This is a genomic window from Chamaesiphon sp. (assembly GCF_041738855.1).
In the GTDB taxonomy this organism is placed as follows: Bacteria; Cyanobacteriota; Cyanobacteriia; order Cyanobacteriales; family Chamaesiphonaceae; genus Chamaesiphon.
Map to the genome: position 1 here is coordinate 1 of NZ_JBGSPA010000012.1, position 57671 is coordinate 57671.

Consider the following 57671-nt stretch of genomic DNA (forward strand, 5'->3'; position numbering starts at 1 on the left):
ACCATGCGCGGCAATATCAACTGGATGACGGCGCGGCAGTCGCTGTTTGCGTCAGATTTATTCGGCGATGATATTAATAAGATTAAACCTGCGATTAATGTCGATGGTAGTGACTCGACGATCTTTGATAATGCTCTGGAACTATTGACCCTTTCCGGTCGCAGCTTGCCCCATGCGATGATGATGATGGTGCCCGAACCTTGGACGGCGCATGAGTCGATGAGCGAACAGAAGAAGGCGTTTTATGAGTACCATTCCTGCTTGATGGAACCGTGGGATGGCCCAGCTTCGATCGCGTTTACTGATGGTAGCTCGATCGGGGCAGTACTCGATCGGAATGGTTTGCGCCCTGGGCGGTACTATGTGACGACTGACGATCTGGTGATTATGGCATCGGAAGCGGGTGTGTTGACGATTCCGCCAGAAAAAGTAGTCACGAAGGGACGGTTGGAACCAGGCAAGATGTTCATGGTGGATACCGTCGCTGGGCGGATTGTGAGCGATGAGGAAATCAAGCAGGAGATTACTAGCGCACATCCTTATCAAGCGTGGTTGGATGAGCATTTAGTTAGGTTAGAGAGCCTTTCTAGTCCCTCGCTGCCCCTACCAAAAGAGGGTGATGAGTTGCTGAAACGTCAAATGGCGTTTGGCTATACCTTTGAAGAGTTGCGGATGCTGATTACGCCGATGGCGCGGGATGGTGTCGAAGCAACGGGTTCGATGGGAACTGATACACCGTTGGCGGTGTTGTCCGATCGACCCAAATTACTCTACGATTATTTCCAACAGTTATTCGCTCAAGTTACTAATCCGCCGATCGATTCAATTCGGGAAGAAATTATCACTTCAGCACAAACTACGATCGGATCTGAGCGGAATTTACTTCAGCCAGAACCCGAAAGTTGTCATTTAATTGCATTGAAATCGCCGATTTTAAGTGATGCTGAACTAGCGAAGTTAAAGCACCTGAATGAGGGTGGATTTAGCTCTGTAACCATCCCGATGCTGTTCAACCCTAAAGATGGAGTCAAAGGACTTGAAGCAGCGTTAGAGGCGATTTTTGCTGCCTCTGACAAAGCGATCGAATCCGGTATTAGCATCCTAATTTTGAGCGATCGAGGTGTTAATCCTGAAACTGCGGCGATTCCTGCGTTACTTGCTATTTCTGGCTTGCATCACCATCTAATTCGCACGGGTACTCGTACTCGCGTCGGATTGGTATTAGAATCCGGCGAACCCCGTGAAGTTCATCACTTTGCGACGTTGATTGGTTATGGTTGTGGGGCGATTAATCCTTACTTGGCATTCGAGACGATCGCGGATTTAATCGCTCAGAAAATGTTGTTGGATGTTGATTATCCTACTGCTGTTAAAAACTATATTAAAGCCGCAACTAAAGGCGTAACTAAAGTCGCCTCGAAGATTGGAATTTCGACGATTCAAAGTTATCGCGGTGCCCAGATTTTTGAAGCTGTCGGCTTGAATCAAGTGACGATCGATAAGTACTTTACCCGCACTGCATCGCGGATTGAAGGTGCTGATGTCGGCGTAATTACCCAAGAAACGATTACCCGCCACACTCACGCCTTCCCCGATCGACCTGCCAAAGGTCAAACCCTAGATGTCGGTGGTGATTATCAGTGGCGCAAAGATGGTGAAGAACACTTATTCAGCCCCGAAAGTATCCACGCTTTGCAACAGGCGGCGCGGACGGGTAAATACGATCTGTATCAGAAGTATGCCAAGCTGATTAACGAGCAGGATAAAAAACACTTCACCCTGCGCGGCTTGTTAGATTTTAAACCGCAAACAGCAATTCCCATTGAAGAAGTAGAACCGATCGAGAATATCCTCAAACGCTTTAAAACTGGGGCGATGAGCTATGGCTCCATCTCTAGTGAAGCACATGAAGGACTAGCGATCGCCATGAACCGGATCGGCGGTAAATCCAACACAGGCGAAGGCGGCGAAGATCCCGAACGCTATACCTGGACAAACGAGCAAGGCGATTCCAAAAATAGCGGCATCAAACAAGTAGCATCAGGACGATTTGGTGTCACCAGCCTCTACCTCTCCCAAGCCAAAGAAATCCAAATCAAAATGGCACAGGGAGCCAAACCAGGCGAAGGCGGACAACTCCCAGGTAAAAAAGTCTACCCCTGGATTGCTAAGGTGCGCCACTCTACCCCAGGTGTCGGGCTGATTTCACCCCCACCGCACCATGATATCTACTCGATCGAAGATCTCGCCGAACTGATCCACGATCTCAAAAATGCCAATCGGGATGCGCGGATCAACGTCAAACTAGTATCCGAAGTCGGAGTCGGCACGATCGCCGCAGGGGTTGCCAAAGCCCACGCCGATGTAGTACTCATCTCCGGCTTCGACGGTGGTACCGGAGCCTCCCCCCAAACCTCAATCAAACACGCCGGATTACCGTGGGAACTCGGACTCGCCGAAACCCACCAAACCCTCGTCCTCAATAACCTCCGCAGCCGCATCGTCGTCGAAACCGACGGACAGCTCAAAACCGGACGAGACATCGCCATAGCCGCCCTTCTCGGTGCCGAAGAATTCGGTTTCTCCACCGCCCCCCTCGTCACCCTCGGCTGTATCATGATGCGCGTCTGCCATCTGAATACCTGCCCTGCTGGCATCGCCACCCAAAACCCCGAACTCCGCGCCACCTACACCGGAGATCCCGCCCACACCGTCAATTTTATGCGGTTCATCGCCCAAGACTTACGGGAAATCATGGCATCCCTCGGCTTCCGCACCCTCAACGAAATGGTTGGGCGCACCGATATCCTAGAATCCAAACAAGCGATCGCCCATTGGAAAGCCAAAAACATCGACCTCTCCAACCTCCTCTACCAACCCGAAGCAGGCGCAGAAGTCGGACGCTATCAAAAAATCGCCCAAGATCACGGACTTGACAAATCCCTCGATATTACTACTTTATTGGATCTGTGCAAAGACTCGATTCTGGATGGCAAACCAACTAAAGCCACCCTCCCGATCTGCAACGTCAACCGCGCCGTCGGTACCATCCTTGGTAACGAAATTACCAAACAACACTGGCACGGACTCCCAGAAGACACCGTTCACCTCCACTTCCAAGGCAGTGCCGGACAAAGCTTCGGTGCCTTCATCCCCAAAGGCGTAACCCTCGAACTCGAAGGCGATGCCAACGACTACATCGGCAAAGGACTCAGCGGCGGTAAAATCATCCTCTACCCCTCGCCCAAATCCACCTTCATCGCTGCCGAAAATGTCATCGTCGGTAACGTCGCCCTCTACGGAGCCACCAGCGGCGAAATTTACATCAACGGAATGGCAGGCGAACGGTTCTGTGTCCGTAACTCTGGTGTCAGTGCGATTGTGGAATCGATCGGCGATCATGGTTGTGAATACATGACAGGCGGACAAGTCATCGTTCTGGGTAAAACCGGACGCAATTTCGCGGCGGGGATGAGTGGTGGTGTTGCCTATATCCTCGACGAGCAAGGTGATTTTGCGACGCGCTGCAATACCCAGATGGTGGGCTTGGAAACGCTTTCCGATGCTGAAGAGATTGCGAAGTTGAAGGATTCGATCGAGAAACATGCCCAATATACCAAGAGTCAGAAAGCGATCGCAGTTCTGGCACATTGGGATGAAATGGTGCCGAAGTTTGTGAAGGTGATGCCACGCGACTATAAACGGGTGTTGCAAGCGATTGGGAATGCCCTGGCTTCGGGGTTGAGTGGTGATGATGCGCTCGATGCTGCTTTTGAGGAGAATTCCCGCGATGTGGCTCGTATTGGGGGGAGTTAGAAATCGATACGTTTCAATTTGCTAGCGGTTGTGTCTTGTCGCGCTAAACCGTCGGGAAACCCGACGAGCACGCGCCGCAAACCGCTGCTGATGTTGCAAAGTCTGCCTACGCAGACTAGGAAATTAGTCTGCGTAGATCGATCGCGATCTAATGCAGTATTCTATAATCATAATTGTGAGGTATCCAAATTTTGCCAACCGCCGAACAAGGCATCAGGTGTGTAATTCTGTGCCAATCCTTAACCAATACCTTCACACCTATTTTCATTGTTCGTCTTGACGATCGAACGGAAAATCTATTTATTTTAGCTGGTGATAACATCCAGATCGAAATCTATCCTAATGGTCTTTGGAGATTCTTATAATGAACCCTGACTTTGATACCATGACTAAAGGTGAGTTAAGAGCTTATGTCATCGCTCACCCCGACGATCGATCTGCATTCCGTATGTTTGTCGATCGCTTTACTGCGGAAGCATCCCCAGAGACATTTAACATTCCCAACTCGAATACTGAGGTTAAGGAAGTAGAAATTTTAATTCAACAAAAGTTAGCGCAACTAAAAACAGGCTAGAAGACTCACTGTTTCTAAATCGCGGGGTTCGATCGAGAAACACGCTCAATATACTAAGAGTCAGAAAGCGATCGCCGTTCTAGCAAACTGGGAGGAGATGGTGCCGAAGTTTGTGAAGGTGATGCCGCGTGACTATAAACGGGTGTTGCAAGCGATTCAGAATGCCCTGGCTTCGGGGTTGAGTGGCGATGATGCACTCAATGCTGCTTTTGAGGAAAATGCCCGCGATGTAGCACGAATTGGGGGTAGTTAAAGCTAGCAGACCCCCGACTTCTCGAAGAAGTCGGGGGTCTGAAATCTAGGGGTATAATAAATAAAAGAGACGTTTAAGCAATAATTTTTATGTCTAACAATCCCACTGCCACTCAGCTAGAAACTGATGAAGAAAAGTTTCTCAAATCTTTAGGGCGCACTCCAGCAGATGAACAAGCTAGAAAAATTGCGGCAATGCAAACCCTAGAAAACTGGATGAATGAAGAAGTAACTCCCGAACAAAACGAACTAAATCGCGAGTTTTTTAACGATTTTAAGGAAATAATCGATCTCGAAAGAAAACCTGGTTGTAAATTATTTTCGGAAGAATGATAGTTTTTCTGGATAGTGGGATTATCGGTTTATTATCTTCGCCCAACGATCGCGAGTTAGCAGTTAACTGTCAGTCTTGGTTGTATAGATTATTAGCTAGGAGTGTCTATGTAGTCAGTTCGGATATCTGTGACTATGAGGTGAGACGGGGTTTAGAATTAGCACTGCATAAGAATCCTCATGTATCGGGTTTATCTAGATTAGATGGGCTTGCCCAAATCGTGGATTTTTTACCGACAGAACGTGTCGTTTTGCAGAGGGCAGCTAAAATCTGGGCACAAGCTAGAATCACAGGTCAAGGAACTGCTGGAGATCGAGAATTAGATGCAGATATAATTATTGCAGCTCATTGGCTAATTTTAACTGAAGAATATCCAGGGCAAGAGGTAACGATCGCTACGACCAATGTTAAACATTTGAGTAGATTCACGATCGCTCGATCGTGGGAGGAAATAGAATTTTAGTTTAGCACTCCACGATCGAATCACTACTCCACTAAGTAAAGAAAATCTCCGAACAAATGCAACTGAGCGTCCCAGCCTTTAGTCGCTCCCTTAGCGAAGCTGTGTGATTTAAGCTTCCCCAAACTAACAAAAGCAAAGCTGGGAGCAGGACAAGTAACCCAGCTTTGTGAGATCGGCGGTTTCACAAAAAGTCGAGCAAACTAAACCGAACGACGACGCTTGAGATAGGCAAGTCCACCACCCGCCAAAGCAATGCCTAGTATTGTAGAGGGTTCTGGTACCGCCGTAATGTCACCAACATCACCAGGAGTATCAGAAGCTGCAATACGTATGTTGTCTAATGCTGCATAACCACCACTTAGAAGATCGATTCGTAGCGTCACATTGCCGTTGGTATTGCCGCTTGTATTTAATGGTAGCAAAACCTCCGTCCAATCAAACACATTACGTGCCGATGCCGTACCTGATGCTCGCAACACAGACAAAATTTTTCCGCTGCCTAGTCCCGTAGTTCCACTAGGATTGTCATACAGTGTGAACTCAAAAGTCGGTATCGCTCCAGACGTAACAAATGGACCGCTAAACACACTAAGATCTATGCTTGAAATATCTAAACGAGCGTTTAAAAACTGGTTGCTCCCAACATTAAAAGACAAACCGAGCAAATCATTTTGAACGTTGGAAAGCATACCGAGTGCGTAGTTTCCCCCTTTACCTGAAGGATCGGAATAGCCAGTTCCAAACGCACTATTGCCAGTAATAAGTAGCGTTTCAACCGTGTTAGCCTGGGCAAAAGTGAATCCAGGCGGTTGATTTCCATAGAGAGTATTGACTGACCTGAAGATATTAACGTCACCGCCATCGTTGACAAACCCAGTAGGGTTTTCAAAATTTTGATCGTATAAAACCGCCCCCTGAGCAGACGGTGTAAGAAATACTGCCAGACTAACTGAAGTAGCAACAATCCCAAGCGATTGAATAAAGTTCATACAAATTTTATTGCATAATGTATTTGAAGATGCTAATCTTGCCAATCGGGGTATAATTATATAAAGTAGTGGATGTCTATTGACCGTAGCAATTGATGTTTAGCAGTGATTATGTTAGTATTTCATCAGTAGTTATCGAGCATTCCTAATGGATGAACACTTTTCAGCAGCAAACGATCCTTGTTGCCTAAATGTGGGAATGGTAAAATTGAATCATATTCAATCTGCCCCATTACAATCATGAGTACGACCCCGCATAGCGGACGTTCCACGATCGAATCGATAGTCCAGGAACTAGAGAAAACCCCCGAACCAATGCAACTGAGCGTCCTAGCCTTTATTCGCTCTCTTGACGTATCGGATATCCCAGAGAATCATCATCCTTCAGAACTACCTCCAAGAACTTTGGGGCTAAATCGCGGCGCAATGAAAATGAGCGATGATTTTGATGAACCACTACCAGATGAATTTTGGCTCGGCGAAGAATGAGGATTTTGCTAGATACTCATATCTTTATCTGGATGGCGACAGAACCAGAACGCTTATCACCAAGATTCACTGAATCGATAATCAACCGTCAGAATAGTTTATTTATTAGCTTGGCAAGTATTTGGGAAATCCAAATCAAAGTAGCTTTAGGAAAACTAGATTTGAAGGGCGATCTCGCAACAATCGTAGACATTCAGATCGAACAAAATTCTATTCAGTTACTGTCGATTGACTTAAAGCATATTTACGCACTCTCAAATCTACCCGCTCACCATCGAGATCCTTTCGATCGATTGCTCATTGCTCAATCTCAAGTCGAAAAAATGACTTTATCCACTGTAGATAGTGCTTTCGATCGAGATGAGATCGATCGGCTTTAGTCTCGATCTATGTTAATAATTTTAGTGCTTTTGATGGGAAATTTGAGGATTCGATGCTGTTGCTATGACTCAATCTCTAACGGTTCGATCGATTACCGTTTATCAATCATTGCTTGGTGAGGATTGAAGTTGCTGTAATTGCTCGATCGATCGAAACGCCCTCCTAGCCAATTCCCGCTTGTCCAACATTTATCGATCGAACAAACCCAAATCCTGCTCTTTCCATCCCTGTTTCCCTAAATCGCCGATAAACATCGGATCGATTTCTAGATCCTCATCGTTGTGGATTTGCATATTTTTGAGTGTGTTTGATTTCGATCGATATAACGATTGGATATAAAACTTAAAAAAGCGATCGTGATTCTTGATGACTAAATTCAATCTAACCTTTATTAGCATCAGCTAGCTTCTTTCTCATCCGCAAAGCGGCTGTACCACCAATCAAAGTACCAACGATCGTGAAGGGTTCGGGTACTGCGGTGCTTGCAGGTGCGACTGTACGAGTTGACGCAATAGTAAAACTCAGGTCATTGTAATCGAAGGGGCCGCCTGCTAAATCTTCAAAGCTGACTAAAGTAGTTGTGAGATCGCCGAAGCCTGACTGCGCTCTGGCATGAAACAGTCCGTCTGGATTGAGAGCCGCTGCCCCAGAGAAGAAATCTATCGTGGTATTGTCTGGATTGGTGACATTCAATCTAAAGCTTAATACAGTCCCATCGGCAAATGTACCTAAGTCTTTGCTGCTACCAACTGTTGAATCTTGATTGTTGAAGATGAAAAGATCGTTTCCGGTAATTCCGTCATTACCAGGGTTGCCAAGAGCATCGAGCATCAAATATAAGTCGTCACGGTAGCCTGCTGTGGTGCCATCATAGATAGCAGTAACATTGCCGCCGTTAGCAACAACATCGAAACCTTCAGTGCCTGGAGCGGCGATCGTAAAGGCTTGTACAGCGATCGGAGTCGCCAAGATTGTTACAGAAATTGCGCTTAATGATACATACCAAAATTTATTCATTTTAAATCTATTTTCAGAGCAGAACACCTCCAAGTTAACCGCTGTAATTTTGGTTGAGATCCATCGATTGGCTGAACCTACTCAGCTAAACTTCCGTGATGTATGACGGAAGACGATCGGCGATCGCTCTACATCTCGATTAGGCTGGATCGACGATCGTCGTGTAATAACTACCAAAATGCTTGACTGTTTCGGCATAAGCAGTTAGATCTGCCAGCGCAGATTTTAGGGCAGGGCAGTTGTCCACATCGGTTTCGATGTCGATAAAAAATAGATATTCTCCTAAAGAACGTTTGCTCGGACGGGATTCGATCCGACTCAAGTTCAAGCCGCGATTGGCAAAAAAACCTAGAGCTGTCATCAAGCCACCAGGAGTATTCGATCGCAACCCAAAGGCTACAGAGGTGCAATTTCCGGCTAGTGTCGGCTCCAAACCGATCGCCCAAAACTTCGTTTGATTATCGAGACGATCGTTGATGGGATGTGCAAGTATCGGCAAATTGTAGATACTTGCGGCGCGGACTGAAGAAATTGCCGCCGCCTGAGGCTGGCTAGAAAGCATCGTGAGGGCAGCAGTAGTCGAACTATCGGCAATCTGCGCCGCGTGAGGTAGAGAGCCTTGTAGCCACTGCTGGCACTGACTCAGAGCTTGGGGATGGGAGTACACTCTCTCGATCTGACTCATGTCGGTCGCGATCGAAATCAAGGCATGATGGATCGGCAAGACGATCGCTTGTTGAATTTGAAGGGTTGCTGCCAATTTCCAGATCGTATCGGCAGTCATCGTGACCCCACCCTCGATCGAGTTTTCGACTGGGACGATCGCCAGCATTACTTCCCTACTAGCGACCGCTTGCAGCGTTTGAGCGATACTGGGATAGGGCTGTAGGGAGACTGGAGTACCGATGAGTGCCGTGTCGGCATAAGCTATCGCCGCAGCTTCTGTATAAGTACCTTTCGGCCCTAGGTGAGCGATCTTCAAAGTCATAAATAATTTTCAACTCTTACCAGAGTTCTGATTTTACTCGATCGATTGCCGATGCTGTTGATTTTGGTTAGAAATCTTGGTGGTGAAGCCGCGATCCGAGTAAGTCATAAATGCGATAAAATTTTAAACAAGGAGATTCGATCGCCACTCTACAGCTCCAAATTAAAACTGATTCTTTGGCTAAGTTTCAGCTAGTTAATATTCAAACAATCTCATTAGTATTGACAATTGGCAGTCGATTATTTTGGCTGGTGTCCCTAGTCTCTAATTCTTAGTTATATATGCACGTCGTTAAATTTACAGCAGAGCGATCGGTTGATATTGCTGTCCCCCAGCAACCGATCCCGATCGGTCATTATCTGCGGCAGCCGCAGCGGCTGGTCGGCTCTTTGGTCGATCCCGATCGGATGAGACAGGTGAGTGAGGATGAGTTCTGTTTGACCATGCGGACGCTGAGTTTTTTTGGATTCGATCTTCAGCCGACGGTATTTTTACGAGTGTGGACGGAGGTAGACAGTACGGTCAGAGTGGTTGCAACTCGTTGTGAAATTCGGGGCATCGAATATATCGATCGCCGCTTTAGTCTGCAACTGAGCGGTAAATTATCACCTTATCAAAAACAGGGGCAAACTTATCTCGGCGGGAGTGCAGATTTGGCGGTGCAAGTCGATCTACCGCCACCATTAAATTTCATGCCGCTAGCAATGGTAGAATCGGCGGGAAATAGTTTACTCAAAAGTATTCTCAACTCTTTCAAGCAACGATTGATGAATCAATTGTTGGCTGACTATGCAGTCTGGGCAAATACAGGCACTGAAGGCAATTATATTGATGCGATCGCTAATCCTCATCCACACTTAGGCTAGAGAGGGACGATCGAGGTGATGTACAAGGGCTAAAAGACTGTCGATGTTCGGGTGTAATTCCATGTCGATCGATTGCGCTCAGATGTCGAGCGGTACCATAACCTTTATTCTGAGCCAGATCGTAGTGAGGATAAATTAACGCGCGATCGCTCATCAATCGATCGCGCCAGACTTTGGCTAAAATACTCGCAGCCGCGATTGCGACTGATTTATCTTCCCCTTTGACTAAAGTTTGCTGGGGAAGATCTAAGTTGGGAATCGATTTATTGCCATCTACCAAACATAATTCTGGTGTGACAACTAACCCCAAAATCGCTCGCCGCATGGCGAGTAGCGATGCTTGCAAAATATTTAACTCATCGATCTCAGCAATGGTGGCGATGCCGATTTGATAAGCGATCGCTGCTTGTTGGATTTGGGGTACCAATATTTCGCGACGATGCGCTGAGAGTTTTTTACTATCTTTGATACCCCACTGCTGACAGTCACCGATTAGCTCTTTAGGTAAGATGACAGCGGCTGCTACCACCACCCCAAATAACGCGCCTCTACCTACCTCATCGACACCAGCAATGAGCTGTTGAGCACAGGTAAATTCGTGACTAGTCATACTTTCTTACTAGTTTCAAATTGCGGAGTTCGTCCCGCCTCTGTTCCCACGGCTCGGGTGACCCGAGACGACGACCGTGGAACGAACCCAAGTTAGATATCTAGGGTAGTAAGTGGATGGTGAATGGTGGATTGCGTTGGTGCAGCCTCTCCCTGGTAGAATCGTTTATTTCTTGGGTGGGAAGGGAGTAGAAAAGTATCGATCGATTATTTATGCCCTCAAAATTAATGGTAGGGGTAATTCATGAATTATCCCCACCACTATTAAGCTATCTTGTCAACTATCAATCGACTACTGCCGAAGAACGACGTTTGCTGCGCCGATTTTTTGGGAGTTCTTCTGGTAGCTCGACATCCATGGTCAACAGCTCAACTGGAGCGGGATCGGCAACTACTTGAGCCGTTTCAATTGTGACTTCATCGACAGTTACTACTGGCAGAGATTCCACTATCTCATCGATCGCTTCAGGCTGAAAACCCACTGTCAGAGATGCCACAATTGGCTCGCTTGCCACATCATCAGCTCGCATCGTCTCTACTGAAAACTCAGTTGGTTCTGGCTCTGCGTCGCTGCTAGTATCAACTTGACCGATCGTCGGCACAGGCGCAGGGGGTAAACTACCCACTGGGACAATATTAATAATTGCCGTTTTGGGGTTGTTTAGCTCATGCCCCAACTTGACTAATGGCGAAATTCCCATCCAGGCATAGGTTTCTTTCTCCAGATCGGACATTTCCACGGCGACTACTTCTGGTGGTTCGATCGTCGGGCGCGTCGGCTTGACTCGCTGCGGTTTCTCAGGACGTTCGCGCTCTTCTGACATCGAGTCAGAGCTGATGCTCGGACTATCGTCAACCACTGCTACTGATGCTGGCAACGGCTCTGGCACGAATGCTTCGATCTCAGGCGGTGCAAAATTACGACTGACCAGAGTCGCCCGCGTATTGTCCTCTGGTGGGGGAGAGACAGCACGACTGGGTGTAGCGATATTCCGACTCGGAGTGCCATTGGGTAGCGGCGTCCGACTAGTCTCACCATTGGGAGTTGGACGGGGCACATTCCGCACCACTTCTTCGCGTTCGGTGCGACTGACGCGACGGCGACGTTTTTTGCCAGCTCCATTTTGCTGTTGATAGCTGGGGTGATTGACGAGGTTGAAATCATCTTCACCTTCGGTGCCTTCGGGATCGAAGGTATCCCAGACTTCCTCTGGTACTGGTGCTGTTTGACGCGGATCTGGTAAAGTGCGATCGTTGCGGCGGGGGCTTCTGGTCAATCCTCTCCCTGACAGCGATGTCTTGTCGGTACTGCTACTCCGATGGCGATGTTCGCGTTGAGGTACGGTAGAAACTAGTGAGATTGGTACTGCCTCACCATCTGCACCATAGACTGCTTCGCCAGGAACGTGTGCTAAGTGTCCTAAGCCGCCACAAGTGCTACAGGTTTCACCAAATAGCTCATAGATATTCTGACCTTGGCGTTTGCGGGTGAGTTCGACTAGTCCGAGTTCGGATAGTTGGGCGATTTGGGGGCGAGCTTTGTCAACGCGGAGTTGTTTATTGAAATGCTCTAGTACTTGCAGCTGATCTTTGCGGTAATCCATATCGATAAAGTCGATAATGATCACCCCAGCGATATTCCGCAGTCTCAACTGACGGGCAATTTCAGTTGCGGCTTCACAATTAGTCCATAGTACTGTTTCGCGAGAGGTGGTCGATCGCGTGAAGGAACCAGAGTTGACATCCACGACCGTCAATGCTTCGGTCGGTTCGATGATAATATAACCACCAGAAGGCAGATCTACTCTGGGTTTTAATGATTCCCTAATGGCGGCATTGACTCGAAAATATTCGAGGATCGGTTGGCGTTCGCGATGTCTATCGACCACAACTCCTTGCGGTAGTTGACCGTCATTCCAGCCCAAGAGTGTCTGTTTGACTCGCTTGAGTCCCTGTTCGGAGTCTACGACAATCCGGTTGACATCGGCGGCATACATATCGCGGAGCACTCTTTGGATGAAGTCATCATCGCGATTGAGTAAAGCTGGCGCGCGCGTGGAGTTGGCGTCTTGCTGCACCACTTCCCATTGCTTTTGGAGTTGTTCGAGATCTTCGAGGATCGCCTCCTCGGTGGTGTCTTCTGCTTCAGTGCGGACGAGTAAACCCATTCCGGCTGGTTTGGCAAGGACGGCGAGAGCGCGGAGTCGGTTGCGTTCGCCCTCAGAACGAATCCGGCGCGACAGATTGACACCTTTGCCAAAGGGAATCAACACGACATAACGACCGGGGAGGCTGACATTTCCAGTCAGTCTGGGGCCTTTATTGCCAGTTGGTTCCTTCATGATTTGCACCAACACTTTTTGCTGTGGTGCTAGCAACTCGACGATCGATCCAGCACTGCGTCTGAGTCGGAGTGGCCCCAAATCGGTAACGTGAATGAATCCATTTCGCGAAGGGTCGCCAATGTTGATAAATGCGGCGTCAATCCCTTGCAACACATTTTCGACGATGCCAAGATAGATATCGCTGACCTGATGTTGTCCGGTCGCTACTACCAACTCTTGAATTTGGTCTTCCCCAAATACTGCACCAATGCGGTGTTGCTCCGCAATAATTATTTGCTTTGGCATTCAATTTCCTCGAAAATTAGCAGCCCGCCCGATCGCCTCGAATCGACAGGTGCAGAGCGGTACTGGTATGATGTAACTTAATTTGTCGCAAGTAGCTAACTGGTTGGTACCGATCTAAGTTGGCGATCGAGTAGCAACTGCTGGTGTAAATCTAGTGAGACCATCGATCGGCACGTAAGATCGACTCGATAACTATCTGGTTGACATCTGTCTACAGCGATAAGTACTAAATTAAGACACTTACCCTACTAATTGAGATGTATAGCTGCCGATTGTCGATCGCGGGCAGACCCAGGGCGTAAATTGAGGGCTACAGCGGTAAAATCACACGTTAATGTAGTTCTACTGCTGCTGGGACGAGCAAAATAGATCGGTAAACGAGCTAGGTAGTTTTACCAACATGTGGACTGACTGTCTGAGCTGTGCGATTTACTTATTCTTCTGCTCATTCTCCAACCCAAATCAGGCGATACTTGCTTGCAGCGCGTCCGAGGAACAAAGACTTACCACTGGCTATGAGATCGCTAGCTGGGCTACACCAACGCATCGGATCGGTTGTGCCAACAACAGGTCTTGGTTAACATCAGACGCGGTACGCACGAGCGCGAGACCGTATTCCCACCCAACTGCTGCCAAAGATTTGGAGTAGTTGGACTTGACGATTGGGTCGATTGTCCTGGCAAGTGATATCAACCCTCAACAGAGTTGGATCTGGAGCTTTCTCAAATAGGGTGAACTGGAGTGATGTTCCAATCCTCACTAGATCTATTGCACTTAGTAGTTAGCTACCAGGATGGTGGTATATCCAAAAATCCACGAAAATTTTGTCAAGTAAGCGATCGCTTCTGGTTTGGATTACCAGAGGATGTTCGGAAAATTGGCTGAAGCTCATTCTTCCTTGGTGGCGATCGATCTTGGTTACTTTCGATTATACCTGCAAATTGTCACGATCTCAAAGCTAACTTGCGGAGACTTTGAATCGTCGCGATCGTGGTCGTGGCGACTCGATCGATTTGCTCTACTGTATTATTGTGCCCAATTCCGAACCTCAGTGCAGCATAAGCGAGAGATTCCGATCGTCCTAGTGCCCGTAAAACGTGAGAAGGTTCGATTTTGGCGGAACTACAAGCGGCTCCCGATGAGAGGGCGACAGTCGGGCGCAGACCCAGTAGGAGCGCATTACCATCCACTCCAGCGACACTAATATTTAGATTCCCTGCTAGTCGCTGCGTCGGATGACCATTGAGGTAGACACCATCGAGCTGACTCAGTTGCGACCATAACCGCGTTCGCAGTTCGGTCAATCTGACGGTTTCTGCATCCATCTCGCTGACAGCAATCTCTACAGCTTTAGCAAAACCAACGATCTGCGGTGTGTACAGCGTACCCGATCGCATCCCCCGTTCGTGTCCGCCGCCATGTAGTTGCGGCGACAACTTGACACGGGGATTGCGGCGACGGACGTAGAGTGCGCCGCTACCTTTGGGGCCATAGATTTTGTGGGCGGTCATCGACATCAGATCGATATTGCATGAATCCACATCTAAGGGGATTTGACCGATCGCTTGAGCAGCATCGGTATGAAACAAAACACCATTTTCTCGACAGATTTTACCGATTGCTGCTAGTGGTTGCAGTACGCCGATCTCGTTATTGGCAGCCATGATTGAGACTAAGATCGTGTCGGGACGGATCGCTTTTTCTAAAAGTTCGAGATCGACCAAACCATCGGGTGCGACAGGTAAATAAGTAACTGTAAATCCCAAGGATTCTAGATATTCGCAAGGATCTAAAACTGCATTGTGTTCGGTTTGCAGCGTAATCAGATGTTGTCCTTTAGCAAAATATGCTTCAGCAACACCCTTGAGCGCGAGATTGTTGGCTTCTGTCGCACCGCTAGTAAAGACAATCTCCTCTGGACTCGCGCCAATGGCAGTGGCGATGGTTTCTCTAGCACCAGTTACCGCCGCCTCTGCCGCCCAACCATATTGGTGCGTGGTACTAGTCGGATTGCCAAAATGTTCGGTAAAATATGGCAACATTGCCGCAAGGACGCGCGGATCGACTGGGGTGGTGGCATGTCGATCGAGATAGATGGGTTGGTGTCGATCGGTAGACATGTGATGGTGAGGTTGAGTGTGGATGCGATCGAGGTTTGGTGGGGTGGATGCGTGGATCTACCCACCCCGCCCTACGGGCACCCCTCCGAGGAGGGGACTTTGGATCCTAGTATTTCAAGTTACCGTGTATGTAAAGGGCTGCTAGACTACATTTCAGGTTGGTTTACCCCAAGTTATCCCCTCGTCAAAGGGTTTTGGGCTATGCCCAAAGGGCATGACCGAAGAAAATCCCCTCCTCGGAGGGGTGCCCGTAGGGTGGGGTGGGTCAGATCTCCGCATCCCATCTAGCACGAGCAAAGATCGATCAGTTCAAGCATCGGCATGGCAATACTCAGATCTTACTAGAATATCCAATACCCAACAACACCAAAAAGACACCGCAATTAATTACGGTGTCTTGGAAAAGATAACTTCTTCCAAACATCGGCAGTTTAAATCGGTATAAAATTAAACTTCACTATTAGCTTTGAGTTTTTTTCTCATCCGTAGTGCTGCGGTTCCACCTACGAGGGTGCCGATAATGCTAAAGGGTTCGGGAACTGCTGTCGGCGGAGCAACTTGTGAGAGAGTCCCAACTGTTAAGTTATCAAATCCGAAAAAATCAGTCCCTACATTAGTATTGCCAAAAGTAACCTGATTGAAAGTTTCATTAGCAGTTTGGGCGATCAGACCGTAATAAAGTGCCGAACCATTGGGACCACTAATTGTGTTGGGGACAGTTAAAACACTACTTACAACATCGTTGAGAGATAGGGTAATTTGTCCATTAAAATCTCCAATGTCGGTGCCATAAAAACCGAAAGCAGCAACAGGGTTAGCAAAATTGATGGTAAAAATACCATTACCGACTTCATAATATTTGTCACTACCTAAAACGGGAAAACGCCCTACTGTATTTGCGCCTGAGGCGACAGCACCTGTCGTCGAAGAAATAGTGGCTGTACCGACTCCTGGGAAATTGATGTTTGACGCTGTAGCACCGCTAGCAAAACCCTCAAAAGTCTCAGTTCCAGCACCACTGAGATTGGAGAGAAAACTAGCTTCTGCGGCGATCGAGTTTGGAATGGGGCTGGCTCCAGTATTCGCACCAGTGTCTTCACCAAAAAAGATCGTAAAAGCTTGTGCTGGAGCAAAAACTCCACTGACAACGATGCCACCAACTGCAATACTTGTAGTCAATAATAAAGATTTAATTTTCACGATCGGGGTGGTGTATTGTGGCTAGATGTCTTAACTGTGTTTAGCATCAGTCATTACACTTAGAGAAATCACATTTTTAGAGAATTATCTAAGCAAAATTACTTAATACCTGAAATAAGGGTACCTGTCAAATGAGCTATACACAAGATAGAGATCCGTACTTGTGCGCTCGAGTTTTTTATGGTATGATGCATAGTCTAAGTACTGGAAGGAACTATCGATCGACATAATAAAGTTGGCAGCAATCGATATATACAGATTGCCACCCTGATGACTAGCCATAAAATGCAGAGAATATAGTCGATCGAGCTAGATTAGAAAGTATCTAACTTGCTTGACTCGATCTACGCTAAAAAACTGAGTGTAGATCGATCGTGAACCCAGGCAAAACATCTTCGCCACTCAAGGCAGTAGGCGATTGCAAGATTTCTACCTCCTGTCCTAATCGATAGATTTCTACTTGCTGCTGTTGGGGATTAATTAGCCACCCCAGGCGGACACCATTCGATCGATACTCTTCCATCTTGTCGCGCAGAGTTGTGAGGCTGTCGCTCATCGATCTCAGTTCGATGACAAAATCCGGTACTACTTCAGGGAATGCGACACTGCGGGGGATATTCGCGAATTTAGATTTTTCGATCCAGGTGACATCGGGCGATTTGACTGCTCCATTGGGTAGGGTGAAGCCACCAGATGAATCAAACACTTTGCCTAGATCGGTTTGACGATTCCAAATATCGACATCAGTCGTTAGTTTTCCATTTCGCTCCGAACTTTCCCATCCCGCAGGTGCCATTGTAATTAATTCTCCATTAGCGGTTAGCTCTAGTCGCAGTTCTGGATTGTCTTGGCACAGTTGCTCGAACTCTGCGTGGGTAACCCGCAGGGTGATGCTGTGAATGTCTAGTAAGAATGGTTTGGTTGCGAATGACTGCATAAACTTATCCCGAACTAACGTTATGTAAATATTCTAAAACCTGGAGATCGCTTCATACAGATCGGGGAGGTCGTTTTCGATCAAAATCATGTCTTTGGCTTGACGGTGTTCGGGACTAGTCAGATAGGCAAGTGCGGCATCACGATTGGGAAATTCCATCAACTTATCGGGAGCTAAACCACCTTCAATCAGTCCGGCTTTGAGAGCTTCCTTATTGGTATCGCCAACGACGATCGCCAGATCGCAGATCGAGGCAGCTTTGAGAGCCACTTGGCGGTTCTCAGCGGCTTGAATCTCGCCGAGTTCTACCATTCCAGGTGTCATCAAGATTTTGCGTCCGCCTTCAAGAACTTCCAGCACTTCTAAAGCTGAGGCAAACCCGATCGGGTTAGAGTTGTAGGAGTCATCGAGGATGAAACCGTCGCCGTTTTTACGCAAGTTGAGGCGACTATTGGCAGGTTCGAGATTGTGGATGGCGGCGATGACATAATCAGGATCTTTGCCCAGCGCACAAGCCATCGTAAAGGAGCCGACGAGGTTGGAGAGCATCGGCGCACCCAGTAGTTTGGTGAAGCCTGGGTACGCTGTACCTTGCCAATGAATCATAAAAGTCGTGCCGTCCATGCTAGCTTTGATATCGGACATCCAGCAGTCGAGGTGTCCGAGTTCTGGCTCCAATCCGTACAGGAGAGTAGTAGCTTTGGGATGCTCGGTTGCCATTTTACGTGCGCCAGGATTGTCACCATTGCAGACGAGCAATCCATCAGGGGGGATGGCTTGAGCGAGTTCACATTTGGCTGTATAGATATTTTCTGCGCCGCCAAAACGTTCGAGGTGCATCACCCCGACGGCGGTTACCAATCCGGCATTAGGCGGCGTAAAACGGCACAATCTGGCGATCGATCCGATTTGATATGCGCCCATTTCGATGATGGCGATTTGCTGCTGGGGTTTAAAATTCTCGCGAATCTGGCGGGTGATACCCATCTCCGTATTGATGCTACCAGGGGTCCAAAATGTCGGCTCGATCGCTTCGAGGATACTCCCTAAAATGGCTTTGGTACTGGTTTTGCCATAACTGCCAGTAATCCCGATCGTGTAGGGCTGATAGTCAGCGAGGATATCTTTGGCTTCTTGCAAAAATGCCTGTTGTTTTTTGAGTTCTTGCGGCCATAAGATCGCATTGGCGATGACAATCCAGATCGGGGCAGACTGGATTAAGCCAACTGTGACGAGCCAATAGATGTAGATACTCTCGCCAGCTCCTAAGAAATATGTGCCAGCGATGATGAGGATAGTGGCGATCGCGTAAAGTCCTAAAGCAAGGTTATAGATCGCCGTTGCGCGATCGGTCATCTTCAGCTTAATCTTACCAACTTGGCGCGGATCTTCTTCCTGAAAACCGACGAAGACTAAAACTGCTGCGCCAACTAAGCAAATCGCCACACAAATCCCCATATCCCCCCCAGACCCAAATCTACTCAGTGCGGCGGCTGTGAGGGCGATCGCGGTGCCTTTGGTGTCAAAATTACGTTTTTCGAGCAACCAATCTTTAAAGCGGGTGCTGTTGTATTCTTCTTGCTGGAAATAACGCAGATATCTCAGCCCTCGGCGGGTGAAAAAGAGGATGGTGGCAGCGGAGATGATGGTGAGGCAGATGAGGGTAAGCATGGGGAACGTGATGGGAATTAACGAGCTGTAAGGGCGGGGTAAAGATCTCCGCCGATCTCCTAAGATTTAGAGTTAAGTAAGACCATTAATCCGATCGCAACTAGGGGAATTACTACGAGCAAAATCAGTAATATCATCTTTTTTTACTCTTTAGCTAGGTAATTGCGCGAGAAACTTCTCTACATAATAAGCGCAAAGGTGAGAGCCTTCGGCTTGAAACATGAAGTGATCGCGGTGGGGGATGGTAATCAGTTCGGAGTTGGCAAATAGGCTGTGATAACGGTGTCCCATCTCTACAGGGGTTTCGGTATCGGCTTCACCCCAGAGCAATAGCACTGGACGCGTAATTTTGCGGGCAATTTCGGTGAGATCTTCACTAACAGTCTTCACTAAAGTCCCCCGCATCGCCCCAGCATTGAGATAATCACGGGAACCATACTTCTGGCTGTGCCATGTCAGCAACTCGTCCCGATACAACGGCGACAGCTTGCAGGCATGCCGCAAATTTCGCACCCACTGACTGCGGAGTGATTGCTGGAACGTGCGCTGACGCTGCAATCCACCGGAATTGACGAGGGTTATCGATCGCACTATGTGAGGATATTTGTGAGCGAGTCGGAGCGAGACTCTCCCCCCAAATGAATGTCCTAAGAGATCTGCTGATTTGATGCCCTGTGCTTCCAAATACTGATAAATGCGATCGGCATATTGTGCCGTGTCCCAATCTTCTGGCGGTGATGGCGATTTACCAAAACCTGGGAGATCGATAAGATGCACCTGAGATCGAGTGGCGAGGAGTTCTCCCATCGGTTGCAAGGATTGGAGATTTTGCCCCCAACCGTGAAGCATGAGGAGGGGATGACCACTTTTACCAAGTTGGGTGGTATTTAGCTGGGTAGTGTTCGATCGGATGTCTTGAGCCATTACGCGCACTTTTAGCTGTTTATCAGCTTAAATTAGCATCGATCGGTACCGACATCCAGCGGAACTTTGCAGCAGATGACAGAATTTGTGACAAATATGGGTAGTCTAAGAGCGATCGATCTCACATCCACCAGCTCGATCGCTCGATATAATCAGGGGTAAGTTTATGCTCGATTCGCTCTTTACCCCGATCTAAATCCCATGCTCACGATCGTCATTCATCCTCTCCTAGCCAGAGTTTCGATCTTGATTTTGTAAAGCCAACCCGATCTTTGGCGCAGATTCAGAGATCTACTTACCGTAATTATTTACTAGCAGGATCTAAGGAGATTAAATATGTTTGCAATTGGCAAGAAGATTGGGAGTGGTGTCGAGCAAGTTGTCTACGAACACTTTCTATATGTCGTGAGAACTGAGTCACCAGTGAGGGTATTAGAAAGATTTCGCACCCTCTTTATCGAGGGAGTTACCTATAGTGACCATCGCATTTGGACGACGATCGAGGCACTGGCATTTGAAAAAACTGCCGAGCAAAATTTCCCATTAATTATCAACCGCTGTTGCTATATTTTGGTCAATCACTGGCAAATGCAGCTATCTGGACATATCCCCATTGCCAGTTTGGTAAGTATGTTGGCAAATCTCCATGATGTCCGCATGACTTATTCTAGAGTCGTCCGCCGGATGCGTCAACTGCTCCAATTGTATCTGCAAAGTGACGACTATCCCAAGCTCAAACGATTGAATGCTGTGCTCAATGGCAATACATCTGGTAAAGATGCGATCGGCGAACAACCCTTAGGAATGTTGATTAGTCGTTATCCCTATTTATACGAGCACTCACTGGTTTCTGAAGAACGTACTTTTGAAAATGTTGAGACGATCAAACGGGTACAACGCGGTTTACGCAAACAACAAGAAACCAACCTATCACACTATCTCACTTATCAAGTGAGACGATCGCGGATCAAAGCTCAATTCGGGCGAGAAGCGGCTGACAACTTACCATCGGTGCTCAATCCAACGTTATTATCTACTAAAGAATTGGGAATGGCATTCGGTCAATTTGCAGGTAAAGCGGAAGGTAATGCCACTTATCAGGATTTATCGCGCGGTTTTGTCTCGCATCTCCAGATGCAGCCGATTATCAAGACATTTAAGGGCGATCTGTACGACTATATCGTGTCTGGTGTCGATAGTAGTTATGGTAAGCGGAGTTTTAACGATCGCTTGTACAAAGCGATCGACAGCATCTTACCCGATCGAGACAATCAACGACTCGATGAACTAAGCTTGTTGAGAACTTGTACTCACGTTCTCAACCACTTAGTTGTGGAAAGTTCCAGCAATCCGCAACACTTTATTTTCATGGACATGATCAGTAATTTAGGTGCAGTTTTCACAACTGGCTTATTACTCAAAATAGTTTTGATCTGCCAAAAGGTGAAACCATTACTTGAAAGCAGATTATCGATCCTCTTCAATCATTATGAGTCCTCACAGTGCAAGGGTGTACCTTGGCTAGTAAGATCGCTCGAAAACTGGAATGTGGCTGGAGCAATTCATTTTGGTAAAATAGATGCGTCATCGCTCAACTTCTTACAGTCAATTGGGGAGTAATTGACAAGATTTCAACCATCAAAGCTTTGATGTAGCTCTTCGGCAACTATTTTGATCCGTCGTAACTGCGCTGCCATATCTGCTTTCGTCCATTTAGCTGCAAACAGATTGAAACCCCAGGCGATCTGTCGATTGGGAATCTGAAATTCAAACTGATTGAGTAATCTCGTTCCCCGCTGATTGGGCTGGCATTCCCAGCGATCGCTCCCCTTGAAAAATCCATCAAATCCCCAAATAATCAATCCAGGTTCGCGCACGATTACAACATTATTTAATGTGGGTTTGATAACAGGGATCTGAATGACAAATTTACTTTTACTCCCCACACTAGTCTGCCATACTCCCTTGGGTTCGCACTTGAGGATCGGGTTGAGCCATCGCTGCATCAATTCCAATTCAGTAATACATCGATCTACTGCTGTTGCGCTTGCTTTAATCTGAATTGATTGTTCAAAGACAGGCATTTTATTAGGCTTTAGGCTTTAGGCTTTAGGTGTTAGGCTTTAGGGATTAGGAATTAGGTGTTAGGGATTAGGCTCAACATCAAATAAAGATTAGTATCCGGTGTATTTAACAGGAGAACGCAAGCGTTCTCAAATAATTCAAACCTAAAGCCTGCTTGGTGCGCTGTCTTGACCCAAACACATGCGGAGGGAACCTCCGCGTGATTTGGGTCGCTAAACCCTCGGGGAACCCGTAGACGAGCGAAGCGAGGCGTGTCGTTGGCGTAAGCCTGCCGTAGGCAAAGACGGAGCGCGCATCCGCTAAAGCCTAATCCCTAACACCTAATTCCTGTTTGATGCGATCGACGATCGAGTGTTTATCAATGGTAACAAGAATTTGGGCAATGACTGATTTAGGGCTATCCTCACCCCATGAGGCACCATTTGCTAGGTAAGTTTTGGTAATCTGACCGATCGTATAGATCGAGACTCCAGCAATACTCGCCTGAGTCAGGGCGACAGCAGTATAGGGGGCGATACTAACTCCACCTGTCGCCGGAGCGAGGATGGCGAGTAAGCCCTTGATCCCACTCAATCCTAGATTTGCCACCAAACCGCTGACTGTCAACCCTCCCATGCCGATAGCAATGCTCTGGAGGATGCCCAGCGCACCCGATCGAGTCATCGGGATACGGTAAAATTGTGATAGGCGGATAATCATCGCCACATCGATCGCCGCACCACCAATCACATCCGCAGCAGTGATGGGATTAATCGCAATCGCGATCGCTTTTGCCATCACAAATTGCCAGATAATATCGTTGGCAGCCTCGTCGCGACTGTCCATTTTGCGATCGATCGTCTGTTTTTGAATGCGATCGGCTGCTAACATGGCGTTGAGGGCGGCTAGAGATTTACCTTCTCGCTGCAAAATTTCGACGATCCGCCACTTCAATGCGGCGACTTGGGGGGTGCCAGGATGATAACTAATCCCCATACTCCCATCTGCCCGCGCCGCCGCATGCATCGTCATCGGTGCCGCCGCTACCATGATAATTTCATCAGGGCTGAGAATCTCTTTGACGCGCTCATCTCGAATTTTGGCATAAATTGCCAGCCTGTCGGCGTCGGGATAGCGATCGACTTTATTAAATACCAATAGGATTGGTTTACCAGCTTTTCTAAGTTGCGAGAGTGTTTGGAGTTCGAGTTCACTGATATCGCCAGCAATAATAAACAAAATCAGATCGACTTGGCACGCAATTTCATAGGCGCGGATATGACGCTCTGCACCCTCAATTTCATCAATTCCTGGCGTATCGATAAATTCGATCGCTTCTTGCAATGCCACTGGTGTATCCTTGTCGAGATCGAATTCATCCTGCCAATTATCAACTTCCCAGACTACTTGCTGACGTTCTGTAGTGACGCCATGCAAAACACCCGCCTCAAATACTTCTTGCCCGATCAAAGCATTTAACAGCGAAGATTTACCTCTACCTACCAGCCCAAATACAGCAACTTGAAACACCGAGCGATCGAGTTTTGCCAACATGTCTCTCAGTTCGGTAATTTCGGCTTCCAATCCCGATCTCTCGCGTTGACTTAGATCCAGGTTGTCTAAAATTCGCCGCAAAGTAGCCTGAGCTTGCTGATAGTTTCGCTCTGACTGAATTGTGTTGAAATTGGCGATCGCGTCTGCTAGATTTTCTGGATCTTCAATCATTCTAGAGGGTAGGGGGTAGGGCAATACGGTTCGGTTAGCTAGTTAGGTAGCGGTTGAAACCGCCGCTAGTGATGCAAAGTCCGCCTTCGCGGACTGACAATATCGAAGAAAATGGACTTAACCGAACCGTATTGGGGGGTAGGGGGTAGAGGGTAGGGTGGGCACTGCCCACCAAATAGGTTTCCGGTATAGTTTAGACAAAGATCTGTAGGGTGGGCACTGCCCACCAACTAGTATCTGATACTGGTGCGTTACGGCTTGCGCCTAACACACCCTACATCTAACCACCATTCACCATTCACCAATCTAATATTCCGACTTACGATCGCGTGACATCAACGCTACGATCGCTTCTGGAGCCGTAATTGTACCTGCCAATAATCGATCGACTAGTCCGGTAATCGGTAGATAAATCTGATGGCGATCGGCAATTTTAATTAATACTTTAGTTGTATTTACGCCCTCAGCTGTGCCCTGGAGACGAGCCAAAACTTCACTCAAAGTTTTTCCTTGTGATAGACCATAACCAACCTGATAATTGCGGCTGAGTGGACTATTGCAGGTAGTCAACAGATCTCCTAGTCCAGACAATCCATAAAAAGTGGTAGTTTTACCGCCCCAATATTGACCGATTCGGACAATTTCTGCCAATCCTCGCGTTAACAAAGCTGATTTAGCATTATTGCCCAACTGCAAACCATCGCAGGTACCTGCCGCGATCGCGATGACATTTTTGACTGTCCCCGCAATTTCTACACCCACTGGGTCATCATTAGTATAAACCCGAAATTTTGACGAAGCAAAAATCTCTTGAATAGTATTAGCAGCGTCGGCATTCTCACTAGCAACTACTGTCGCCGCAGGCAATCCCTGCTGAATTTCTAGCGATAAATTCGGCCCCGATAGCACGACAATCGGATTGAGCGGAAATGCCTGATGCCAGAGCTGTGCGGGTGTCAAATTAGTCTGAGCATCCAATCCTTTCGTTGCCGTAACAATGATTTGGTGCGGAGCGATCGATCCCACCAATTGAGCGATAACTGCCCGAACTCCCGACATCGACACCGCTGAAACGATCGCCGTTTGTTGACTCACCATCTCAGCCAACTGGCGATCGCACTTGCGCGACCAAATCGACGGTTCACAACCATTAATCCGCGTCAAGTCGGCTAACGCCCCACCCCATGCCCCCGCACCTATGATTATAATTCGATCGGACATGGGAAGGCTTTAGGTATTAGGCTTTAGCGGATGCGCGATACGTAGGGTTCCCCGAGGGTTTAGCGACCCAAATCACGCGGAGGTTCCCTCCGCATGTGTTTGGGTCAAGACAGCGCACCAAGCAGGCTTTAGGGTTGGGCTTTTGTAGGGTGTGTTAGCGTAGCGTAACGCACCATTCATAGTATGGACATTAGGTGTCAGACACAATCTACCTGTTCTCGGAGCGTACAGTAGGTAATCGCTAATTGCAGCTACCTACTTATCTCGGATATTTCACCATTAACTTCTGCACCTCTTCCGCATGATAAGAACTGCGAGTCAGCGGTGTGGAAACCACTTGCAGGAATCCGATCTCCTCACCATACATCCGCCAAGCATCAAATTGCAGCGGCGTCACAAATTCTGCCACGGCTAGATGCTTCGCTGAGGGTTGGAGATATTGACCGATCGTGATGATATCGCAGTCTACCGATCGCAGATCGCGCATCGTCTGGCGCACTTCTTCATCAGTCTCGCCCAAACCGACCATGATGCCTGATTTAGTATAGACACTCGGCGTATAAGCCCGCGATCGCGCTAACACTTCCAAGGAACGCTGATAGTCGCCCTGGGGACGGACGCGGCGATATAGTCTGGGAATAGTTTCGGTATTGTGATTGAGGACTTCTGGAGCTACATCTAGAATCGCCTCCAATGCTTGCCAATTGGCACAGAGGTCTGGAATGAGTACTTCGATCGTGGTCTGAGGTGACAGGGCGCGTACAGCCTGGATGCAAGCTCCAAATTGACCCGCACCCCCATCGACTAGATCGTCGCGATTTACAGAAGTAATCACGACATGTTTGAGCTTGAGTCGGTTGACAGCTTCCGCCAGCCGGATTGGTTCGGTCGGATCGAGAGGTTGAGGTTTTTTCTCAAAATCAATATCGCAATAGGGGCAAGCACGAGTACAAGCAGGCCCCATGATCAGGAATGTCGCAGTACCCGCACTAAAGCATTCGCCAATATTGGGGCAAGAGGCTTCCTCACAGACCGTATTGAGCTGCAAATCGCGCAAGATCTCTTTGACATTGCCTACACGTTCCCACTGCGGTGCTTTTACCCGCAACCATTCTGGTTTGACTGTCATAACAATTGAGCGATATTCACAAGTCTACTAGTCTAACAAGTTCTGACCTGTAAGTATTTTATAGTCCTTGGGGGAGGTCTTTACGCGCAAATGGCATCGATCGGCGGAGGTTGTCCACGGCATACTGAATATCTTCGCTCGGATCGATCGCTACCCAGGTATTGCCATTGGGCATCCGCGTTTCAAAGTGCAAGTGTGGCCCAGTGGAGTTGCCTGTACTCCCGACTAGTCCGATGACAGTACCTTGCTCGATGACTTGACCTGGTTGCACGGAGATCTGGGAGAGATGACCGTAGAGAGTTTGCTGCACATCATTGTGCTGGATGATAATCGCTTTACCATAGCCACCATTCCAGCCTGCCGAAACCACAGTGCCGGAGCCAGTTGCCACTACGGGTGTGCCTGTCGGTGCGGCGATATCGATGCCAGAATGAAAGCGACGGGTACCTGTGAGCGGGTGTGTGCGCCAGCCAAAGCGGGAACTGATGCGTGCGGGAGTCATCAATGGATAGATGAGATCCGAGCTGGCGGCGGTGGTAGCATTGGTCGCAAAGGATTGCTGTTGAGCTAAAGGCACACTGCTAGTACCCGAGCGGACAGTTGGAAGCGCACTGACACTGGGAATGAGACTGGTTCTCGTCACGCGCGGTAATCGAGCTACTGGCTGCACCTTGATAAACTGAGTGCGCGGTAATGGTACCGGGATCGAGATCGAAGCTGTCGATTGCAGATAGCTAGGCACGGGAATTTCGATCGCCGTTTCCGATGGGTTGGGGGTCGGTACTCCACTAATCCTTCGATCGCGATCCAGCGTTGCCACATCACTCATGAACAGACTGGACTGGGTGGACTGTGGGCGATCGAATCCCAATTGCCGATGCTCCAAGGGAGCGGCTGCGCCAACGCGAGTTTCGGCACCAGTAGTTGAACTGGCTACTTCCAGATCGGCAGAGACTCGATCTGAACTCAACAATTGAGCTTTTAATGTGTTGCTTACTACTAAAACCTGCTCGGTTGAGAATGAATTTTGTGCTAAGCCTGCGCTTGCACTCAAAAATGCACCAGTGACAACTAAAAACCGCAGAGGTTTGTTTATACGCATAGATAGGGTCGGAATTACTACGGGGTAAAAGTTAAAATTAACAAATTCAGCCTGAAACCAGAATTTGTTCAGTATACAAGATATTGCCCTAATAGTATTCATTTTCTTAGCAGTAAATCAGCACTGGTCGATCGATATTGATGCGCTGGGAACGATCGATCGGTGCTGATTGGAGCTACTCAAAGCTAGTTAGGTCAAAACATGCAGGCGATTATAAACTAATTATTAAGCCCCGATCTCCGCCCGCAAATAATTATCGATCGATTGCCAGGAGCGAAATCTGGACTTCTGTATACACCGTCACAAAATATTGCGAACCGAACTCATCAACTAAATAATTCAAAGATTTGACGGCAAAATTGTTTTAACTTGTCCGCTATTTCTGGTTGAGGTTGGAGATCGCCCTCAAATTGCCAGTCACTAACAGTTGATAGCCGCCACTGTTTGCCGCGATGATCGAAGCCAGCGACTTCTAATCCGATCGCCTTGCGGGTAGGTTCGAGCGACTGACGATCCGCTCCGGTGGTCACTTTATCATGGAACCGAATCTGCACCAAAACGCTCCGACTTTGCCACCGCCGACTCCAGCCAGGAAAATGAAAGCTAAAATCGATCGAGTCAGGATCGACTAATTGCTGAGTATCGCGATCTTCCGCCCACGGCTGAAGATCCACTTTGGCATCGGGAAATTCACTCCGAAATAGACTGACGGCGGAGGCGATTTTGCTGGCGAGAGTGATATCAGTAGCCTGTTGAGCAGCGTTCACAATTGACGATCGATATGCAAGGTGGGGATGAGCAGCGCAAATACAGCCAAGAGACAGGTATCCCATCTCATCAGAATAACTTAGTTTGTCCTAGGCATGTGGCTGTAGCACTAGGTAAAACGCCTCGATGCCCCCACTTTATCAAAGTGATTAGACTGTAAATATACCAGTTTGTGATGAGGATTGACTGATGAGTACATACACCCAGGAATTAAGCACCACCGCTCGATCGATGGTCGCAGCAGGTAAAGGCATTTTAGCAATGGATGAGAGCAAAGGTACTTGCGATCGCCGATTTGAAAAACTCCATATTCCCACGACCGAGGAGCGTCGCCGCACTTATCGGGAGTTAATTCTCACTACACCAGATCTAGCCCAATTTATCAGTGGGGCGATTTTGTTTGATGAGACGATCCGTCAATCAACTCGGGCGGGTGTCCCCTTCGTGCGTGTGATGCAAGATGCAGGCATGATTCCAGGGATCAAACTCGATCTCGGTGCCCAGGATCTCGCTGGGTGTGCGGGTGAAAAGGTGACTGAAGGCTTGGATGGGTTACGCGATCGGATTGCCGAGTATTATCAAATGGGTGCGCGGTTTGCCAAATGGCGGGCAGTAATCGCGATCGACACGAGTATCCCTAGTGAAACTTGTCTAGCTGCCAATGCTCATGCCTTAGCACGATATGCCGCACTTTGTCAAGAGGGCGGACTCGTCCCGATGGTCGAACCCGAAGTCCTCATCGATGGGGCACACTCGATCGATCGTTGCTATGAAGTCACCGAGCGCACCTTACAAGTCGTCTTCGAGCAATTACGGCTCAATCGGGTAGCATTCGACAAGATGATCCTCAAACCGAGTATGGTCATTTCTGGTAAAAATTGCTCAGTCCAAGCATCAGTCACCCAAGTTGCCGAAATGACCGTCCGCTGTCTGCGAAACAACGTTCCCGCATCAGTTCCAGGTATCGCCTTCCTCTCCGGCGGACAAGCCAACGAACTCGCCACAGCACATCTCAATGCCATCCACGCTCAATTTGGCTCTCAATGCCCCTGGGCGGTGACCTTTTCCTACGCCCGTGCCATTCAGCAACCCGCGCTCGACTATTGGCATGGCGATGATACCAATATCCCCGTAGCCCAACAGCTCCTCTACCAGCGGGCGAAACTGAATGGAGCCGCCAGCAAAGGTCAGTATACCCCTGAGCTGGAAGCGGCTTAGGTTTTAGGTTTTAGGCTTTAGGTTTTAGGCGGATTGTGAAGAGGGCAGAGTTGACAGCTCCACCCTCTTCACTTCGCTAAACCGTCGGCAGAGCCACTGGGGCGCGAGCTTTGTGGGGGAAGCTTCCCCCACAAACGTCGCTTCGGGTCACCCGACCAAAGACGAGCGCGAATCGCTATCAACTCTCAACTGTCAACTGTCAACTCTCAACTCTCAACTGTCAACTGTTTATCTACATCTCGATCGAGTAACTGCTAAAATCTCGATCGACATGTTGTAAACCAGTCTGCACCCCACTGCGACGGATACCGCCAGTAATGATATCAAACCCCACAATTTCCCCATTTAATTCAGGAATAACTCGACAGGCATAAAGCTGCGAAGTTTCGGGCAAAAATACCTGTGGACTGGCAGCGGGGAAATCAAATAAAGAAGGTGAGAGCACACCTTGTAAACCACCACTTTGTGCGGTACTCGGGGCAAAATCATATTTTGCCCACGTACTGTATACCAGCGCATACTCATCATTATCCGCTCGATACAATTGCGGGACTTCCATCTCCGCATAGAATCCAGGCTGACAGATCGGCGGCAGATATTCCCAATCTTCAAAGCTATTATTTTTAGCTTTGAGTAGAGCCACAGCACCTTTTTTGCCGATGGGTTTAGTCGGGTCTTTTGCTGATAGCAACATATAAATTTGTTCCTCATGACGGAACAAAAATGGATCGCGCCAAGCATGAATTGTCAGATCTTCAGGGATATGCTGTAGCTCATACGGAGCATGTGGTTGAATCCGAATACTGGGAATCCGAAACCAGCGATCGAAGCTCTGAATATGGTGTGTAAATGCTACGCCAATATTTTGAATCATCCCGTCGTGAGTTGCTTGATTTCTCGATGTATAAAACATCAAAAAACCGCCTTGAATCTTGATGATATCCCCACTCCAAATTGAGGTATCGTCCCACCCATGCGGATCGGCACCCAGTACGCGGTCGCTAATCCAATCAATCGTCAAAAAATCTGTGGTAGTTGCATATCCCACCTGCGAACTCAAGTGATGCTTGTCTGTAGCAACCAATGCGCGATCGGCATTGAGATAAAACAAATGAAAAATTCCCGTATCTGGTTCAAAGTGGTACCAAAAATCCCAAACATGGCGGTGGGGATGCTGGAGCGTAGGATAGCTAGATTCTAAAGCGAGAGTGGGCATTTTCTACCAATTCAAAATTCAAGATTGAGTAATTAAGTCAACGTAAAATTTCCCCAGTCAAAACACTTGCGAATAGGACAAGAATTTTGGGCTGCGAGAAAGTGGTGTAGCAATCGGATTCGACGGGGTTGCTAGTTATTCACTTACGAGTAATGAATGATTTTGGCTAAATAAGTTTCAGCTATTGCTGAAGTTTAAGCTGGCGAATTCGACCGTAATTTAGTCGATCCGTCGTTTAGCCGACCGCGACGATTGAGTGAGTCTTTGTACCAATGAAGCTAGAAACTTGAAACTAGTTTTCCGGTGATTCTGTGCAAATTGCTGAGAATGCTGGGAATTGCCTACAGATATAGAGGTGAAGACCTGCGCGGACACCTAGCTTAGAGATCGGGTGTACCAGATAGATCGATGTTTCGGTAGGCAGTAAGTGATGGTTCTGATTTAGCATACCCAACTTATCATATAAGCGATCGAAATCAGCTCGAAAAATCGCCATAAATTAAGTTAGGGATGACTTTTTAGATAATTGGACGGATCGCGCAGTCCTCTGACTCAGGCTAGATTGCTACCAAATGGTGGCACCTAACGATCGATCGTGTCTTCAACTATAGACAAACCACCGCAACTTCATCTATAATTGAATGTTTGACACTCTTGTAACGCGCTTCCCAAGCGTTAGCGTCAGCGCAGCGTTTGACAGCGACCGCGTAGCCCGACAAGAGCCAATCGGGTTTTTTGTAAATAGAGATTTTTTGACACATGGCGAAGAAAAGCATGATCGAGCGGCAAAAAAACCGCGAGCTGACAGTAGCAAAATATGCAGACAAACGGCAAGCTTTGCTCGAAGAGTTTAGAAGTGCAGCTACACCCCAAGCCAGATTTGCGATTCATCGCAAAATTCAACAACTACCTCGCGATAGTGCGCCGACTCGGTTGCACAACCGTTGCTGGGTAACTGGACGCCCACGCGGCTACTATCGCGATTTTGGCTTGTCTCGGAACGTCCTCCGCGAGTGGGCGCACCAAGGTCTATTGCCAGGTGTCGTCAAATCTAGCTGGTAAGGATCGGATGCAGGGGAATCGGACTTTTACCTATTTCCCCTGCCGCTGGTTATCGCTCCCCACAGCAGCGATTATCGACCCCCAGACTATCTAAAATTAAATCGCTCACAGCATTGGCAACAGCAAACTCACCGAAAAAGCTCTCTTGAAAATTGAAAGCTTGCATTTCGGTGACTATTGCCATGACTAGGCAGCCCAGATCGTTTTCGCCCTCCATCCGTTGCCGAGTGTAGATTTGAGCGGCGCGCAGCGCGATGGTCGTGTTGATCGATTCGGGGATAAACTCACGATCGAGCCACATTTTGAGAGATGATTGGAGCCAGACACCTTCCTCGACGGCATCAGTTGCTGGTAATAAAGTAATCGATCCGATCGGTTCTGCCATTGGTAACCACCAACTTCGATCTATTCTAAAGTGAACAATTTGCTAAAGTTAATTGTCACACCCACTCTAGACCAATTACAAGTCCGAGTAATTAAATTTAATTATTTTCGCCGACCAAGCTGCTACTTAGCTCTAACGTCGTAACAGGATGAAATTGCAGGCTATGTAATACCTGTGGTAGTTCCGTAGGTCGATTGGCGGCTGATAATTCTTCCGCGTTTTCCCAAGTGTTGGCAAATGCGGGCAAACCCAACTGACATGATTTCCAATCGCTCTGGACTGATACCCCAAGTTGCTGACATGCACCGCCGTGTAATCCCTCTGGTCGGTAGAAACGACAGTAGCGACATGCAGAAGTTAGACAGTTTTGATTAGACATCAGCGTTACTTTGCAAAAGAGGATCAAATTCAATTCTCTTCTACTGATAATTATCACCGATCCCCATTTTGACAAAAGTGACAGCAATCGAATATCCCATCTCGCTTATAGCGATCCCCAAGCCAATTAAAACTTTATATTCTCTTTAGATTCAGTTTATGAATGGAAACATTTATTGAATCAATAGGCGGATCGGCGAACTGGATGCGATCGGAGTCAATAGTATTTGGAATACAGCTAAAATGGCTAGGGATCGCTAAAGAGGCTGAATTTTGCGATCGCAGTGATTCAAGATTTTGGCTCCTAAAACTAGCTAAATTCGATCGATAAAGTCATTAGATATACCAAAAGATAGATAAATAAAATCTAAAATTTAATTAACTCTTAATTCTCAACTTTCCGCCAATAATTCCAAGATCGATCGCACAAAACTTACAAACACGCCATCGTAGCAACTCGCCCTGACGAGCGCGACAATGGCAGTGGGAACAAATAACAATCTCACCTGAGTCAATAGGTATAGACTCGATCGCGATCGCTGTTTGTGTGCTACTTTGACTACTATTGTAGCCGACAGCGACGAACCGCAACTCATCAATGGGCGTGACTAAATGCGTGTTTAATTGTTGGCAGAGGGCTTGTCTCCCAAAAGTGAGTTGATGGGCGAGGCTAGAACTATTGGTGGCAATCTTCAGTATCCCTCTAGCGATCGATCGCGGCTGGCTGCGCTCGGCAATAGTTGGCGATACAGTCGCTTTCCACGCGGTGACAATCAGCCCCCAGTCTCGCACTCCTTCCCATCCTGGTTGGGTTTGAAGCTGGCAGGCGATCGCGGCAATCGATGTTAGTGACATAACCTGGTAATGTTGTAGTAAATAGCAGCGGAGATTTGAGTCAAATCGCTAACTTGTGATGAATTGGCTGAATTTTGGCATATATTAGTGACAAAGCAATAACTAGTTAAGTTGAGAATCTGGCTAATGCAGATTTTGGAGATCGATGTTCTCGATCCAGCGGCTGTGCCTACAATCGTGGGTAATCTAAAGGTAAGGTCACTGTTAGCTAGTTAACTGCGACTAAGATTTATCAGAAATATTTTTGTGTAGAGTGAGTTATGAACCACAATCCATCTGACGATAGCGCGAATGTGCCCCCATCCGGTCAAGCTGTAGTCGGTGGCACAGCCACTGTGACAGAGCATTCGGCATCCTACCAGCTCAATTCCTCTCTCCAGCAAGCTCTCAGTTGTCTAGATATCAAACTGGAAGACGAGCTGTTGAGATTTAGATCTCAGCAGGAACGGCAGTTAGGCAGTTTTGATAGTGAGGGGGAGATGCTTACAGCAGACACTGTAACACCAGCAATTTCCCACACTCTTGATGATATTGACGATCCGCGCGATCGCGATCGGGCGTCAGACGCAGTAGCAGGTATGTCAAGCAGTGGATTTATCATCATTGATGGACTGTCGATTCCGCCAACTAGTATTCACAATGCGCCAGCTCAACCGCTACTCGGGAGCAGCACCAGCTTTAATTATGCCCCGATCTCACTGTATCGGGAAAACGCGATCGAGCAGCCAGAGAATCTCAATTTGAATTTCTCACGCGGTGGCGAGATTGCTCCTTTCCATGATGAATATGGATCGTCATCTCAGGAACTACTGCGGCAGATCCAATCGGGCTATTCACATTCAGCCGCTCCCGCCTCTGACAATCGCTCTGAGTCAAAATCGCCGCCTCAATCGCCCAAAAACTATCACCCCCTCAAAATTGGCGCGGTGGCAGCAGCTTGTTTGCTTGCGGGTGGTGCAGTTTATGCCTATCTCAATCCCAGCCTCCTCGTGCCGTTGAGTGCGACGAAGGTGGTACCGAACGTCGCCACTACCAGTGCCCTCGGGCAATTGATTCAAAGCCCCAATCTAGCAGCAAATGAGTTTACCGAACTCAATTTGAGTATGCTCAATACAATTAAACTGCCGACGACAGCGACGACAAATGTTAATATGCCAACAACTGTGACGACTAGCCCAGCTCAGGCAGGCATTTCCACTGCACCAGTCGCAATTCCATTTAATCGGATCGGCGCGAAAGTTGTCGCTCCATCCGCGATTATTGCCTCGCAACCAAGGTTGGCAGATAGCTTGATCCAATCACTCCTTCCACCAACTTTTCAATCTTTTGCCCGACGTGGGCAAACTACTTTACCTGGAGTCAGACGTTAGCATGAGTAGATACATTCTAGGTACTCAATCTCGATCGCGATCCTAGCAGCTAATTTCTAGATTAGTACTGCCCGATCGCCAAGTCCAGAAGTTATCATAATCAATAGGTTAGATATTTAAATTATTCAAGTCAACATCGCACTGACAGTGAAATAAGTACTAAACTGCCAGCGCGGGCAAACTATAAAGAGGATAGTAATATGGGATTATTCGATCGGGTGAGCAGACTGCTGCGGGCAAACGTCAATGATATGGTTAGTAAAGCCGAAGATCCAGAAAAAATTCTGGAACAGGCGGTGATGGACATGCAGGAAGACTTGGTTCAACTCCGTCAAGCTGTCGCCAGTAGCATCGCCAATCAAAAACGCAGCGAACAGCAATACAACAAAGCCATGGCTGATGCCAATAGCTGGCAGAGCAAAGCACAACTAGCACTGCAAAAAGGAGACGAAGATCTCGCCCGTGAAGCCCTCGTGCGGAAGAAAAACTATAGTGAGACTGCTGCTAGCCTCAAAGCCCAGCTAGACGGGCAAGCAGGCATGGTAGACACGATGAAAAAGAGCCTGATCCAACTCGAAGGCAAGATTTCTGAGGCGAAAACCAAGAAAGACATGCTCAAGTCTCGCTCTCAAGCGGCGAAAGCTCAGGAACAACTCCAAGGCGCAGTCGGACGTATCGGCACCAATAGTGCGATGGCAGCCTTCGAGCGGATGGAAGAAAAAGTCTTGATTCAGGAAGCCAAGTCTCAAGCAGCAGCAGAATTGACAGGAACTGATTTGGAAAACAGATTTGCCGCGCTCTCCGCAGGTAGCGATGTCGATGACGAACTCGCCGCGATGAAACAACAAATGCTCGGTGGTAGTCAATCTACAGCAGCCTTGCCACAAGGAACTGTCTCGCCCACTGCGGCAGCCACGCCCAAAGACACTGTCAAAGCCCCGATGAGTCCTCAGGATGAGGAATTGGAAGCTTTACGCAAGCAGATCGATGGTTTGTAGACTAGAAATAATCCTTACTCTCAAGTAAAGATCTCGTATTAGTAAAATTCACCCGCAACTAAGTGATTGTGCGGGTGAATTTTGACGATCGATCGTTGTGCCAGCTTGAAGTCAGCCATAAATAAGTCTGAGTGAGTAGTGGTTTTGACGATCGCACCGACTCTTTTACCTGGCACGATTTGACGATCTACAATACCCAATATCGAATACCCAATATCGGCGGCGGGGATCTTACTGGTACTTTCACACCAGCAATCGTTGTTTGCGAATTTAAAACTGTGGTGGTCAGCAGCAGGGTAAAGCCGAGGGAAGGTAGTAGTTTCATCATTGGAACGATCGCCATGTAAGCTACTGGGCGTACATAAGTCGCTCGATGTTCCACGATTGCTATTACTCTAACTAGCTCAACACCAAATTATCCCGATGTACGACAGTTTCTTCGCCGAGATAGCCGAGTAAATCGATAATATCAGTCGATCGATGTCCCTGAATCCGATCGAGTTCACCACGACCATAATTAACAATTCCCCGCCCGATTTCTTTGCCCGCGCGATTGCATAGTTGCACCGCATCCGTCGCTTCAAACTCCCCTTCGATGTGAGTGATGCCCGCAGGCAATAGCGACTTACCACCACTGACGATCGCGATTACCGCACCGTCATCTAGGAACACTTTACCCACAGTAATTAAGCCGTGAGCGATCCAGCGTTTGCGGGCACTATCGGCGCGCAATTGCGGGGTAAATTGTGTCCCCAGAGGTTCACCCTGCAAGATCCGCTCGATCTGCTGTGGAAATTGCCCGTGCATAATTGCCGTTCTCACCCCAGCTCCAGTTGCAATCCCAGCGGCGGCAATTTTGGTCGCCATGCCACCCGTTCCCCATTCTGACCCCTTACCACCGATTTGGATTTGCAGAGCTGTCAAATCCTCTAATCGCTCGATCTGGACGATCGGTTGGGCGTCGGGAAATTTGCGGGGATCGGCAGAGTACAAGCGATCGACATCTGTCAGTAAAAATAACCAGTCGGCATCGATCGTGCTAGCTACTCGCGCCGAGAGAGTATCGTTATCGCCAAATTTTAGCTCATCGACAGCGACCGTATCATTTTCATTGACGATCGGCATGACGCCGAGTCGGAATAGCTCTTGGAATGTATTGTAAGCGTTGATATAACTACTCCGCCGATCGAGGTCGCCACGCGTGAGCAAGATCTGGGCGACTGGCTGCTGATGTTCGCGAAATAGATCGTCATACACCCGCATGATGATGCCTTGTCCGACAGCGGCAGCGGCTTGCTTGAGGGCGATCGTTTTCGGACGTTCGGTCAGCCCCAGTCGCGCTGCGCCAACTCCAACTGCACCAGAAGATACCAATACAATTTGATAACCTTGAGCGCGTAGATCGACAATTGTCTCAACTAAAGCGGCGATCGTTGCTAATGCCAATCTGCCATCACTGCGGGTCAGACTTGATGTACCAATTTTGATGACTAGGGTCTGAGACATGATGGGGATCGTGACATACTAACTAGGGATCGTGGCTTTCGATAGTGGCGGCAGCAGATCTAATATATGTAAAAAGACTATGTCCAAAACGTTTCAGAGCGTCAACTACCTATTTTTGGCAGCTAACGCTCTGAAAATTTATGTGTTTTATATTATGTTTAGAGTCTTTATCTGGGCTGACTCCATTTCCAATAATTTTATGATGCCAGATATTTTTGAGCATTGCCATTTTCTTAATAATTTATTTATATTTCTAATCGGCAAACATTAGTTAAGAAAAGTTAAGATTTATTTCTTGATGGCAAAAGAAACCCCTAATAACCGCGCGATCGCAAACTCGATCCGCCGGATGAGGCTAAAATTGAGGATCGACTCAGCCCCAACCATTGGCTCGATCAAGATCGTAAACATTCCCATCCGGTTTCCCGCGAGGACATCTGTAAATACGCGATCGCCAACCATCGCGACGCGGGCGGGTTCCATGCTCATTGCTGTCACTGCTTGGCGCAGTTTTTTGCGCGAGGGTTTGGCTGCACTCAAAAAATAAGGGAGCGATAAACTAGCGGCGATCGCCCCAATGCGGATCTGATTGGGGTTGTTTGTCACTAGCCAGACGGGGACATGTTGCCGAGTTTGCTCGATCCAGAGGATAACTTCTGGCTCGGCGAGACTACTACCGATCGGGACGATCGTATCATCAACATCCAAAACCAAGCCGTCAATCTGATATCGAGTCAGAATTTCTGGCGTCAAGTCCATAACCGAGCCACCTAATACTAAGTCTGGCTGTAATAACGGAAATAAGTTCATAAGTTGGTAGGGAAAGAGGGGGGTTTGAGGGTTGGCTGGGAAGTTGACTGTGAGGCTAGATCGCCGACTTCTCTAAGAAGTCGGCGATCCGATCGATCTGTCCTAGCAACTGAAAAAATCCATAGACGTAATTGCCCATGGAGTATTCTCCCATGATGTCGATCGGACTTAGTTATTTTTTTCCCGACTGACGCTGCCGACGGATCGCTTGAGTTGCGGCGACATGCTCCGATAGTGTTTTGCTAAATACATGCGTACCATCATATCTGGCAACAAAGAATAACAGATCGGTACTCTCAGGGTTGAGTAAGGCTTTGAGGCTGCCGATGCCAGGACTAGCGATCGGTCCGGGGGGGATGCCAGCATTTCTGTAGGTATTGTAGGGGTTTGGTTGTGCGACTTGCTTAAAAGTGAGGGGTTTATCGGCAGTTTGTTTGATACCCAAACCGTACTCTACCGTCGGATCGGATTCCAATCGCATATTTTTGGCAAGTCTCGTCGTAAATACACCTGCAATCTTCGGACGTTCGCTGGCGATGACTGCCTCTTTTTCCACGATACTGGCAAGACTCACCCATTCCAATAGACTCAATTTTTGGGTAGCGGCAACCTGTTGATATGCTGGTAGAGCTACCTGCTCGAATTGAGCGAGCATCTGCGTCACGACACCTGTGGGGGTAATAGTATCGCTGGGAACTTGATAGGTTTCGGGGAATAGAAATCCCTCTAGATGGGGAATGCCAGCGGGTAGCCAGGGAAACTTATCTCTGGGTATTTCCTTACTAGCGGCAATAAAATCAGCAGATTTGAATAAACCTTTTTGTTCAAAATACTCTCCCATCTGTTTGATATTCCAACCCTCGCGGATCGTAAATCCAGATTGGACTACTTTACCTTCCAAAATCTGAGCGGCAACTACAGCTAGCGGTTGGTTGGGAGCTATTTCGTAAGTACCCTTTTGGGGTGAGCCTTTACCTTGCCTTGCTTGCCAAGATGTCCATAGTTTCCAGGCTAGTTGCGACTTAATTACCCCTTTGGTTTCTAGTTCTTGCCCGATCGCTTGAGCCGAACTGCCTGACTTGATTTGAATCGAGATACTTTTGGCATTGGGATCGCTAGTCGGCGGTGCGGTGATGCCATTCCACCAAAATACCCCAATCGCAGCACCGATCGCTGTCAATAAGCCCAGCGGTGCGGAAATCAACAACCACTTGGGCGTAGTTTTTACTCTTTTCAAGTGTAATCCTCCAGATCTAGCCTTCATCTAGGAGCAGATCTTCAAGCATGGGTTGAAGTTGTTCGGCTTCCTGTTCGGACAGCAGGGCGATGGTGCCGCTAGCATCGGCTTTACCGAAGAATAGCAGTGGATCGACAGGAGTGCAGATTGCATACTCTTGCTCTTTATTATAAAATCTTGCCAGAATTTGAAATTCTTCTGGCTCTAAGCTCTCATCTTCTTCATCGATTTCGATCGTCACTACCTCTGTCGGATCTAGCGGTGGTAATTCACCCACGGCACTGAGCGTAAAAGCTGTCCGCTTGAGTGCCAGATTTTGCTCGGATAGTACCGCACTAGCATCGGCAAAGATCTCATCGATCTGTGCTTCTTCTTCGACGGATACTAGTTCGGTGATATCGTCATCTTCATCCCAAGCAAAAATTTCAATGGGCGCGTTTTCTGGTAAGAGCAGAAAATAAGTCTTGCCGTCGAGTTCGAGTTCCCGCTCGATGTAACAAGGGAGTTTGCGCCCTAGTTCATCAGTGAGTATGACCAACTCAGCATCATCGAAATCTTCAGACTGGGGTGATGAGGACATGTAAAATACGTTTAAATTATAACTTTAGCGATCGGTGTCTCGTGGAGATGTTCATGATTCAGTGCTCTTTTAGCAGAGATTGCACTGACAAAGACCACTAATAATCCACTCATCAGAATACCACGATCGGGGATCGGATCTGTCATCGCTAGCGTCACTGCTCCTCATTCCTCAGTCTAATCAATACTCGCGATCGCCAGCCGCAGCCAGTCTTCGATGTTGGGACTTTTTACCATCAAACTATCTTGACTAATGGCTTGTAAACCCTGATGAATTTCATCATTTGTATAGCCCAAAGCTAACAGTGTCATCTCAACTTCTGCCTGCATTGTTGCATTCAAACTAGTCAGTGGTAGAGCTGCACTCAAGCCGGATGCGATCCGCCATTGTCCTAGTTTACTGCGGAGTTCGAGGGCTAGCCGTTCCGCAGTTTTTTTGCCGACACCTGGTGCGGTAGATAGGCGTTGAATATTGCTAGTGACGATCGCCGAGACGGTATCTGCCAATCCGAGTTTGTCTAGTAAGGCGATCGCCAGACTTGCACCGACACCGCTGACGCTTATCAATTGCCGAAACAAATCTCGTTCGGCGAGTGTACTAAAGCCATACAGCGATATTTGATCTTCGCGCACCTGCTGATGAGTAAATACCTGAATTTCGGAATTTGGTACTACTTCCAGTACCATGCGCTGGGGTACTTGCAATTCATACCCCACTTGGTTTACCTCTAGGACTAAAATTGCCCGAGTACTAGTCGGAGTCTGGATTTGGATAGCGATGCCTTTGAGGTAGCCAATCATTTCGATCGCAGTGTTGATAGTTCCAAGACGTAACTCTGATTATCTAAATTTTAGCCCAGATCCGCGCTTCCCATCTGATCGGGTGATTAGCTCCTGAAGCAAGTCCCGCTGGGCGACATCTTGCAGCGAGTGGGAACTCTAGTTATTGGTACCTATTTTTTTGGGAGCGCATTGCGGTGGAATCGATCGATGCCACAATTATAAAGCAGAGAAAATAAATAGTAGCGATCGCCCCACCCCAGGTAGTTGCGGTACTATTACTACCGATTCCAAACATGCGATCGATTAGAGATACGCCCCCAATACTTGATATAGCAGTCAGCAGCAACACGCCGATCGTAATTAGATGAAAAAGCTGGCGAGACTGCTGTGTATCGATTTGTAGCCTTATCATCCACAAAGTAAGGAAGGATAGCGAAAACATAAATACATGGATGAGCGGAGTCAGATTGGTAAAATGTGGATTAAATTGAGAACCCAATAAAAATGGTTTGGTTTTTTGAATGTAGCAAGAATAAAATGCCAACCAACCTAAAATACCTGTTTCAGCAATTATTAAATAACTAATATATTTTTCTCGCTTGAATACTGCTGTAGGTGCGAGTACGGACTGAAAAATCAGTGTGAACATTTCTGCCGCACAAAAAAAGATTGAGAAGTAGCTAAAAGCGTAAAACCATCGGCTAATAGAAAAGCAATTTTTAGCACTGTTATTCCATACTTGATAGCTCAAAGCGATGTCGAGCAGATTACGATCTTCTCGATCCGAGCGACTTGAAGTAGATTTATTTTCATCCTGGATCGACTGTTTTATCAATGTTTCAATCTGTTGCTTATCAATTATTAGATCGTCTCGTTCATCGATTCTTAGTATGCTTGCAGGATTGTGATATAGAGCTTAACTTGAAATTTTGCGCTCTTGAATTACTGCTGATAGTTGACTAGCTCTGACGATCGTTACTGCTTGTGGCTTCAATTCAAACAACATTAGCGGATCGCTATTAAGATCCAAACTTATCGAGATACAGCTAAATATAAATACTGCTGCTGTAAAACTCCAAAAGATTTTGGCTTTTTGCCTAATCAGGCAGATAGCTCTGTACAGAGCGTATAGCGATATCCCCAACATCAGCGATGGATAAATTACAATTTGGGGATAGAGTCGAGCATATAAAATCAAAGTATCGAAGCTACCGAACTCAAGTAAAATACTTATCGGGAGTCCGAAAACGGCGACAAGGAAAATGGCAAAAATAACCAACTCCCATTTTCGATCTAATCTGCGCTCTGTAAATATTCCATCCCAGGTAAGCGAGCTAGCTTCTGGATTGGCAACGATTACTGGCAGCCAACTTTTCCCAGGATGTTTGCCTTTTTTATCAAACTCTTGGTGTAGATATTCTCGTGCCGATCGCATGGAAGCAAATAGCGATTTACCGCGCACGAATGCAATTAATAAATGTCTCAATAATTCTCGCGCAAATGCAGACTCAACTGGTTCGCGCATGACGATACAATATGGTAAAGACTGCGATATTAACTGATTTGCTAACCCCAAACCATCACAGGAATTAAAAATTGCCAGTTGTAATTTGTCGCTGATGAGTTTTTGGAGTAATTCACTCAGCTCGTCGATCGCAATTTTTTCGCCAGGTTTATTTTCAATCCACCCTAAATTACCACGACCGTCACTACCACTATGTCCGGCAAAGAATAAAATATGCCAACCTTTAGGATCGGCTAGTTCTCGTTTTAATGTTACTAGATCGGGTTGATTTAAAATATGGATGGCTCCACCATATTTCTCTAAGTTATTAATTAGATATTTTTCCTCTGATAAGTCTAGATTTTCATCTCCGAAAATTGCTAAAACTCTAATTCTGGCATCGGCTAATAAAGTTTATTTCCATTGTGGTCGTTTGAAGTTGGTAGAACTAATCGATAATTCTGTATCGGAGTGAATTACAAAAAATTCTTGCAATACTTGCCATTCTTGCCACGGAAGCCCTTTTAATTCTTTATTATCAGTTTGAATGAAAATTTGAACTTCTTCGCGTTCTAGATAATAACTCTCTAAGGTCTTTTCAACGATCGGATCTCGATCGCCATTTTCATCAAACCAGCCTGTTTCTAGCCAGCGATTGAGATTAGCTGTAAACTCATTGGCGATTCGATCGAAATTAATATTACTATAATTACTCTCTAGTTGATGTTCTTGCTGTTTGGGTTGAAATCAGCCGCGACTTGATAAAAAAGGCAAGTCGATTAAATACGAGCATCCAGCGAAAAAGCCTTGTAAGGCATTTCTGCCGATAATCGATCTGGAAACATGGCAAGCAATATCAGTGCGTATAGGAGTAGATTTACCGACAGATCTAGTTACTAGGCAATGGCAATTAGCAGATATCGGCTCGGATGAATGGCGAGATGAATGCCAAAAACTCAGCCTACAGTTTTTACAATGGATTCGGGACGATGCGAGTATCCCTATAACGATTACAGAGGGAGCAAAGAAGGCATTAAGTGGAATTAGCACTGGTGAGATTTGTATCTCATTAACTGGAGTTTGGGATGGTTGTCCCGAACTTAATAAAGGTGCAAAAGATTACATACTAATTAACGATTTAAAGTTAATTTCTACTCCCAACAGAAGGATAACTATTGCATTTGACAAGGACAGCAAACCTAAAACGATAAATATGGTTCGTGCTGCCATTAAAAGATTTGCTGGTTTATTAATAGCATCAGATTGTCAAGTTTATGTGGCCAATTGGAGTAGCAATCGCGGTAAAGGCATTGACGATTTAATCTTTAACGATGGAGTCGAGGCATTCCATCGCGTTATCGACAGTGCTAAACCGATCGCAAAATCGGCAATAGACAGCAATGAAGATGATGGAGCCTTTGATGGAAAAAAGCCACGCAAGTCAGTTGCAGAGAGGTTAATAGAGATCGGCAGAACGGCTACTTACTTCCAAACTCCCGATCGAGTAGCTTACGCCGATATCGCGATTTCAGGCAACCGACACACTTATGCAGTCCGCTCTAGAGCGTTTAGGATGTGGCTTGCTGGCGAGTATTTCAATATCGAGGGTAAGGGAATTGGTTCTCAGACGATGCAAGATACGCTCTCAACGCTTGAAGCAATCGCTTTGTATGGCAAAGATTCGGTAACTCGCGAAGTCCATCTCCGCATCGCCCAATATCAAGAGAAAATTTATCTCGACTTGGGGACGGTCGATTGGCAGGCGATCGAGATCGATCCGACTGGCTGGCGCACGATCGTAGATCCACCCGTGCGATTTTGGCGACCGGATTCACTGCGTCCGCTCCCTTATCCCATCGCTGGGGGAAATCTGGCAGAATTACGGGAATTGCTCAATGTAGATGGCTCGGCATGGACTTTAATTATTACCTTCCTACTATTCTGCTTCTGTCCGAATAAAACCTATCCGGTATTAGTGCTATCGGCACACAGAGGAAGCGGCAAGACCGTTGCCGCAGAAATGCTCAAAGGTTTAATCGATCCTGGCAAAGCCCCACTCATCAAGTTGCAAGGGGATACCCATAAGCTCGCAGTTTCGGCTTCCCGTCGGCTATTGATGGTCTACGATAATGTGGGACATATTAGTGCAGACCAATCGGACGATCTGTGTCGGATCGCGACTGGATTTGGCTACAGTACCCGCACTCTATTTAGCACCGAAGAAGAGACTACCTTTGAGTTTGCCCGTCCCCAAATTATCACGGCGATCGATTCTTTGGTGACTCGCGACGACTTAGCAGATCGAGTCCTGATGGTACAACTCGGTGAAATAACTGAAGAAAAACGACTACCCCAAGCTGAATTAACTGCCAAAGTTGAAGCGGCGCGTTCGCGTATCCTTGGGGCACTGTTGACGGCACTGAGCCAGACATTAGCAGCGTTGCCAGACATCAAGCCAGATAAACTACCTCGGATGGCTGACTATGCCAAGTTTGCGATCGCGTCTGAGAAGGCACTAGGATTGAAGCCAGGTGAGTTTATGTCGGTCTTCAATGACAGTCGCGAACTGTCTAGACAAGTAGTGATCGAGTCGTCGCCTGTTGGGGAGGCGGTTATTCGACTGATGGAACATCGTAAGGCATGGGAACCTTGGCAGGGGACGGCTTCAGAACTATTGAACGAATTGGAACACCACACGGATGAAGCTACTTATCGATCGAGATACTTCCCCAAAACTGCCAATGTCCTCAAGCGGCAACTCAATCGGTTGGCACCAGATCTGAAGGCTTTGGGCATCGATGTTCGAGAAGCTCGAATTGGCAAAGCGGGAACTCGGATTATAGTCTTAGAGAAATGCGTAATTTTATCGTCAGTATCGTCAGTCGAGTGTCAGCTTTCGGAAAAAACTAGTCAGGATAACGATCGTAGGGCTGACGATGAAGCTGACGATAAGGCTGACGATATTTTAATGGCTGACGATAAGACAGATAATATCGTCAGCAATCGAACAGCAGAACACGAGCGGGTTTCGGGTTGGGCTGACGATACTGACGATAAAAATCACCCATCGACTACTTCCGAGCGAACGATTCGATTTAAAATTGGGGATGTAGTCAGGTTTTGCGGCAAAAGTGCCAACCTCAAGCAGCAATACGCTGGAAACTTGACGATTCGTGAGTTTAGTAAGTCGGACTACTCGTGTACTTGCCTGAAGCCTAACGGGAATTTGACTAGTTGGATCGAGTTTGACGATCTTGAGTTTGTGGCGGTTTAAGACTGGCGATCGAGTCATATAAAATTTTGCTAATCATATAGCGCATGGCAGAGAGCACTTTCGATGCAAATTCATCATTCTCTCGCGAGCTAAATCGCGAATAGAGAGCCACACCGATCACGGGAATGGTCATCCGTAAGAGGAGAAACCGCTGGGGGAGCTGTACACCAACTGGCCGCATCGTTCTTAACCTAGCTTTGATTCAAGTTCCTATCCAGTGTATCGATTACATCATCATGCACGAACATTGTCCTTTGGCTGTCCTGAACCAGAGTAGGAAATTTTGGGGCTACTCTCGCAGTGTTTGCCAGACTGGTAAAAAAGATGACAAGCTCTATCTAGAATTGAGATTTAATTATTTCGGCCAAATTTTCAGGGCGTGAATAAACAAATCATCAGCGCGTTTTGCGATCGTGCCTTCATCCCATACCTTCACGCCCTGTAGCTGCTGATTAATTGGTAGCAATGAGTATTTCAGTAACTCAGGCTTTTTCACACTCCATTTGCTGTTTGACAATGATGAGTTGAGTTCTTGTGTGAGGATTGTCAAGTTACCGAGAGTTTGAAGCGTTGCATTTCTTTTGTCTATGGCTTCTGCTTTTTGATCTTCGTTTAATTCATCTAAAAGGAGCCAGTTCTCCTGCCACTGCTGAGGAAGAATATGTTCAACCGTCAATTTACCGTCCACTGAGACATTTTCCATCTTGGAATTTAAGTAAGAATTATTCAGCCTTTTAAGGATGTGTACAATTTTTGGGTTATTCAGTGTTTGATAAAGTTGCTCTGTACGCCATGCCTCTCCAAATTTATGATCGGATGGCCACTCTGAAGAATCACCAGTTTGCGGAGATAACTGCTTCACAAGATTTTCTGGTGTTACTCCATCACGGCACAGATTTTTGGTTAGGGACAAGAAAATACGATTATAGTTTTTAGTCGTCAAACCACAAACTGCGCGTCGTAAGAGGTAAGACTCGATCGTTGTTGAAACGGCTTCCCATTGTTCTTTGCTCAACCCCACATCGAGCATCATCAGTAGAAGTGGGTAACTGGTACGAACATCAAAGGCATCTAAGAATTTAGCCAAGCCAAAAAGTGCATCTCCTTTGGCAGGTTCAATGATGCGGCGAAAATCCTCCCTTTGTCGTGCTAGGCAAACCAGCTCATCCTTAACTGATGGAAAAGGCTGTTCCCGATCGATCCAGAATTTGTATTCTATAAAAAGATGCTTGATGGGAATATCAGTTTTTAAACGGCTGGCGAGAAAGTGTTGTAGGAATAGATCACTGCGCGGTCTGTTTAGACGGCCTTGTTTTACTTCATCACGCCAAAATTGATCGTCAAAACGTGCCCAGAATTCATCATACAAAGATTCTTGAAGTTCCCCTCGACGTGCAGCCCGTAATAAAATAAAATTTCGTAGCAGATCGGCGGGTAATAATGGTTCACCTCGGGCATTTAAGGTCTCAAAAATGACCTGAGCATCATCACCTTGCTCAAGGTCAATTTCTACTACCTGGAGTGAGTTTTTAAGTGCCTGAAAACACTCAACTATTCGCTCTGCAAGAGGAGTTTCGGCGGCCAATGGTTCCTCTGTTTTTGTGCCAAGTAAAAAATCATTCAACTGTTCGTAGAAGAATAAATATGCCTCGATGATTCGGGGTCGAGATTCTGGCTTGCGGGCGCGAGGTCGCCGCTCCTCTGGATATTTTTCTAAAACTTTCCTTTGTGAGCCTGAAATAATCACGTCAGAAAAATAAGTGCGATCGAGCTGCGTTGGCCGGACTTTAAATTTATCTATCTCAGGATGAGCCATCATCCCCTTATTCAAGGTAAAAGTCTCAAACTCTTCGGCCAACTCTTTGCACTCATGCTCATTGCAAAAATCTCTGAAGGCTGCGAGGAAGATTTGAAAAGTGGTAAGTCTTTGTTGCCCGTCAATTACCTGGCGTTTTCCAACGTGTGTCGCGGGAGTCTGCTTTTGATCGAGTACCATAGCACCCAGAAAGTGAACCGGAGTATCACTACGCCCATCTAGATATTCTGAAAATTTACGAGAGATGTCTTCCCACAGAGGTTCCCAGTGATTTTCACGTTGCCATACATACTGCCGCTGAAACAGTGGCACCTCTAGCTGTATTTTCGTGTCAAACAATGCTAGTAGTGAAACGGCTGTAGCTTTCATTCCTTGTCATCTCCCAGTTTGTTTGCTTAAATTTGCTATTTATCCTGGCAAATAAATCCTAATTTAGGATCGTTATAATGTTTATATGAGTTCCTTTTGATAGGATTTCCATTCGATCCATCGCTATCCTTAGAGTACCCTCGACATCATATTTTTTCTCACACGAACTATATTTGTGACATTTCCACAAGTGAGTTGAGTAGTATTAGGCCCAAAAACTTGGCTAAGGGACAACCTCTACGTAATTTAGTAATTTACGAGAAAATTTTATCGACCACAGAATGCTCTTCCCAGAGTTGGCAATTGTTTACTTCAGCTTATATCGATCGCAACCGAGTATCGATAGATTATCGCAACCATCCTTTAGGTATTAAAACTATTGCCTAGAGGAAGTTTTGTCATTTAGAGTGTGATAATCAATGTTCCTCACGAGCGATTAGCCCAGCAATTTACCTTCGATCGGGAATTGTATTCTGGATTCGACTGTTCAGCAAAGTTATAATCTGCCTTTACCACTGGTAACTCAGACCAACAGGTCGTAAACCGTGGCGACCGCCGATCGCACCGTAGCCTCCACCCCTGACTCTTACCCACCAGTCCAAACGTCACCGTCTCTGCCCCATACCGACTATTCAACCGATCGACGATCTCACACAATAGTCGCTCTCGCTCTAAATCTCTGGATTGAGATGTTTGGATCGTCTCCAGCAAGTCAAATAGATTCCCCTGGCGCATCTGTTCGGAGTGCAGCCCCGACATCACCACCCCGACTTTTTTATAAGGACAATTCGGCAGATAAATTTGACTTAGAGCCGCGATCGCATATCCCAACAGTTCTGGTGTAAAGTTCGTTCCTGAAGGTAATTTGACAGTTTTTGAGCTGGAATGGGGATGCTCGATAAACCGACTGGTATTTGCAAAGATCGTCATCTCTGTCGCTACTTGCTGTTGACGGCGGAGTTTTTCAGCCGCACGATTGACATAGAGGGCGAGTGCCTGTTTGAGTTCGGGTAACGAAGTCACAGGTTGCCCAAACGAGCGCGAGACGCAAGTTTCTTGTTTGGGTTTAGATTCTGTCTCGATCGGCAAACAGGAAAAACCATGCAGCTCCAGCAGCAATCTTCTACCCATCACCCCCATTTTCTTGACAATTAGTTTCGGTCGAGCCTGTTTGAACTCCAGTGCAGTGGAGATGCCTTGAGTTGCCGACCAATGACCCAACCGACTACCAAGCCCCCATATATCGCGCACGGGCATTTTTGCCAAATACTCATCTGCTTGCTCCGCCGATGCCAGCGCGAACACGCCCCTACTAGATTTCTTCGCTACTTCGATAGCCACCTTTGCCAACACCTTCGTTGGTGCGATGCCGATCGATACCGGAACCCCCGTCCACTGCTGCACGGTCGATCGGATCTGACTACCATACTCGATCGAGTCTCCAAAGTGGGGAGATAACCGCATAAATGCTTCGTCGATCGAATAAACTTCGATTTCCGAGCTAAAGTAGCCCAGCGTTAACATGACGCGGTTAGACAAATCCCCGTACAAGGCATAGTTGCTGGAGAAAACGTGGATCTGATGTTGCCTGACTAATTCTTGAATCTTGAAGTAGGGAACGCCCATGCTCACTCCCAAAGCTTTAACTTCCGGCGACCGCGCCACCACACACCCATCATTATTAGATAGGACGACTATGGGCTGTCCCCGCAGACGCAGTTGAAACACTCGCTCACACGAAACGTAGAAATTGTTGCAATCCACTAGAGCGATGCTCATAAGGCGTGAATTACATTTGTAACCACACCCCAAACCTGAAAATCCATTGCTTCGGTAATTAGCAAAGGAGGGTAGTCGGGATTATCAGCCACTAAGTAAACACATTCCCTAGATTGCCTCAATCGTTTGACCAGTAGCTCGCCATTAACTACAGCAATTATCACTCGTCCATCCCTAGCCTCCAGCGAACGATCGACGATTAATAAATCGCCTGAATGTATACCAGCTCTAATCATCGAATCTCCAGCTACGCGAACGAAGAAGGTCGCGACGGGATGCCTGATTAGATGTTCGTTGAGATCGAGTTGACCTTCAAGATAATCATCGGCTGGTGAGGGAAAACCCGCAGATACAGGGCAAGAATATAGTGAGAGTCGATTGACTCTCAGACAAAGAGAACTGTATATCTCAACGATCGCTTCGATTGAAGGCATAATTGTAAATTAGTAGTACTATTATACTCTACCCGAAAGCAGTCGCTAAGATCGAAATCTACCTGTAATAATTAGTACATTTCATCTGATTGGTATCGTCAAATCTCGGATCGTTACTTATCAGCAACAAACTTGGGACAATCCCCCATCTAAACAAACAAGTTTATTTGAACTATAATCAAACTTATTCGGCTCCGATAGTTTAGACCCATTTGGTTTAATATATCAGCCATTTGAGTTTTATCGGTTGCCTGAAGATGGTCAAGCAAAGTAATAATTCAACTTTAATATCGATATTTCTGACGATCTGACGATCGCTCCTCTACTCATGAATGAAGATCCATCGATTCAGGAAAATCTTTATCAACTTTCAATGCAGTTGGGCAATCCTCTAGATCGAGGAACGATCGAAGAAATCTACAAAAATGCTGAGAATTTACTCAGTCATATAGCTCCAGCCCCTGTGACACTTGCTCGTGTCGCTGGGGTATTGTTGGTCTATCGCATCCAAGATTCCGAAGCAGAGGAGTTGGTGTGGTTTAAAGACCAAATAGAGCAATGTACTGACGATGAAGAGGTGGAAGAGACGATTGAATCACTCCATCGCATTGATACCTTGTGAGTACTTGAATAACGATCGTGCAGAAAGTACCGTTGACATGAATTTATTCGATTACCACCGACAACAAAGGATCGCCGCCGAAGCACCCCTTGCAGATCGCTTGCGACCGCGCACCTTAGAGGAATTTGTCGGTCAGGAACATATTTTGGGTGCTGGAAGACTACTCCGTCGCGCCATTAGTGCCGATCGGCTGTCTTCGTTGATTTTCTATGGTCCACCAGGGACGGGCAAAACCACCTTAGCAAGGATTATCGCCAATACCACCAACGCCAATTTCATCGCGATTAATGCCGTCTTGTCTGGGGTCAAAGAGATTCGTGAAGCGATCGACTCAGCTCAAACCGAGCGCGGGATGCACGCTCGCCGCACGATCTTATTCGTGGATGAAGTACATCGCTTCAACAAGGCACAACAGGATGCACTGCTACCGTGGGTGGAAAATAGCACGATAATTCTCATTGGTGCGACCACCGAGAATCCATTTTTTGAAGTCAATAAAGCTTTGGTGAGCCGCTCGCGATTATTTCAATTGCAACCCTTGAGCGCGGCGGATTTACGGCAAGTGTTACAGCAAGCTTTGAGTGATGAAGAGCGCGGTTATGGCAAGTTGAAGGTAGAGATTGACCCAGTGGCGATCTCGCATTTAGCGAATGTTGCCAATGGCGATGCGCGATCGCTACTAAATGCTTTGGAATTGGCAGTGGAAACGACCCGTACCGCACCAGATGGCACGATTGCGATTACCTTGGCTGTCGCGGAAGAATCGATTCAGCAACGTGCGGTGCTCTACGATAAAGAAGGTGATGCCCATTTTGATACGATTAGTGCTTTCATCAAAAGCGTGCGCGGTTCCGACCCTGATGCTGCCCTCTATTGGTTGGCAAAAATGGTCTATGCGGGAGAGGAGCCGAGATTCATTTTGCGACGCTTGTTGATTTTGGCGAGTGAAGATATCGGACTAGCCGATCCGCAAGCGGTGGTAGTGGTCAATGCTTGTGCCCAAGCCTTCGATCGGGTGGGGTTGCCTGAAGGTCGCTATCCGTTAGCGCAAGCAACGCTTTATTTGGCAAATGCCCCTAAATCCAATAGCATCATGGGCTTTTTCGATGCGCTGGCGGCGGTGGAACGCGAACGCCAATCTGACGTACCCAACCCGCTCAAAGATAGCAGTCGCGACAAACAGGGATTCGGTCACGGTCAGGGCTATCTCTATCCTCATGCCTATCGAGACCATTGGATCGAACAACAATATTTGCCGACCAGCTTACAGGGACGAGTTTTTTATCAACCTTCGGAGCAAGGAGCTGAGGCATTAATTAAGTTGCAAGTCGAGCGCAATCGGGAAGCTCAGTTAGCGGCAATGGTGGGCGGAGATCAGATGGAACTACCGGAAATTCTCACTTTTAGCCCTGATGATGCTCAAAGCGATCGGTGGTTACAACGGACGGTCTCACAAGCTGGAGATCGGCTGGCAAAGATTCGCGATCGCTTGTTTGTTGGCTTGTCTCCCCACCGCCATCATGTAATTCTCGATCTCAACGCCGCCACTGGTTTGTTGACATGGGAAGCATTGCGAAAAGTACCTGAAGGTGGTGTGTATGCGCTGGTATCCGCACAGACGCAGGCGATCGCGCTCCAAGAGCAATCGGCAAGTTTGCCCGAACTGTCGCGTCCGCTGGTAATGGTTGGCTCTTTAACTGAGATCCCACCAGAAATCGCCCAGATGAGATTCGACCGGATTGTCGGCGATCGTGCTCTGATCCACGCCAGTGACAAGGGAGAACGGATTCAAGTAATAGCCGATCTCCTGCAACCAGATGGTAAAGTCGCGCTGTACGAATCGATTCCACGACATAGCCAACGCATCTATCGATTGCTCGATTTTTCAAAGTTAGGTATTTCAAAAGATCTGCGCGATCGCTGGATGCAAGCGGAAGAAGCTATTTATAGTAATCCTGACGATGCCATGATTAACTGGGATGCAGAGGATCTGCGAACGTTATTCGAGCGAGCTGGATTCACAGTCGAACTAGATGTTGAAAGTAAGGTTAATCAGATCTCAATTTCGAGCGCGATGTTAGATCGCTGGTTTAGTCAAAATAACTCCAAGCCTACCTACCTGAGTTATTTAAGCAAGTTTCTGTCTGATGCCGAGATTGAGATCGTCAGACAAGCGATCGTTGAAAAGCTGTTAAACAAAATTGTGGATTGGCAGGCTAAATCTGTAACTATTGTCGCTAGTTTAAGCATGTGATACTGACTAGCTATACATTTCATGTCTGTCTAGAAAGGACCGTTACTGCCCCCTTACGCAAATCAAATTGACATCAGGAATTCAACAGCAAAAAACTCAAAATCCTGTAATTTTGTGACAACTCGATCGCGGCACGCAAACAACATTTTGTTAAGCTCACGAATGTTGAATTGTCTCTAAGACGGTGGTGCCTGTTTATCGAGCGTGTCGATGCGCGAATCTCCACGATCCGTTTATCAAATATTCACTGGAGGACTTATGGAATCGTCTTACAAACCTGAAGGCTACAATTCTGTTTCACCATATCTAGTCGTCAATGATGCCCACGCCACGATCTCCTTCTTGATCGAGGTGTTTGGTGGTGTAAAATTACGCCACTTTCCTAACGATGATGGTAAGCTCATCCATGCCGAAGTTCGGATCGACGATACGGTTGTGATGATTGCTGATAGTGGAGATGGTTGGTCGCCGATGCCCGCTCACGTACATATCTACGTCAGCGATGTGGACGTTACTTATCAACGTGCGATCGCCGCAGGTGCCATATCTGTCCAAGCACCTATTCAAAAAGACGACGAAGACAAACGGGGTGGTGTGAAGGATGCCGGAGGCGCGACGTGGTGGATCGCCACCAAGGTCGAATAATCCAAAGTTTTTTCAGGAAAATGTGTCGTTCTTGTCGATCGATCGAACCCATATTCGACTATAAAGTAGAACATTCGTTCGCAGCTAAACGGACACTATTACTACAAAATCGAACAGGAGCTAGATTATGAAATCGAATGCCATTACTTGGTGCGAGATTTATGTCCAAGACATGGAGCGTGCCAAACGTTTTTACGAGACTGTGTTCCAGATGAAGCTGGAGCAGCTCGAAAGTCCAGGGATGGAAATGTGGGCGTTTCCGATGTCGATGGATGCTGTTGGTGGTTCGGGAGCATTGGTGCAGATGGATGGGGTGAAGTCGGGCGGAAGTGGCACGATACCTTACTTCAGTTGTGATGATGTTGCTGTACAAGAGGCTCGCGTTGTTCCCGCTGGCGGTCAAGTCTTCAAACCCAAAATGTCGATCGGTCAATACGGGTTTATGGCTTTGATTGTCGATACCGAAGGAAATACGATCGGTCTGCACATGCCCCTAACAGCGGCAGCGTAAAGGAAAACCGAAATAAACATCAACACAAAGGAGTCAATTATGAAATTACATCCATATCTTTCTTTCAACGGTGAATGTGAAGCGGCGTTTAAGTTTTACGAGCAGTGCCTTGGGGGCAAAATCGAATTGATGACGACCTACGGAGGTTCGCCAATGGCGGCGCAAACATCACCCGATCTGCTCGATAAAATCATGCATGTCACGCTAAATGTGGGTGATATGGTTCTGATGGGTGCAGATGTGCCCGATTCCTATGAAAAACCACAGGGGTTTTCCGTGTCGCTGGTATTCGACGATCCGGCAGAAGCAGAGCGGATTTTCAACACCTTGGCAGAAAATGGCACTGTACAGATGCCAATTCAAGAAACCTTCTGGTCGCCAAAATTTGGGATGTTAATAGATCGCTTTGGCACTCCCTGGATGATTAATTGCGATCTTCCTGCCTAACTCATTTCATCTTTCTCTATTACCATTTAATCGTTCTAACTCTTACTTTCGATCAAAGGAAAATACGGTCAATATTCACACTCAAGGAGATAATCGATGAGTTTAACTTTTTATTCTGCGCCCATGTCCACCGCCAGTATTACAGAAGCCGTTCTTGCCGAGCTTGGGATCGATTTCGATCGCATAGATCTCAACCTCAGTGCTGGTGACACCAAAAAGCCTGAATACCTCAAAATTAACCCGAATGGAAAAGTCCCAGCGATCGTGCATGATGGCACAGCGATCTGGGAGTCATCCGCAATCACCATGTATCTCGGAGAACTCTTTGGGGTAGAGACAAAGCTTTACCCCGCTCCTGGCCCACAGCGCGGCGAAGCAATAAAATGGATCGCTTGGAGCAATGTTACCCTTGCCGAAGCTGCTGGTCGATTGTTCGCATCGCTACCGCCTGAGCAACAAGGCGATCCCGCGACCAATGCGGACGAATAAGTTACTTCCGAACAGAAAAGTGCGATCGCTATGGCTAAAGCAAAGGCTGACCTCGCTGATTGTCTCAGAATCCTTGAGATTGGACTAGAGGGGCGATCGTTCTTGATTGGCGAATATAGTCTTGCGGATACTCACCTCCAAGGCATAGTCGGCTGGATTGGGTCGATGAATGTCGATCTAACTCCCTTCGCAAATGTTACGGGATGGTTGCAACGTTGTTATCAGCGTCCAGCGATCGCCAAACTGATGGCTGGTTGATAAACTAGCCGATTATATTTGGGCTGCTTGCTAGTCGGTCGCTTTGGCACTCCAAGGATGATCGACTACTTGAGTTTTGAAATACGAGATCGATACCTGAAATACATGTCATGAAACAACCTCGACATCTAGCAGCTTCGGCAACAATGTTAAAATCGTAAATATCTTCATCCGCAACATGCTATGACTCCCCAACAACTTGAAGATCGCCAACTCGAAACCCGTGTTACTGCACTGGAAGCAGAATTAAGTCAAGTGAAGAAATTGCTCTCTAGCTTTCCCCAAACTGAAACATTTAAACATAACTGGATGAAGTATGCTGGGGTATTCAAAGATGATGTAGATTTTCTAGAAATCATGCAGGAAATCCGCGCCGAGAGAGATTTAGATGATGAATCTGAAGTTGACCCATCTTACTATTCATAGGATCTGGATCCAGTGCCAAACTATATCATGGACACAGACCACACATCCTATATTTTGCGTGGAGAGACGAGAGTTATCGAAAATGCCCAACAATATGATGCTGCGATTACAATTATTACAGTTCAAGAGTTGTTCAATGGTTGGGTGAGTCGAGCCAATGACCCAAAGCAAGCTGATCGACTAGTTGAGATATATGCCAAACTTTCGACAACAGTGAGTTATTTGCAGACTGTGGAAATACTAGATTTCACACCAGATGCCGATCTCTGCTTGAAACAACTGCTCAAAAATCATGCCACTCTTCGCAAAAACCGTTTGCAAAAAGATCTCCGTATTGCCGCAATTGCTCTGTCGATGGGTGCAACGCTAGCAACTTGTAATCAAAGAGATTTTGGACAAGTACCAGGATTAATGACTATAGATTGGTTACAGAGATAGCTTGTTAGGAGTTATCAAAATTTCTAGAAGTCGGAACGCACACATCCCCTCCATGAGTAGGAACTTTTACACCGCCACCATAAGTGGGAACCTTGACACCTTCTTGCTTATCTAATTCAGCTTCGCTTTCATTTACATTATCTAGCAACGGCTCAACCTGTATCCGTTCGCGAAGCCTCGGCTCTGCTTGGTGGAACGCACGCTGAGGGAGCCTCAGCGCGATTCCATCCGCTGCCGAATCGCTAACTTCAGCTTGTATTTGTGCATTAATAGTGGTGTAGTTGCGATCGAGCTTAATTAAATCCGGTCGAGCATCGCACAGAGATTTAATGTCAGCAATATCGAGCGGCAATCGTTGGGCGATTACGAATTTCTCAATATCTTCAACACGAAAATCGACACTGCGCTCCGAGCAACGAGCGATCGCATCGTCGAGATACTTCTGCGCGATCGCTAGGGAAAGGGGCTGGGCAACTGTCGGCACTCCGGCTTTGACGATTTCAATGCCTAAATCGCTGGCTTCCTGCTGCCACCGAGCTTTTAACTCTGCTGGGGAAATATGCTCCTTATGCTTGCGAGTACGATCCCAACTATCTTCCCGCGTCTGCCAAGTACTATTGGCTGGACATTGGGCGAGAATCTGCATCCGGCGTTTGCTAAATTCGATTAAATTCTCCAGCTTGTAGCCCTTAATCTCAAACATCCCGTGAGGACGAGGTTCGATTCCATAGCCCAGTTGTTCGACTTCGGCTGCGAGGTAAGCCTGATAGATCGTGCCCAAGTGTTTCTTATTCTGAAAAATTAGATCGTTGTTGTTGGCATACCACTTGCCATTCTCTGCTTGGGTTAGGTTCATCACCAGGGCGTGAGTGTGTAGATGCGGATCGAGTTCGCGACTCTCAATATGGTCGAACTGAGCTACAACGAGGTTGCTAGTTTTGACATCTGCTACAAGCTTATTTTTAGTAATGCGGGTTTGCGCGTAGCGTTCTTCGATTAGTGCCAGAGTTTTCTCGACGGCCAGCCGATGGGCATTCTCTAATCGGGTATCCCCGCCGACTAATGTAGTTAGACTCACAGATTTCGGGGCGGAAAATGTAAAATCCGTTCCCGCACGGCGTTTGTCGGGGTTGCCTTTAGTACCCAGATATTTAGTCCCATCTGGCGATCGACCGTAGCAAATATGCTCGAATGATTCTGGATCGATTTCACCTTTTAAGCCGAGCGCAGAAGCACCTTTACCAAACCATCGAGTTTGCCCTCGCTCGTAATCGTCAGTGAAATACTGCACCGCCGTACTAGCTTGACAATTTTTTGCTGTCAGCATCTATCTCGCTGTAACATTATTAATTTTATTTTCACTACTCTCAACTCGATCTGGAAACTATTTTGAGCATAAATTTCCATCATTCCTGTTATTATCACACAATTTACAGCTATTATAGTAAATGCGTACTGTGCGTTGCTAGAACTTCATTAAGTTGAAATTAGTGTTGACAAAATATGTACATAAACATGACAAAGATGTCTTAAATATGGCTGTCACCCTAAATTGTCGATTGCCTAATCTTGGGTAAATTTGGCTAATTTATGTACGGTAACTATCCATAAACAAGCTAGAAATGTCGCAATTGCGTACAAAAATTCGACGTAAAACTGGGTACTATTTCTGTACTTAAAATACTTCCAACCAAAATATGTAAGTAGTATCTCGAATCGAAAGCAATCTTTATGAGTAA

58 protein-coding genes and 2 pseudogenes (1 of these 60 running past the window's edge) are annotated in these 57671 nt (G+C 47.1%); 27 read left to right on the forward strand and 33 right to left on the reverse strand.

The genetic code is table 11. The features are described from left to right. The 6 genes and pseudogenes from gltB to ACEW9I_RS01765 all read left to right on the forward strand — a co-directional run. Positions 1–3816 (forward strand): glutamate synthase large subunit (gene gltB, locus ACEW9I_RS01740; RefSeq protein ID WP_373538655.1); only part of this gene is annotated, 3816 nt, incomplete at its 5' end. Positions 3817–4007: 191 nt separating this feature from the next. Further along, the gene (locus tag ACEW9I_RS01745) at positions 4008–4181 is read left to right on the forward strand and encodes a hypothetical protein (RefSeq protein WP_373538656.1); all 174 of its coding nucleotides are present in this window, start codon (positions 4008–4010) and stop codon (positions 4179–4181) included. Beyond that, positions 4181–4390: a hypothetical protein gene (locus ACEW9I_RS01750; protein WP_373538657.1), complete on the forward strand. Its 210-nt coding sequence runs from the start codon at positions 4181–4183 to the stop codon at positions 4388–4390. The genes ACEW9I_RS01745 and ACEW9I_RS01750 overlap by 1 nt, the downstream gene beginning before the upstream one ends. A gap of 28 nt (positions 4391–4418) precedes the next feature. Further along, positions 4419–4643 (forward strand): annotated as a pseudogene (locus ACEW9I_RS01755) (hypothetical protein); the annotation flags it as partial. Between the two features lie 89 nt (positions 4644–4732). After that, the gene (locus ACEW9I_RS01760) at positions 4733–4975 is read left to right on the forward strand and encodes a hypothetical protein (protein ID WP_373538658.1); all 243 of its coding nucleotides are present in this window, start codon (positions 4733–4735) and stop codon (positions 4973–4975) included. Beyond that, on the forward strand, positions 4972–5439 hold the full coding sequence (locus ACEW9I_RS01765) for a type II toxin-antitoxin system VapC family toxin (RefSeq protein WP_373538659.1): 468 nt from the start codon (positions 4972–4974) through the stop codon (positions 5437–5439). The genes ACEW9I_RS01760 and ACEW9I_RS01765 overlap by 4 nt, the downstream gene beginning before the upstream one ends. Before the next feature lie 200 nt (positions 5440–5639). Here ACEW9I_RS01765 and ACEW9I_RS01770 read toward each other — a convergent pair whose 3' ends face one another. Further along, the gene (locus tag ACEW9I_RS01770) at positions 5640–6428 is read right to left on the reverse strand and encodes a PEP-CTERM sorting domain-containing protein (protein WP_373538660.1); all 789 of its coding nucleotides are present in this window, start codon (positions 6426–6428) and stop codon (positions 5640–5642) included. A 240-nt stretch (positions 6429–6668) separates the two neighbouring features. Between ACEW9I_RS01770 and ACEW9I_RS01775 the strand changes: the two genes are divergently transcribed. Together ACEW9I_RS01775 and ACEW9I_RS01780 are read left to right on the forward strand one after the other, a co-directional pair. Next, a complete protein-coding gene (locus tag ACEW9I_RS01775; protein WP_373538661.1) occupies positions 6669–6917 on the forward strand; it encodes a DUF2281 domain-containing protein in 249 nt (82 codons plus the stop codon). Then, a complete protein-coding gene (locus ACEW9I_RS01780; protein WP_373538662.1) occupies positions 6914–7297 on the forward strand; it encodes a type II toxin-antitoxin system VapC family toxin in 384 nt (127 codons plus the stop codon). The genes ACEW9I_RS01775 and ACEW9I_RS01780 overlap by 4 nt, the downstream gene beginning before the upstream one ends. A 189-nt stretch (positions 7298–7486) precedes the next feature. On the opposite strand, the gene ACEW9I_RS01785 is transcribed toward ACEW9I_RS01780, so the two are convergent. From ACEW9I_RS01785 to pheA, 3 genes are all read right to left on the reverse strand, one after another. After that, on the reverse strand, positions 7487–7696 hold the full coding sequence (locus tag ACEW9I_RS01785; RefSeq protein ID WP_373538663.1) for a hypothetical protein: 210 nt from the start codon (positions 7694–7696) through the stop codon (positions 7487–7489). Next, positions 7680–8315, reverse strand: a complete 636-nt coding sequence (locus ACEW9I_RS01790) for a PEP-CTERM sorting domain-containing protein (RefSeq protein ID WP_373538664.1) — start codon at positions 8313–8315, stop codon at positions 7680–7682. The genes ACEW9I_RS01785 and ACEW9I_RS01790 overlap by 17 nt, the downstream gene beginning before the upstream one ends. Before the next feature lie 139 nt (positions 8316–8454). Further along, on the reverse strand, positions 8455–9303 hold the full coding sequence (gene pheA / locus ACEW9I_RS01795) for a prephenate dehydratase (RefSeq protein ID WP_373538665.1): 849 nt from the start codon (positions 9301–9303) through the stop codon (positions 8455–8457). Between the two features lie 281 nt (positions 9304–9584). Between pheA and ACEW9I_RS01800 the strand changes: the two genes are divergently transcribed. Continuing rightward, entirely contained in the window at positions 9585–10169 is a 585-nt protein-coding gene (locus ACEW9I_RS01800) for a DUF1997 domain-containing protein (RefSeq protein ID WP_373538666.1), read from the forward strand. On the opposite strand, the gene ACEW9I_RS01805 is transcribed toward ACEW9I_RS01800, so the two are convergent. From ACEW9I_RS01805 to ACEW9I_RS01835, 7 genes are all read right to left on the reverse strand, one after another. Further along, on the reverse strand, positions 10144–10779 hold the full coding sequence (locus ACEW9I_RS01805) for a ribonuclease HII (RefSeq protein WP_373538667.1): 636 nt from the start codon (positions 10777–10779) through the stop codon (positions 10144–10146). The two genes, ACEW9I_RS01800 and ACEW9I_RS01805, sit on opposite strands and share 26 nt — an antisense overlap. A gap of 283 nt (positions 10780–11062) precedes the next feature. Next, a complete protein-coding gene (locus ACEW9I_RS01810) occupies positions 11063–13408 on the reverse strand; it encodes an Rne/Rng family ribonuclease (RefSeq protein WP_373538668.1) in 2346 nt (781 codons plus the stop codon). Between the two features lie 944 nt (positions 13409–14352). Beyond that, positions 14353–15528, reverse strand: coding sequence for a cysteine desulfurase family protein (locus ACEW9I_RS01815; protein ID WP_373538669.1), 1176 nt, complete (start codon positions 15526–15528; stop codon positions 14353–14355). A gap of 447 nt (positions 15529–15975) precedes the next feature. Beyond that, positions 15976–16728, reverse strand: coding sequence for a PEP-CTERM sorting domain-containing protein (locus ACEW9I_RS01820; protein ID WP_373538670.1), 753 nt, complete (start codon positions 16726–16728; stop codon positions 15976–15978). A gap of 349 nt (positions 16729–17077) precedes the next feature. Next, positions 17078–17665 carry a Uma2 family endonuclease gene (locus ACEW9I_RS01825; protein WP_373538671.1) on the reverse strand — a complete coding sequence of 196 codons (588 nt, stop codon included), beginning with the start codon at positions 17663–17665 and terminating at the stop codon, positions 17078–17080. A gap of 33 nt (positions 17666–17698) precedes the next feature. Then, positions 17699–19336: a Mur ligase family protein gene (locus ACEW9I_RS01830; protein WP_373538672.1), complete on the reverse strand. Its 1638-nt coding sequence runs from the start codon at positions 19334–19336 to the stop codon at positions 17699–17701. 150 nt (positions 19337–19486) lie between these two features. Further along, a complete protein-coding gene (locus tag ACEW9I_RS01835; protein WP_373538673.1) occupies positions 19487–20260 on the reverse strand; it encodes an alpha/beta fold hydrolase in 774 nt (257 codons plus the stop codon). Positions 20261–20596: 336 nt separating this feature from the next. Here ACEW9I_RS01835 and ACEW9I_RS01840 point away from each other — a divergent pair, with 336 nt between their 5' ends. After that, a complete protein-coding gene (locus tag ACEW9I_RS01840) occupies positions 20597–21880 on the forward strand; it encodes a hypothetical protein (protein ID WP_373538674.1) in 1284 nt (427 codons plus the stop codon). Between the two features lie 11 nt (positions 21881–21891). Here the strand turns inward: ACEW9I_RS01840 and ACEW9I_RS01845 are convergent, their stop codons facing one another. The 6 genes from ACEW9I_RS01845 to ACEW9I_RS01870 all read right to left on the reverse strand — a co-directional run bounded on the left by ACEW9I_RS01845 (position 21892) and on the right by ACEW9I_RS01870 (position 28268). Next, positions 21892–22344, reverse strand: a complete 453-nt coding sequence (locus tag ACEW9I_RS01845) for an SRPBCC family protein (protein WP_373538675.1) — start codon at positions 22342–22344, stop codon at positions 21892–21894. Positions 22345–22651: 307 nt separating this feature from the next. After that, the gene (locus ACEW9I_RS01850; RefSeq protein ID WP_373538676.1) at positions 22652–24049 is read right to left on the reverse strand and encodes a GTP-binding protein; all 1398 of its coding nucleotides are present in this window, start codon (positions 24047–24049) and stop codon (positions 22652–22654) included. Between the two features lie 306 nt (positions 24050–24355). Continuing rightward, positions 24356–25270, reverse strand: coding sequence for an NAD(P)H-dependent glycerol-3-phosphate dehydrogenase (locus tag ACEW9I_RS01855; RefSeq protein WP_373538677.1), 915 nt, complete (start codon positions 25268–25270; stop codon positions 24356–24358). Positions 25271–25529: 259 nt separating this feature from the next. Further along, entirely contained in the window at positions 25530–26399 is an 870-nt protein-coding gene (lipA, locus tag ACEW9I_RS01860) for a lipoyl synthase (protein WP_373538678.1), read from the reverse strand. A 58-nt stretch (positions 26400–26457) separates the two neighbouring features. Further along, positions 26458–27501, reverse strand: coding sequence for a M23 family metallopeptidase (locus tag ACEW9I_RS01865; RefSeq protein WP_373538679.1), 1044 nt, complete (start codon positions 27499–27501; stop codon positions 26458–26460). 326 nt (positions 27502–27827) lie between these two features. Beyond that, positions 27828–28268, reverse strand: coding sequence for a hypothetical protein (locus ACEW9I_RS01870; RefSeq protein WP_373538680.1), 441 nt, complete (start codon positions 28266–28268; stop codon positions 27828–27830). A gap of 190 nt (positions 28269–28458) precedes the next feature. On the opposite strand from ACEW9I_RS01870, the gene ACEW9I_RS01875 reads away from it, so the two are divergent. Continuing rightward, entirely contained in the window at positions 28459–29487 is a 1029-nt protein-coding gene (locus tag ACEW9I_RS01875; RefSeq protein ID WP_373538681.1) for a class I fructose-bisphosphate aldolase, read from the forward strand. 232 nt (positions 29488–29719) lie between these two features. Here ACEW9I_RS01875 and ACEW9I_RS01880 read toward each other — a convergent pair whose 3' ends face one another. Continuing rightward, positions 29720–30703, reverse strand: a complete 984-nt coding sequence (locus tag ACEW9I_RS01880; RefSeq protein WP_373538682.1) for a beta-fructosidase — start codon at positions 30701–30703, stop codon at positions 29720–29722. Positions 30704–31462: 759 nt separating this feature from the next. Here ACEW9I_RS01880 and rpsN point away from each other — a divergent pair. Continuing rightward, on the forward strand, positions 31463–31765 hold the full coding sequence (gene rpsN / locus ACEW9I_RS01885; RefSeq protein WP_373538683.1) for a 30S ribosomal protein S14: 303 nt from the start codon (positions 31463–31465) through the stop codon (positions 31763–31765). Positions 31766–31814: 49 nt separating this feature from the next. On the opposite strand, the gene ACEW9I_RS01890 is transcribed toward rpsN, so the two are convergent. From ACEW9I_RS01890 to ACEW9I_RS01900, 3 genes are all read right to left on the reverse strand, one after another. Beyond that, positions 31815–32150, reverse strand: a complete 336-nt coding sequence (locus tag ACEW9I_RS01890) for a hypothetical protein (RefSeq protein WP_373538684.1) — start codon at positions 32148–32150, stop codon at positions 31815–31817. Positions 32151–32247: 97 nt separating this feature from the next. Continuing rightward, positions 32248–32529 (reverse strand): hypothetical protein, encoded by a 282-nt coding sequence (locus ACEW9I_RS01895; protein WP_373538685.1) that lies wholly within the window; start codon positions 32527–32529, stop codon positions 32248–32250. A 377-nt stretch (positions 32530–32906) separates the two neighbouring features. Then, positions 32907–33383, reverse strand: a complete 477-nt coding sequence (locus tag ACEW9I_RS01900) for a DciA family protein (RefSeq protein WP_373538686.1) — start codon at positions 33381–33383, stop codon at positions 32907–32909. Positions 33384–33643: 260 nt separating this feature from the next. Between ACEW9I_RS01900 and ACEW9I_RS01905 the strand changes: the two genes are divergently transcribed. Next, a complete protein-coding gene (locus ACEW9I_RS01905; RefSeq protein WP_373538687.1) occupies positions 33644–34753 on the forward strand; it encodes a hypothetical protein in 1110 nt (369 codons plus the stop codon). A 200-nt stretch (positions 34754–34953) separates the two neighbouring features. Continuing rightward, positions 34954–35751: a PspA/IM30 family protein gene (locus ACEW9I_RS01910; RefSeq protein ID WP_373538688.1), complete on the forward strand. Its 798-nt coding sequence runs from the start codon at positions 34954–34956 to the stop codon at positions 35749–35751. 38 nt (positions 35752–35789) lie between these two features. Here the strand turns inward: ACEW9I_RS01910 and ACEW9I_RS01915 are convergent, their stop codons facing one another. The 8 genes from ACEW9I_RS01915 to ACEW9I_RS01950 form a co-directional block, all read right to left on the reverse strand. Then, positions 35790–35927 (reverse strand): hypothetical protein, encoded by a 138-nt coding sequence (locus tag ACEW9I_RS01915; RefSeq protein ID WP_373538689.1) that lies wholly within the window; start codon positions 35925–35927, stop codon positions 35790–35792. A 223-nt stretch (positions 35928–36150) separates the two neighbouring features. Continuing rightward, positions 36151–37257, reverse strand: coding sequence for a glutamate 5-kinase (gene proB, locus ACEW9I_RS01920; protein ID WP_373538690.1), 1107 nt, complete (start codon positions 37255–37257; stop codon positions 36151–36153). Between the two features lie 288 nt (positions 37258–37545). Further along, the gene (locus ACEW9I_RS01925) at positions 37546–38067 is read right to left on the reverse strand and encodes a YqeG family HAD IIIA-type phosphatase (RefSeq protein WP_373538691.1); all 522 of its coding nucleotides are present in this window, start codon (positions 38065–38067) and stop codon (positions 37546–37548) included. A 172-nt stretch (positions 38068–38239) separates the two neighbouring features. Then, on the reverse strand, positions 38240–39304 hold the full coding sequence (gene mltG, locus ACEW9I_RS01930; protein ID WP_373538692.1) for an endolytic transglycosylase MltG: 1065 nt from the start codon (positions 39302–39304) through the stop codon (positions 38240–38242). A 16-nt stretch (positions 39305–39320) separates the two neighbouring features. Continuing rightward, a complete protein-coding gene (locus ACEW9I_RS01935; RefSeq protein ID WP_373538693.1) occupies positions 39321–39884 on the reverse strand; it encodes a DUF3727 domain-containing protein in 564 nt (187 codons plus the stop codon). A gap of 176 nt (positions 39885–40060) precedes the next feature. After that, complete coding sequence (ruvA, locus tag ACEW9I_RS01940; protein ID WP_373538694.1) at positions 40061–40684, reverse strand: Holliday junction branch migration protein RuvA; 624 nt, start codon at positions 40682–40684, stop codon at positions 40061–40063. Positions 40685–40826: 142 nt separating this feature from the next. After that, the gene (locus ACEW9I_RS01945) at positions 40827–41315 is read right to left on the reverse strand and encodes a hypothetical protein (RefSeq protein WP_373538695.1); all 489 of its coding nucleotides are present in this window, start codon (positions 41313–41315) and stop codon (positions 40827–40829) included. A gap of 267 nt (positions 41316–41582) precedes the next feature. Beyond that, positions 41583–42563 carry a CHAT domain-containing protein gene (locus ACEW9I_RS01950; RefSeq protein WP_373538711.1) on the reverse strand — a complete coding sequence of 327 codons (981 nt, stop codon included), beginning with the start codon at positions 42561–42563 and terminating at the stop codon, positions 41583–41585. 82 nt (positions 42564–42645) lie between these two features. On the opposite strand from ACEW9I_RS01950, the gene ACEW9I_RS01955 reads away from it, so the two are divergent. From ACEW9I_RS01955 to ACEW9I_RS01965, 3 genes are all read left to right on the forward strand, one after another. Then, positions 42646–42717, forward strand: coding sequence for a cytochrome c3 family protein (locus tag ACEW9I_RS01955; protein WP_373538712.1), 72 nt, complete (start codon positions 42646–42648; stop codon positions 42715–42717). Between the two features lie 312 nt (positions 42718–43029). After that, complete coding sequence (locus ACEW9I_RS01960; RefSeq protein WP_373538696.1) at positions 43030–45444, forward strand: DUF3854 domain-containing protein; 2415 nt, start codon at positions 43030–43032, stop codon at positions 45442–45444. Between the two features lie 125 nt (positions 45445–45569). Then, the gene (locus ACEW9I_RS01965) at positions 45570–45827 is read left to right on the forward strand and encodes a M48 family metallopeptidase (protein WP_373538697.1); all 258 of its coding nucleotides are present in this window, start codon (positions 45570–45572) and stop codon (positions 45825–45827) included. Here the strand turns inward: ACEW9I_RS01965 and ACEW9I_RS01970 are convergent. The 3 genes from ACEW9I_RS01970 to ACEW9I_RS01980 form a co-directional block, all read right to left on the reverse strand. Next, the gene (locus ACEW9I_RS01970; protein ID WP_373538698.1) at positions 45800–47629 is read right to left on the reverse strand and encodes a DUF262 domain-containing protein; all 1830 of its coding nucleotides are present in this window, start codon (positions 47627–47629) and stop codon (positions 45800–45802) included. The two genes, ACEW9I_RS01965 and ACEW9I_RS01970, sit on opposite strands and share 28 nt — an antisense overlap. Positions 47630–48055: 426 nt before the next feature. Continuing rightward, positions 48056–49408: a Y-family DNA polymerase gene (locus ACEW9I_RS01975; protein WP_373538699.1), complete on the reverse strand. Its 1353-nt coding sequence runs from the start codon at positions 49406–49408 to the stop codon at positions 48056–48058. Then, positions 49405–49842: a LexA family protein gene (locus ACEW9I_RS01980; protein WP_373538700.1), complete on the reverse strand. Its 438-nt coding sequence runs from the start codon at positions 49840–49842 to the stop codon at positions 49405–49407. Before ACEW9I_RS01980 ends, ACEW9I_RS01975 begins: the two co-directional genes overlap by 4 nt. Before the next feature lie 328 nt (positions 49843–50170). On the opposite strand from ACEW9I_RS01980, the gene ACEW9I_RS01985 reads away from it, so the two are divergent. The 9 genes and pseudogenes from ACEW9I_RS01985 to ACEW9I_RS02025 all read left to right on the forward strand — a co-directional run bounded on the left by ACEW9I_RS01985 (position 50171) and on the right by ACEW9I_RS02025 (position 55932). After that, a complete protein-coding gene (locus ACEW9I_RS01985; RefSeq protein ID WP_373538701.1) occupies positions 50171–50464 on the forward strand; it encodes a hypothetical protein in 294 nt (97 codons plus the stop codon). A 37-nt stretch (positions 50465–50501) separates the two neighbouring features. Next, a complete protein-coding gene (locus ACEW9I_RS01990) occupies positions 50502–52718 on the forward strand; it encodes an AAA family ATPase (RefSeq protein WP_373538702.1) in 2217 nt (738 codons plus the stop codon). Positions 52719–52976: 258 nt separating this feature from the next. Then, the gene (locus tag ACEW9I_RS01995; protein ID WP_373538703.1) at positions 52977–53363 is read left to right on the forward strand and encodes a VOC family protein; all 387 of its coding nucleotides are present in this window, start codon (positions 52977–52979) and stop codon (positions 53361–53363) included. A gap of 127 nt (positions 53364–53490) precedes the next feature. Then, positions 53491–53874 carry a VOC family protein gene (locus ACEW9I_RS02000; protein WP_373538704.1) on the forward strand — a complete coding sequence of 128 codons (384 nt, stop codon included), beginning with the start codon at positions 53491–53493 and terminating at the stop codon, positions 53872–53874. 39 nt (positions 53875–53913) lie between these two features. Continuing rightward, positions 53914–54321 (forward strand): VOC family protein, encoded by a 408-nt coding sequence (locus ACEW9I_RS02005; RefSeq protein ID WP_373538705.1) that lies wholly within the window; start codon positions 53914–53916, stop codon positions 54319–54321. A gap of 96 nt (positions 54322–54417) precedes the next feature. After that, positions 54418–54810 carry a glutathione S-transferase family protein gene (locus tag ACEW9I_RS02010; protein WP_373538706.1) on the forward strand — a complete coding sequence of 131 codons (393 nt, stop codon included), beginning with the start codon at positions 54418–54420 and terminating at the stop codon, positions 54808–54810. A gap of 18 nt (positions 54811–54828) precedes the next feature. Further along, a pseudogene (locus ACEW9I_RS02015) lies at positions 54829–55068 on the forward strand (glutathione S-transferase family protein); the annotation flags it as partial. 183 nt (positions 55069–55251) lie between these two features. Further along, on the forward strand, positions 55252–55494 hold the full coding sequence (locus tag ACEW9I_RS02020) for a hypothetical protein (RefSeq protein ID WP_373538707.1): 243 nt from the start codon (positions 55252–55254) through the stop codon (positions 55492–55494). A 27-nt stretch (positions 55495–55521) separates the two neighbouring features. Then, complete coding sequence (locus ACEW9I_RS02025; protein ID WP_373538708.1) at positions 55522–55932, forward strand: type II toxin-antitoxin system VapC family toxin; 411 nt, start codon at positions 55522–55524, stop codon at positions 55930–55932. A 4-nt stretch (positions 55933–55936) separates the two neighbouring features. Here ACEW9I_RS02025 and mobF read toward each other — a convergent pair whose 3' ends face one another. Further along, positions 55937–57259: a MobF family relaxase gene (gene mobF, locus ACEW9I_RS02030; RefSeq protein ID WP_373538709.1), complete on the reverse strand. Its 1323-nt coding sequence runs from the start codon at positions 57257–57259 to the stop codon at positions 55937–55939. 404 nt (positions 57260–57663) lie between these two features. Here mobF and ACEW9I_RS02035 point away from each other — a divergent pair. Beyond that, positions 57664–57671, forward strand: part of the annotated coding region (locus ACEW9I_RS02035) for a hypothetical protein (protein WP_373538710.1) (this coding region is incomplete at its 3' end). The annotated region continues 410 nt past the right edge of the window; 8 of its 418 annotated nt are in view.

Bases quoted from the DNA above. Each gene is read 5' to 3' on its own strand.
- ACEW9I_RS01750 (WP_373538657.1), top strand. From the start codon at position 4,181: ATGAACCCTGACTTTGATACCATGACTAAAGGTGAGTTAAGAGCTTAT.
- ACEW9I_RS01760 (WP_373538658.1), top strand. From the start codon at position 4,733: ATGTCTAACAATCCCACTGCCACTCAGCTAGAAACTGATGAAGAAAAG.
- ACEW9I_RS01765 (WP_373538659.1), top strand. From the start codon at position 4,972: ATGATAGTTTTTCTGGATAGTGGGATTATCGGTTTATTATCTTCGCCC.
- ACEW9I_RS01770 (WP_373538660.1), bottom strand. From the start codon at position 6,428: ATGAACTTTATTCAATCGCTTGGGATTGTTGCTACTTCAGTTAGTCTG.
- ACEW9I_RS01775 (WP_373538661.1), top strand. From the start codon at position 6,669: ATGAGTACGACCCCGCATAGCGGACGTTCCACGATCGAATCGATAGTC.
- ACEW9I_RS01780 (WP_373538662.1), top strand. From the start codon at position 6,914: ATGAGGATTTTGCTAGATACTCATATCTTTATCTGGATGGCGACAGAA.
- ACEW9I_RS01785 (WP_373538663.1), bottom strand. From the start codon at position 7,696: ATGCTAATAAAGGTTAGATTGAATTTAGTCATCAAGAATCACGATCGC.
- ACEW9I_RS01790 (WP_373538664.1), bottom strand. From the start codon at position 8,315: ATGAATAAATTTTGGTATGTATCATTAAGCGCAATTTCTGTAACAATC.
- pheA (WP_373538665.1), bottom strand. From the start codon at position 9,303: ATGACTTTGAAGATCGCTCACCTAGGGCCGAAAGGTACTTATACAGAA.
- ACEW9I_RS01800 (WP_373538666.1), top strand. From the start codon at position 9,585: ATGCACGTCGTTAAATTTACAGCAGAGCGATCGGTTGATATTGCTGTC.
- ACEW9I_RS01805 (WP_373538667.1), bottom strand. From the start codon at position 10,779: ATGACTAGTCACGAATTTACCTGTGCTCAACAGCTCATTGCTGGTGTC.
- ACEW9I_RS01810 (WP_373538668.1), bottom strand. From the start codon at position 13,408: ATGCCAAAGCAAATAATTATTGCGGAGCAACACCGCATTGGTGCAGTA.
- ACEW9I_RS01815 (WP_373538669.1), bottom strand. From the start codon at position 15,528: ATGTCTACCGATCGACACCAACCCATCTATCTCGATCGACATGCCACC.
- ACEW9I_RS01825 (WP_373538671.1), bottom strand. From the start codon at position 17,665: ATGCAGTCATTCGCAACCAAACCATTCTTACTAGACATTCACAGCATC.
- ACEW9I_RS01830 (WP_373538672.1), bottom strand. From the start codon at position 19,336: ATGCTTACCCTCATCTGCCTCACCATCATCTCCGCTGCCACCATCCTC.
- ACEW9I_RS01835 (WP_373538673.1), bottom strand. From the start codon at position 20,260: ATGGCTCAAGACATCCGATCGAACACTACCCAGCTAAATACCACCCAA.
- ACEW9I_RS01840 (WP_373538674.1), top strand. From the start codon at position 20,597: ATGTTTGCAATTGGCAAGAAGATTGGGAGTGGTGTCGAGCAAGTTGTC.
- ACEW9I_RS01845 (WP_373538675.1), bottom strand. From the start codon at position 22,344: ATGCCTGTCTTTGAACAATCAATTCAGATTAAAGCAAGCGCAACAGCA.
- ACEW9I_RS01850 (WP_373538676.1), bottom strand. From the start codon at position 24,049: ATGATTGAAGATCCAGAAAATCTAGCAGACGCGATCGCCAATTTCAAC.
- ACEW9I_RS01855 (WP_373538677.1), bottom strand. From the start codon at position 25,270: ATGTCCGATCGAATTATAATCATAGGTGCGGGGGCATGGGGTGGGGCG.
- lipA (WP_373538678.1), bottom strand. From the start codon at position 26,399: ATGACAGTCAAACCAGAATGGTTGCGGGTAAAAGCACCGCAGTGGGAA.
- ACEW9I_RS01865 (WP_373538679.1), bottom strand. From the start codon at position 27,501: ATGCGTATAAACAAACCTCTGCGGTTTTTAGTTGTCACTGGTGCATTT.
- ACEW9I_RS01875 (WP_373538681.1), top strand. From the start codon at position 28,459: ATGAGTACATACACCCAGGAATTAAGCACCACCGCTCGATCGATGGTC.
- ACEW9I_RS01880 (WP_373538682.1), bottom strand. From the start codon at position 30,703: ATGCCCACTCTCGCTTTAGAATCTAGCTATCCTACGCTCCAGCATCCC.
- rpsN (WP_373538683.1), top strand. From the start codon at position 31,463: ATGGCGAAGAAAAGCATGATCGAGCGGCAAAAAAACCGCGAGCTGACA.
- ACEW9I_RS01890 (WP_373538684.1), bottom strand. From the start codon at position 32,150: ATGGCAGAACCGATCGGATCGATTACTTTATTACCAGCAACTGATGCC.
- ACEW9I_RS01895 (WP_373538685.1), bottom strand. From the start codon at position 32,529: ATGTCTAATCAAAACTGTCTAACTTCTGCATGTCGCTACTGTCGTTTC.
- ACEW9I_RS01900 (WP_373538686.1), bottom strand. From the start codon at position 33,383: ATGTCACTAACATCGATTGCCGCGATCGCCTGCCAGCTTCAAACCCAA.
- ACEW9I_RS01905 (WP_373538687.1), top strand. From the start codon at position 33,644: ATGAACCACAATCCATCTGACGATAGCGCGAATGTGCCCCCATCCGGT.
- ACEW9I_RS01910 (WP_373538688.1), top strand. From the start codon at position 34,954: ATGGGATTATTCGATCGGGTGAGCAGACTGCTGCGGGCAAACGTCAAT.
- proB (WP_373538690.1), bottom strand. From the start codon at position 37,257: ATGTCTCAGACCCTAGTCATCAAAATTGGTACATCAAGTCTGACCCGC.
- ACEW9I_RS01925 (WP_373538691.1), bottom strand. From the start codon at position 38,067: ATGAACTTATTTCCGTTATTACAGCCAGACTTAGTATTAGGTGGCTCG.
- ACEW9I_RS01935 (WP_373538693.1), bottom strand. From the start codon at position 39,884: ATGTCCTCATCACCCCAGTCTGAAGATTTCGATGATGCTGAGTTGGTC.
- ruvA (WP_373538694.1), bottom strand. From the start codon at position 40,684: ATGATTGGCTACCTCAAAGGCATCGCTATCCAAATCCAGACTCCGACT.
- ACEW9I_RS01945 (WP_373538695.1), bottom strand. From the start codon at position 41,315: ATGTTCACACTGATTTTTCAGTCCGTACTCGCACCTACAGCAGTATTC.
- ACEW9I_RS01965 (WP_373538697.1), top strand. From the start codon at position 45,570: ATGGTCATCCGTAAGAGGAGAAACCGCTGGGGGAGCTGTACACCAACT.
- ACEW9I_RS01970 (WP_373538698.1), bottom strand. From the start codon at position 47,629: ATGAAAGCTACAGCCGTTTCACTACTAGCATTGTTTGACACGAAAATA.
- ACEW9I_RS01975 (WP_373538699.1), bottom strand. From the start codon at position 49,408: ATGAGCATCGCTCTAGTGGATTGCAACAATTTCTACGTTTCGTGTGAG.
- ACEW9I_RS01980 (WP_373538700.1), bottom strand. From the start codon at position 49,842: ATGCCTTCAATCGAAGCGATCGTTGAGATATACAGTTCTCTTTGTCTG.
- ACEW9I_RS01985 (WP_373538701.1), top strand. From the start codon at position 50,171: ATGAATGAAGATCCATCGATTCAGGAAAATCTTTATCAACTTTCAATG.
- ACEW9I_RS01990 (WP_373538702.1), top strand. From the start codon at position 50,502: ATGAATTTATTCGATTACCACCGACAACAAAGGATCGCCGCCGAAGCA.
- ACEW9I_RS01995 (WP_373538703.1), top strand. From the start codon at position 52,977: ATGGAATCGTCTTACAAACCTGAAGGCTACAATTCTGTTTCACCATAT.
- ACEW9I_RS02000 (WP_373538704.1), top strand. From the start codon at position 53,491: ATGAAATCGAATGCCATTACTTGGTGCGAGATTTATGTCCAAGACATG.
- ACEW9I_RS02005 (WP_373538705.1), top strand. From the start codon at position 53,914: ATGAAATTACATCCATATCTTTCTTTCAACGGTGAATGTGAAGCGGCG.
- ACEW9I_RS02010 (WP_373538706.1), top strand. From the start codon at position 54,418: ATGAGTTTAACTTTTTATTCTGCGCCCATGTCCACCGCCAGTATTACA.
- ACEW9I_RS02020 (WP_373538707.1), top strand. From the start codon at position 55,252: ATGACTCCCCAACAACTTGAAGATCGCCAACTCGAAACCCGTGTTACT.
- ACEW9I_RS02025 (WP_373538708.1), top strand. From the start codon at position 55,522: ATGGACACAGACCACACATCCTATATTTTGCGTGGAGAGACGAGAGTT.
- mobF (WP_373538709.1), bottom strand. From the start codon at position 57,259: ATGCTGACAGCAAAAAATTGTCAAGCTAGTACGGCGGTGCAGTATTTC.